This is a genomic window from Solicola agrisoli (genome assembly GCF_049059935.1).
GTDB lineage: Bacteria > Actinomycetota > Actinomycetes > Propionibacteriales > Nocardioidaceae > JAURVT01.
This window is the reverse complement of sequence record NZ_JBMGQR010000006.1, coordinates 1-56,522: the sequence shown is the minus strand read 5'-3', so window position 1 is coordinate 56,522 and position 56,522 is coordinate 1. Positions and strand designations below refer to the sequence as shown.

General features: G+C 74.1%; 50 protein-coding genes, 1 pseudogene and 1 riboswitch (1 of these 52 running past the window's edge). Of the genes and pseudogenes, 34 read left to right on the top strand and 17 right to left on the bottom strand.

Annotated features, from left to right (window positions below):
• Nucleotides 1-1,120, bottom strand: partial view of a sensor histidine kinase gene (locus ACI6PP_RS03920; protein WP_421109282.1) — the 5' portion only. 470 nt of this gene lie to the left of the window's left edge; 1,120 of the gene's 1,590 nt are visible here — the first part of the coding sequence; its start codon is at nt 1,118-1,120; its stop codon lies off the left edge, out of view.
• A gap of 119 nt (nt 1,121-1,239) precedes the next feature.
• On the opposite strand from ACI6PP_RS03920, the gene ACI6PP_RS03915 reads away from it, so the two are divergent.
• Nucleotides 1,240-2,631 (top strand): cation:dicarboxylate symporter family transporter, encoded by a 1,392-nt coding sequence (locus tag ACI6PP_RS03915; RefSeq protein WP_421109280.1) that lies wholly within the window; start codon nt 1,240-1,242, stop codon nt 2,629-2,631.
• A gap of 92 nt (nt 2,632-2,723) precedes the next feature.
• The gene (locus tag ACI6PP_RS03910; RefSeq protein WP_421109278.1) at nt 2,724-3,269 is read left to right on the top strand and encodes a MarR family winged helix-turn-helix transcriptional regulator; all 546 of its coding nucleotides are present in this window, start codon (nt 2,724-2,726) and stop codon (nt 3,267-3,269) included.
• A 4-nt stretch (nt 3,270-3,273) separates the two neighbouring features.
• Here the strand turns inward: ACI6PP_RS03910 and ACI6PP_RS03905 are convergent, their stop codons facing one another.
• On the bottom strand, nt 3,274-4,917 hold the full coding sequence (locus ACI6PP_RS03905) for an ABC-F family ATP-binding cassette domain-containing protein (RefSeq protein ID WP_421109276.1): 1,644 nt from the start codon (nt 4,915-4,917) through the stop codon (nt 3,274-3,276).
• Nucleotides 4,918-5,081: 164 nt separating this feature from the next.
• Here ACI6PP_RS03905 and ACI6PP_RS03900 point away from each other — a divergent pair, with 164 nt between their 5' ends.
• The 5 genes from ACI6PP_RS03900 to ACI6PP_RS03880 all read left to right on the top strand — a co-directional run bounded on the left by ACI6PP_RS03900 (nt 5,082) and on the right by ACI6PP_RS03880 (nt 13,070).
• Nucleotides 5,082-6,215, top strand: coding sequence for a glycerate kinase (locus tag ACI6PP_RS03900; RefSeq protein WP_421109274.1), 1,134 nt, complete (start codon nt 5,082-5,084; stop codon nt 6,213-6,215).
• Nucleotides 6,216-6,367: 152 nt separating this feature from the next.
• On the top strand, nt 6,368-6,994 hold the full coding sequence (locus ACI6PP_RS03895; protein WP_421109273.1) for a nucleotidyltransferase domain-containing protein: 627 nt from the start codon (nt 6,368-6,370) through the stop codon (nt 6,992-6,994).
• A gap of 346 nt (nt 6,995-7,340) precedes the next feature.
• Nucleotides 7,341-8,060: a hypothetical protein gene (locus ACI6PP_RS03890; RefSeq protein ID WP_421109272.1), complete on the top strand. Its 720-nt coding sequence runs from the start codon at nt 7,341-7,343 to the stop codon at nt 8,058-8,060.
• Nucleotides 8,060-9,622, top strand: coding sequence for a DNA polymerase Y family protein (locus tag ACI6PP_RS03885; protein ID WP_421109270.1), 1,563 nt, complete (start codon nt 8,060-8,062; stop codon nt 9,620-9,622). The genes ACI6PP_RS03890 and ACI6PP_RS03885 overlap by 1 nt, the downstream gene beginning before the upstream one ends.
• A 76-nt stretch (nt 9,623-9,698) precedes the next feature.
• Nucleotides 9,699-13,070 carry an error-prone DNA polymerase gene (locus tag ACI6PP_RS03880; protein ID WP_421109269.1) on the top strand — a complete coding sequence of 1,124 codons (3,372 nt, stop codon included), beginning with the start codon at nt 9,699-9,701 and terminating at the stop codon, nt 13,068-13,070.
• A 61-nt stretch (nt 13,071-13,131) separates the two neighbouring features.
• Here the strand turns inward: ACI6PP_RS03880 and ACI6PP_RS03875 are convergent, their stop codons facing one another.
• From ACI6PP_RS03875 to ACI6PP_RS03865, 3 genes are read right to left on the bottom strand one after another with little or no spacing between them, the layout of a single operon-like run.
• Nucleotides 13,132-13,977: an aldo/keto reductase gene (locus tag ACI6PP_RS03875; RefSeq protein ID WP_421109267.1), complete on the bottom strand. Its 846-nt coding sequence runs from the start codon at nt 13,975-13,977 to the stop codon at nt 13,132-13,134.
• A gap of 52 nt (nt 13,978-14,029) precedes the next feature.
• Nucleotides 14,030-14,545 carry an SRPBCC family protein gene (locus tag ACI6PP_RS03870; protein ID WP_421109266.1) on the bottom strand — a complete coding sequence of 172 codons (516 nt, stop codon included), beginning with the start codon at nt 14,543-14,545 and terminating at the stop codon, nt 14,030-14,032.
• A complete protein-coding gene (locus ACI6PP_RS03865) occupies nt 14,542-14,904 on the bottom strand; it encodes a metalloregulator ArsR/SmtB family transcription factor (RefSeq protein WP_421109265.1) in 363 nt (120 codons plus the stop codon). The genes ACI6PP_RS03870 and ACI6PP_RS03865 overlap by 4 nt, the downstream gene beginning before the upstream one ends.
• Nucleotides 14,905-14,992: 88 nt before the next feature.
• On the opposite strand from ACI6PP_RS03865, the gene ACI6PP_RS03860 reads away from it, so the two are divergent.
• The 8 genes from ACI6PP_RS03860 to gatB all read left to right on the top strand — a co-directional run bounded on the left by ACI6PP_RS03860 (nt 14,993) and on the right by gatB (nt 25,378).
• Nucleotides 14,993-16,213 carry a cysteine desulfurase family protein gene (locus ACI6PP_RS03860; protein ID WP_421109264.1) on the top strand — a complete coding sequence of 407 codons (1,221 nt, stop codon included), beginning with the start codon at nt 14,993-14,995 and terminating at the stop codon, nt 16,211-16,213.
• Complete coding sequence (gene mnmA, locus ACI6PP_RS03855) at nt 16,213-17,310, top strand: tRNA 2-thiouridine(34) synthase MnmA (protein WP_421109262.1); 1,098 nt, start codon at nt 16,213-16,215, stop codon at nt 17,308-17,310. The genes ACI6PP_RS03860 and mnmA overlap by 1 nt, the downstream gene beginning before the upstream one ends.
• Entirely contained in the window at nt 17,307-18,287 is a 981-nt protein-coding gene (locus ACI6PP_RS03850) for a uroporphyrinogen decarboxylase/cobalamine-independent methonine synthase family protein (RefSeq protein ID WP_421109260.1), read from the top strand. The genes mnmA and ACI6PP_RS03850 overlap by 4 nt, the downstream gene beginning before the upstream one ends.
• A 35-nt stretch (nt 18,288-18,322) precedes the next feature.
• Nucleotides 18,323-20,512, top strand: a complete 2,190-nt coding sequence (ligA, locus tag ACI6PP_RS03845) for an NAD-dependent DNA ligase LigA (RefSeq protein WP_421109258.1) — start codon at nt 18,323-18,325, stop codon at nt 20,510-20,512.
• Nucleotides 20,513-20,581: 69 nt separating this feature from the next.
• Entirely contained in the window at nt 20,582-21,913 is a 1,332-nt protein-coding gene (locus ACI6PP_RS03840; RefSeq protein ID WP_421109256.1) for a hypothetical protein, read from the top strand.
• A gap of 122 nt (nt 21,914-22,035) precedes the next feature.
• Entirely contained in the window at nt 22,036-22,353 is a 318-nt protein-coding gene (gene gatC, locus ACI6PP_RS03835; protein ID WP_421109255.1) for an Asp-tRNA(Asn)/Glu-tRNA(Gln) amidotransferase subunit GatC, read from the top strand.
• Nucleotides 22,350-23,876 carry an Asp-tRNA(Asn)/Glu-tRNA(Gln) amidotransferase subunit GatA gene (gene gatA, locus ACI6PP_RS03830; RefSeq protein WP_421109253.1) on the top strand — a complete coding sequence of 509 codons (1,527 nt, stop codon included), beginning with the start codon at nt 22,350-22,352 and terminating at the stop codon, nt 23,874-23,876. Before gatC ends, gatA begins: the two co-directional genes overlap by 4 nt.
• The gene (gene gatB, locus ACI6PP_RS03825) at nt 23,873-25,378 is read left to right on the top strand and encodes an Asp-tRNA(Asn)/Glu-tRNA(Gln) amidotransferase subunit GatB (RefSeq protein WP_421109252.1); all 1,506 of its coding nucleotides are present in this window, start codon (nt 23,873-23,875) and stop codon (nt 25,376-25,378) included. Before gatA ends, gatB begins: the two co-directional genes overlap by 4 nt.
• A 48-nt stretch (nt 25,379-25,426) precedes the next feature.
• Here the strand turns inward: gatB and ACI6PP_RS03820 are convergent, their stop codons facing one another.
• A complete protein-coding gene (locus tag ACI6PP_RS03820; protein WP_421109250.1) occupies nt 25,427-26,326 on the bottom strand; it encodes an alpha/beta fold hydrolase in 900 nt (299 codons plus the stop codon).
• 96 nt (nt 26,327-26,422) lie between these two features.
• On the opposite strand from ACI6PP_RS03820, the gene ACI6PP_RS03815 reads away from it, so the two are divergent.
• Nucleotides 26,423-27,334 carry a 2-hydroxyacid dehydrogenase gene (locus tag ACI6PP_RS03815; RefSeq protein ID WP_421109248.1) on the top strand — a complete coding sequence of 304 codons (912 nt, stop codon included), beginning with the start codon at nt 26,423-26,425 and terminating at the stop codon, nt 27,332-27,334.
• A gap of 121 nt (nt 27,335-27,455) precedes the next feature.
• On the opposite strand, the gene ACI6PP_RS03810 is transcribed toward ACI6PP_RS03815, so the two are convergent.
• Nucleotides 27,456-28,349 (bottom strand): oxygenase MpaB family protein, encoded by an 894-nt coding sequence (locus ACI6PP_RS03810; RefSeq protein ID WP_421109246.1) that lies wholly within the window; start codon nt 28,347-28,349, stop codon nt 27,456-27,458.
• 4 nt (nt 28,350-28,353) lie between these two features.
• Entirely contained in the window at nt 28,354-29,220 is an 867-nt protein-coding gene (locus tag ACI6PP_RS03805) for an ATP-grasp domain-containing protein (RefSeq protein ID WP_421109244.1), read from the bottom strand.
• 123 nt (nt 29,221-29,343) lie between these two features.
• Between ACI6PP_RS03805 and ACI6PP_RS03800 the strand changes: the two genes are divergently transcribed.
• The 11 genes from ACI6PP_RS03800 to ACI6PP_RS03750 all read left to right on the top strand — a co-directional run bounded on the left by ACI6PP_RS03800 (nt 29,344) and on the right by ACI6PP_RS03750 (nt 41,761).
• Nucleotides 29,344-29,934 (top strand): hypothetical protein, encoded by a 591-nt coding sequence (locus ACI6PP_RS03800; protein WP_421109242.1) that lies wholly within the window; start codon nt 29,344-29,346, stop codon nt 29,932-29,934.
• On the top strand, nt 29,931-30,485 hold the full coding sequence (locus tag ACI6PP_RS03795) for a hypothetical protein (RefSeq protein WP_421109241.1): 555 nt from the start codon (nt 29,931-29,933) through the stop codon (nt 30,483-30,485). The genes ACI6PP_RS03800 and ACI6PP_RS03795 overlap by 4 nt, the downstream gene beginning before the upstream one ends.
• A 41-nt stretch (nt 30,486-30,526) precedes the next feature.
• A complete protein-coding gene (gene ilvD / locus ACI6PP_RS03790) occupies nt 30,527-32,218 on the top strand; it encodes a dihydroxy-acid dehydratase (RefSeq protein ID WP_421109240.1) in 1,692 nt (563 codons plus the stop codon).
• 181 nt (nt 32,219-32,399) lie between these two features.
• The gene (locus tag ACI6PP_RS03785; protein ID WP_421109238.1) at nt 32,400-34,859 is read left to right on the top strand and encodes a putative bifunctional diguanylate cyclase/phosphodiesterase; all 2,460 of its coding nucleotides are present in this window, start codon (nt 32,400-32,402) and stop codon (nt 34,857-34,859) included.
• 281 nt (nt 34,860-35,140) lie between these two features.
• A complete protein-coding gene (locus ACI6PP_RS03780) occupies nt 35,141-36,940 on the top strand; it encodes an acetolactate synthase large subunit (RefSeq protein WP_421109236.1) in 1,800 nt (599 codons plus the stop codon).
• Complete coding sequence (gene ilvN / locus ACI6PP_RS03775; protein WP_421109234.1) at nt 36,937-37,473, top strand: acetolactate synthase small subunit; 537 nt, start codon at nt 36,937-36,939, stop codon at nt 37,471-37,473. The genes ACI6PP_RS03780 and ilvN overlap by 4 nt, the downstream gene beginning before the upstream one ends.
• Before the next feature lie 49 nt (nt 37,474-37,522).
• A complete protein-coding gene (gene ilvC / locus ACI6PP_RS03770) occupies nt 37,523-38,551 on the top strand; it encodes a ketol-acid reductoisomerase (RefSeq protein ID WP_421109232.1) in 1,029 nt (342 codons plus the stop codon).
• A gap of 198 nt (nt 38,552-38,749) precedes the next feature.
• Nucleotides 38,750-38,846: riboswitch (TPP riboswitch) on the top strand.
• Complete coding sequence (thiM, locus tag ACI6PP_RS03765) at nt 38,835-39,644, top strand: hydroxyethylthiazole kinase (RefSeq protein ID WP_421109230.1); 810 nt, start codon at nt 38,835-38,837, stop codon at nt 39,642-39,644. (Overlaps the previous riboswitch by 12 nt.)
• Nucleotides 39,634-40,281 carry a thiamine phosphate synthase gene (gene thiE, locus ACI6PP_RS03760; protein WP_421109229.1) on the top strand — a complete coding sequence of 216 codons (648 nt, stop codon included), beginning with the start codon at nt 39,634-39,636 and terminating at the stop codon, nt 40,279-40,281. Before thiM ends, thiE begins: the two co-directional genes overlap by 11 nt.
• Nucleotides 40,278-41,090 (top strand): bifunctional hydroxymethylpyrimidine kinase/phosphomethylpyrimidine kinase, encoded by an 813-nt coding sequence (gene thiD / locus ACI6PP_RS03755; protein WP_421109227.1) that lies wholly within the window; start codon nt 40,278-40,280, stop codon nt 41,088-41,090. The genes thiE and thiD overlap by 4 nt, the downstream gene beginning before the upstream one ends.
• Nucleotides 41,087-41,761, top strand: a complete 675-nt coding sequence (locus ACI6PP_RS03750) for a TenA family protein (RefSeq protein WP_421109225.1) — start codon at nt 41,087-41,089, stop codon at nt 41,759-41,761. The genes thiD and ACI6PP_RS03750 overlap by 4 nt, the downstream gene beginning before the upstream one ends.
• 241 nt (nt 41,762-42,002) lie before the next feature.
• Here the strand turns inward: ACI6PP_RS03750 and yczR are convergent, their stop codons facing one another.
• Nucleotides 42,003-43,463 (bottom strand): MocR-like transcription factor YczR, encoded by a 1,461-nt coding sequence (gene yczR / locus ACI6PP_RS03745; RefSeq protein WP_421109223.1) that lies wholly within the window; start codon nt 43,461-43,463, stop codon nt 42,003-42,005.
• Between the two features lie 62 nt (nt 43,464-43,525).
• Here yczR and yczE point away from each other — a divergent pair, with 62 nt between their 5' ends.
• Complete coding sequence (gene yczE, locus ACI6PP_RS03740) at nt 43,526-44,209, top strand: membrane protein YczE (protein WP_421109221.1); 684 nt, start codon at nt 43,526-43,528, stop codon at nt 44,207-44,209.
• A 139-nt stretch (nt 44,210-44,348) separates the two neighbouring features.
• A complete protein-coding gene (locus tag ACI6PP_RS03735; protein ID WP_421109220.1) occupies nt 44,349-45,233 on the top strand; it encodes a S1C family serine protease in 885 nt (294 codons plus the stop codon).
• A gap of 12 nt (nt 45,234-45,245) precedes the next feature.
• Here the strand turns inward: ACI6PP_RS03735 and ACI6PP_RS03730 are convergent, their stop codons facing one another.
• Nucleotides 45,246-45,809 (bottom strand): O-methyltransferase, encoded by a 564-nt coding sequence (locus tag ACI6PP_RS03730; RefSeq protein WP_421109219.1) that lies wholly within the window; start codon nt 45,807-45,809, stop codon nt 45,246-45,248.
• 349 nt (nt 45,810-46,158) lie between these two features.
• Between ACI6PP_RS03730 and ACI6PP_RS03725 the strand changes: the two genes are divergently transcribed.
• The 4 genes and pseudogenes from ACI6PP_RS03725 to ACI6PP_RS03710 form a co-directional block, all read left to right on the top strand.
• Nucleotides 46,159-46,281, top strand: a complete 123-nt coding sequence (locus tag ACI6PP_RS03725; RefSeq protein ID WP_421109218.1) for a hypothetical protein — start codon at nt 46,159-46,161, stop codon at nt 46,279-46,281.
• 69 nt (nt 46,282-46,350) lie between these two features.
• Nucleotides 46,351-47,421: a 3-isopropylmalate dehydrogenase gene (locus ACI6PP_RS03720; protein WP_421109217.1), complete on the top strand. Its 1,071-nt coding sequence runs from the start codon at nt 46,351-46,353 to the stop codon at nt 47,419-47,421.
• A gap of 75 nt (nt 47,422-47,496) precedes the next feature.
• The gene (locus ACI6PP_RS03715; RefSeq protein ID WP_421109215.1) at nt 47,497-48,597 is read left to right on the top strand and encodes a branched-chain amino acid aminotransferase; all 1,101 of its coding nucleotides are present in this window, start codon (nt 47,497-47,499) and stop codon (nt 48,595-48,597) included.
• A 25-nt stretch (nt 48,598-48,622) separates the two neighbouring features.
• Nucleotides 48,623-49,342: pseudogene (locus tag ACI6PP_RS03710) on the top strand (SDR family oxidoreductase); the annotation flags it as partial.
• Between the two features lie 4 nt (nt 49,343-49,346).
• Here ACI6PP_RS03710 and ACI6PP_RS03705 read toward each other — a convergent pair.
• Nucleotides 49,347-50,036 (bottom strand): hypothetical protein, encoded by a 690-nt coding sequence (locus tag ACI6PP_RS03705; RefSeq protein WP_421109213.1) that lies wholly within the window; start codon nt 50,034-50,036, stop codon nt 49,347-49,349.
• Nucleotides 50,037-50,046: 10 nt separating this feature from the next.
• Entirely contained in the window at nt 50,047-51,102 is a 1,056-nt protein-coding gene (locus ACI6PP_RS03700) for an NADP-dependent oxidoreductase (RefSeq protein ID WP_421109211.1), read from the bottom strand.
• A gap of 148 nt (nt 51,103-51,250) precedes the next feature.
• On the opposite strand from ACI6PP_RS03700, the gene cimA reads away from it, so the two are divergent.
• The gene (gene cimA, locus ACI6PP_RS03695) at nt 51,251-52,861 is read left to right on the top strand and encodes a citramalate synthase (protein WP_421109209.1); all 1,611 of its coding nucleotides are present in this window, start codon (nt 51,251-51,253) and stop codon (nt 52,859-52,861) included.
• Here the strand turns inward: cimA and ACI6PP_RS03690 are convergent.
• From ACI6PP_RS03690 to ACI6PP_RS03670, 5 genes are read right to left on the bottom strand one after another with little or no spacing between them, the layout of a single operon-like run.
• Entirely contained in the window at nt 52,845-53,435 is a 591-nt protein-coding gene (locus ACI6PP_RS03690) for a hypothetical protein (RefSeq protein ID WP_421109207.1), read from the bottom strand. The two genes, cimA and ACI6PP_RS03690, sit on opposite strands and share 17 nt — an antisense overlap.
• Nucleotides 53,432-54,337 (bottom strand): 3-methyladenine DNA glycosylase, encoded by a 906-nt coding sequence (locus tag ACI6PP_RS03685; protein ID WP_421109205.1) that lies wholly within the window; start codon nt 54,335-54,337, stop codon nt 53,432-53,434. Before ACI6PP_RS03685 ends, ACI6PP_RS03690 begins: the two co-directional genes overlap by 4 nt.
• The gene (locus ACI6PP_RS03680) at nt 54,327-54,722 is read right to left on the bottom strand and encodes a Fur family transcriptional regulator (RefSeq protein ID WP_421109203.1); all 396 of its coding nucleotides are present in this window, start codon (nt 54,720-54,722) and stop codon (nt 54,327-54,329) included. Before ACI6PP_RS03680 ends, ACI6PP_RS03685 begins: the two co-directional genes overlap by 11 nt.
• On the bottom strand, nt 54,719-55,594 hold the full coding sequence (locus tag ACI6PP_RS03675) for a metal ABC transporter permease (RefSeq protein WP_421109201.1): 876 nt from the start codon (nt 55,592-55,594) through the stop codon (nt 54,719-54,721). Before ACI6PP_RS03675 ends, ACI6PP_RS03680 begins: the two co-directional genes overlap by 4 nt.
• On the bottom strand, nt 55,594-56,379 hold the full coding sequence (locus ACI6PP_RS03670) for a metal ABC transporter ATP-binding protein (RefSeq protein WP_421109200.1): 786 nt from the start codon (nt 56,377-56,379) through the stop codon (nt 55,594-55,596). The genes ACI6PP_RS03675 and ACI6PP_RS03670 overlap by 1 nt, the downstream gene beginning before the upstream one ends.
• Nucleotides 56,380-56,522: the final 143 nt, after the last annotated feature.

Genomic DNA, 56,522 nt, shown 5'->3' with positions numbered 1-56,522 from the left:
CGTCGGTCAGCCGCTGCGCCAGCTCGAGCTCGCGGGTGGCGAACGCGACGGCGTCCTGCGGCCGTCCGGTCTCGATCAGCGACACGACGGTGTGCAGGCGGTTGGACGCCTCGTGGTTCTGCGCGCGCAGGCTCTCGGTGAGTCCCTTGACGGTGTCGAGCTCGGCGGCGACCTGGCGCAGCTGGGTGTGGTCGCGGAGGGTGACGACGCGTCCGAGCGCGCGGCCCTCCCAGCTGGCCACCTGCTGGTTGACGACGAGCACGCGCTCGCCCACCAGGTGGATCTCGTCCTCCGCGCCGGCGTCGGCCGTCATCGTGCGGACGAGGTCGTCGGGGAGCGCGAGGCCGTCCAGCCCGGTGCCGAGCGGGTCGGCGTCCAGGCCCAGCAGCGAGCGCGCCTCGTCGTTGACGAGCTGCACGCGGTCGTCCCGGTCGAGCAGGACGATGCCCTCGCGCACGGCGTGCAGCACCGAGTCGTAGTACTCGTACATGCGGGTGATCTCGGCCCCGCCGAGACCGTGGGTCTGTCGTCGCACGCGACGGCTGATCAGCCAGGCGCCCACGACGCCGAGGAGCAGCACGGCCAGGCCGGCGACGACGATCGCCGGCAGGCGGGCCAGCACCTCCTGCTGCACGCGGTCGGTGGCGACGCCCACCGCCACCAGCGCCACCACCTCGCCGTCGACCTCCACGGGGGTGACGGCGCGCACCGAGCGTCCGAGCGTCCCGACGTACTCCTCGGTGAAGGTGCGCCCGGCGAGCGCCGGTGCCACGTTGCCCACGAAGCGGCGACCGATGTTGGCCGGCGTCGGGTGCGTGAACCGGACGCGGTCGGTGTCCATCACGACCACGAAGTCGGTGTCGGTGTCGCGGCGCAGGCGCTCGGCGTAGGGCTGCAGGACCGCCGAGGGGTCGGCGGTCGTCAGCGCCTGGGCGACGGTGGGGGAGTCGGCCAGCCCCACCGCCACGGCGGTGGCCCGTTGGGCGGTCTGGTCGTCGGCGTCGCGGCGGGCGTCGACGTAGGCCAGGGCCGTCGCCCCGGCCACGACGAGCAGCACCACGACCACCTGCAGCGCCAGGATCTGGCGCGCGAGGCTCCCGGTGCTCCTCCAGGTCGGCATGCGCGCATCATGCCGCACGTCGTCGACCCGTGAACTCAGTGAACACAAGGTGACCGGGCTCACAGCGCGGCCCCACGATGAGGCGAGCCGCACCCGCGGAGCCGAGCAGAGGAGCCCCCATGGCCACCGCCACCAGTCCAGACCCCAGCGCCGAGCAGGGCGCGCCGCCGAAGAAGAAGGACCGCACGCACTACCTGTACATCGCGGTCATCGTCGCCGTCCTTGCCGGCATCGCGGTGGGCTTCGCCGCCCCGTCCTTCGCGGTCGAGCTCAAGCCGATCGGCACCACGTTCGTCAACCTGATCAAGATGATGATCTCGCCGGTCATCTTCTGCACCATCGTCCTCGGCGTCGGGTCGGTGGCCAACGCCGCGCAGGTCGGCAAGGTCGGCGGCCTGGCGCTCGGCTACTTCGTCACCATGTCCACCGCGGCGCTCGCGATCGGCCTGGTCGTCGGCAACATCCTGCACCCGGGCGAGGGCCTGCAGATCAGCTCCGAGGTCGCCGACGCCGGCGCCGGGCAGGTGGAGGAGTCCAAGACCACGGTCGAGTTCCTGATGGGCATCATCCCGGACACGATGGTCTCGTCCCTGGTGTCCGGCGAGGTGCTGCAGACGCTGCTCGTCGCGCTGCTCGTCGGCTTCGCGCTGCAGAAGATGGGCCGCGCCGGCGAGCCCGTCCTGCGCGGCATCGGCCACGTCCAGAAGGTCGTGTTCCGGGTGCTCGCGATGATCATGTGGGCCGCTCCGATCGGCGCCTTCGGCGCGATCGCCGGCGTCGTCGGCGAGACCGGCGTCGACGCGCTGAAGAGCCTGGCCGTCATCATGATCGGCTTCTACGTCACCTGCGCCATCTTCGTGTTCGTCATCCTCGGCGCGATCCTCAAGATGGTCGCCGGCATCAACATCTTCACGCTGCTCAAGTACCTCGGCCGCGAGTTCCTGCTCATCGTCTCGACGTCGTCGTCGGAGTCGGCACTGCCCCGCCTGATCGCCAAGATGGAGCACGCGGGCATCGACAAGTCCACGGTCGGCGTCGTCGTCCCCACCGGGTACTCGTTCAACCTCGACGGCACCGCGATCTACCTGACGATGGCCTCGCTGTTCGTCGCGTCGGCCATGGGCGACCCGTTGTCAATCGGCGAGCAGATCTCGCTGCTGGTCTTCATGATCATCGCCTCCAAGGGCGCGGCGGGCGTCACCGGCGCCGGCCTCGCGACGCTGGCTGGTGGCCTGGCCTCGCACCGCCCCGACCTGGTCGACGGCGTCGGCCTCATCGTCGGCATCGACCGCTTCATGTCCGAGGCCCGCGCGGTGACCAACTTCGCCGGCAACGCGGTCGCGACCGTGCTCGTCGGCACCTGGACGCACTCGATCGACAAGGACCAGCTGCAGCGGGCGCTCAGCGGCGCCGACCCGTTCGACGAGCGCACCATGGTCGACGACCACGGCTCGCCGCAGGGCGAGGTGACCGAGGGCGTCAAGGCCAAGGTGGACGCCGCCACCCCCTGACGCCCCCCGCGTCCCCCCGAGTTGTCGGTGCCTCACAGGCCCATGACCCTGTGAGGCACCGACAACTTCTGCGTCGTCCCTAGGATGGGGAGGTGCAGGACGAGGTGGAGGACGCGGTGGCGGCGGTCGACCCCGACCCGGCGGAGGCCCGCTGGCTCGACGAGGAGGAGCGGGCCGCCTGGCTCGACCTGGTGTTCCTCACCAACCTGCTGCCCGCCGCGCTCGACGCCCAGCTGCAGCGCGACGCCGGCGTCACCCACTTCGACTACATGGTGCTGTCGCAGCTGTCCGAGGCCCCCGGCCGCGCGCTGCGGATGAGCGACCTCGCCACCGGTACCAGCGCGACGCTCTCGCGCCTGTCGCACGTGGTGGCCAAGCTCGAGGGACGCGGCTGGGTGGAGCGCTCGCCCAGCCCCACCGACCGCCGCGCCACCATCGCGACCCTCACCGAGGACGGCTGGCGCAAGGTGGTGACCACCGCCCCCGGCCACGTCGAGGCGGTGCGCACGTTCGTCCTCGACCCGCTCGACCGCGAGCAGGTGCGCCAGCTCCGGGACGCCTGCTCGGCCATCGTCGGCCGGCTCGACCCCGACGACCGGCTGCGCTCGCTCGTGGCCGACCGCCGGTCTCCCTGCTGACGCCTCACCCCGCCGGCTGCAGGCGCAGCTCGGGCCCGTCCCACCGGCGTCGCAGCCACCGGTCGTGCGACGCGACGACGACCGTCCCCGGCGTCTCGCGCAACGCCTCCTCCAGCTCGGTGGCCAGGGTGGGCGAGAGGTGGTTGGTCGGCTCGTCGAGCAGCAGCAGGTCGGGGGACCGGGCCACCAGCAGCGCCAGCGCGAGCCGCCGCCTCTGCCCGACGCTGAGGTCGCCCACGGGCGTCGCGTGCGAGGCGGGTGCGAGCAGGCCGAGGTCCCGCAGGGGGACCGACGCGGACAGCTCCGGACCGAGCGCGTGCCGGTAGGCCTGCGAGGCCGTCCGCGCGTCGTCGTCGAACGTCACGTCCTGCCGGAGCGTCGCGACGCGGCGCGCCGACACCTGCACCGTGCCGGAGTCGGGGCGGAGCCGGCCGTCCAGCACCGCCAGCAGCGTCGACTTGCCGCTGCCGTTGGCGCCCGTCACCAGCAGGCGGCCGCCCGTCGGGACGTCGAGCGACGCGACGGCGAGGCGGTGCCGCACGGCGAGGTCGCGCACGCCGACCGCGAGCGCGGACCCGCCGGGACGTCCGGTGAGGTCGGCGCGCAGGCGCAGCGGGGCCGGCGGGCGGCGCACCTGCTCGCGCTCGGCGACCTCCAGCCGCTGCTCGGCGTCGCGGACGCGCCGGGCGACGGTGCGGTCGACGCGGGCGCCCTTGAACCTGGTGATGAACTTGTCGTTGTCGGTGGGCCCACGTCCGTGGGCGACCGCCGAGGTGTCGATGCGGGTGGCGTCGCGCAGGCGCGCGATCTCGGCCTGCTGCTCGGCGTACCTCTCCTCCCAGCGGAGCCGGGCCGCGGCGCGGTGACCGAGGTAGTCGGTGAACCCTCCGCCGAAGCGGCGCCCGCCCTCGCCGTCGGTGCCGAGCGCCGCCGGGTCGAGGTCGACCAGGTGGGTGCAGACGCGGTCGAGGAGGACGCGGTCGTGGCTCGCGACCACCACGACGCCCGGCAGCGACCGACAGGTGTCCTCGACGAGCTCCATCGCGTCGTCGTCCAGGTGGTTGGTCGGCTCGTCGAGCAGCAGGCACGCGGGGCGCCGGGTGACCACGACGGCTGCGGCGAGCCGGGTGCGCTGGCCCCCCGACAGGGTGCCGACGAGGCGGTCGTCGTCGAGCCCCCTCAGCCCGAGCCGGTCGGCGGCCTCACGAGCGCGGCGGTCGGCGTCCCACGCGTCCTGCGCCTCGGCGCGTGCGAGGGCCGCGGCGTAGGCCGAGGCGGTGCGCTCGTCCAGGGGGTCGCGCGCGATGAGCTCGCCGAGCCGCTCCACGTCCCGCACCGTCCGGTGCAGCGGCGCCAGGGCCTCGGCGAGCACGTGGGCGACCGTGGCGCCGTCGTCGAACGGCGGCTCCTGCGGCAGGTAGGCGAGGTCGTCGGGACGCGTGATGCTGCCCGTGTCCGGACGGTCGACGCCGGCGAGCAGCCGCAGCAGCGTCGACTTGCCGGTGCCGTTCTCGCCGATCAGCCCGACGCGCTGGCCGGGGGAGACGGTGAGGTCGACCCCGTCGAGGACGGCGCGGTCGCCGAACGTGCGGCCGACGTCGGTGGCGACGAGCGGGGTGAGGGTGGAGGTGCTGACGGTCGATGACATCGCGGTGCTCCCGGTCCGGGTGCGGTGGCCCACCGGGTCGCTCTGCGCGCGTCGACGCGGGCAGGGACCTCGGACGTGGGCCGGGGCGATCTCAGATCTTCATCGCGCCCGAGCCTAGACCAGGGGTCGTGGTGGTCCAAGGGATTTTCTGGCAGGTTCGGTACGTGCCTCCTGACGGTCCGCCTCGTGTCCTGCTGGCTCCCGACAAGTTCAAGGGGTCGTCGACGGCGCCGGAGGTGGCGGCCGCGCTCGGGCGGGGGCTGCGCGCGGCGCGCCCCGACCTGGTGGTCGACGAGGTCCCGGTGGCCGACGGCGGCGACGGCACGCTCGACGCGGCGGTGGCCGGAGGATTCACGCTCGTCCCCACCACCGCGGCCGGACCGACCGGCGAGCCGGTGCGCACGGCGTACGCACGCCGCGGTGACGTCGCGGTGGTCGAGATGGCGGCGGTCTGCGGTCTCGGGCTCCTGCCGGGCGGCGTGCCCGCCCCGATGACTGCCACGAGCCGCGGCGTCGGCGAGGTCGTGCGCCGGGCCGTCGACGACGGGTGCCGCAGGGTGCTCGTCGGCATCGGCGGGAGCGCGTCCACCGACGGCGGCGCGGGGCTGCTCGTGGGTCTGGGGGCGGTGGTCCGGGACGGTGACGGACGACCGGTGCCCGAGGGTGGCGACGGGCTGCGCGACGCCCGGGTGCTCGACCTGTCGGGCCTGCCGGCGGGGTTCGCCGAGGTGGAGCTGGCAGTCGCGTGCGACGTCGACAACCCGCTGCTCGGCCCGCACGGGGCCGCGGCGGTCTACGGGCCGCAGAAGGGTGCGGTGGCCGAGCAGGTCGTCGCGCTCGACCACGCGCTTGGCGTCTGGGCCGACGTCCTGGCCCGGGCCGTCGGGACGGACCACCGCGACGGCGCAGGCTCCGGTGCGGCCGGCGGCGTCGGCCTGGCGCTGCTGGCGCTCGGGGCCGACCTGTCACCCGGCATCGACCTGGTGCTCGACCTCGTGGGCTTCGACGACCGCCTCGTCGGCGCGGACCTCGTCGTCGTGGGGGAGGGCGCCCTGGACGAGCAGACCCTGCGCGGCAAGGCCCCGGCCGGCGTGGCCGCCCGCGCGACGGCGGCCGGGGTGCCCGTCGTCGCGGTGTGCGGCCGGCGCGACCTGTCCGACGACGACGCGCGGCGCCTCGGCGTCGTCGCCGTGCACGCGCTGACCGACCTCGAGCCTGACCCCGACGTCTGCGTGCGCGACGCCGCGGCGCTGCTCGAGCGGCTCGCGCCGCGGGTGCTGGCCTCCCTCCCCGCCTGATCCCGGCGGTGCCTCACCCACCACCGCGTCCCGGCGGCGGTGCCCCACCCACCATCGGCGGCCCCTCCGTCGTGGGTGGGCCACCGCGGGTGGTGGGCGCGGCACCTGCCTGGTGCGGGTGTGCGTCGACGCGGGTGTGCTTCGATGCCGGGATGGACGAGGACGCCGAGTTCGATCGGCTGTTCGGCCCTTGGGACCCGCCGTCGATCGCCGGCGTCGCCGAGCTGCTCGACGGCTACCAGGGGCAGTGGTGGGTGGTCGGCGGCCACGCGATCGAGGCGTTCACGGGCGTGCGCCGCGAGCACCACGACGTCGACGTCGCGGTCTGGCGTCGCGACCTGCCGCTGCTGCGTGGCCACCTGTCACCGCGGTTCGACCTGTGGTCGGTGGGCTCGCGCACGCTCCGGCCGCTCGACGACGTCCACCCCGACCTGCACCCCGAGTCGTCCCAGGTGTGGGTGCGCGAGCACGCCCTCGCGCCGTGGCTGCTCGACCTGCTCGCCGAGCAGGACGCCGACGGGCACTGGGTCTTCCGTCGCGACGCCTCGGTCACCCGTCCCGTCGAGGAGGTGACCTGGGTGGGCCCGGACGGGCTGCGGTACCAGCGCCCCGAGGTGGTGCTCGCGCACAAGGCGGCCCACGCCCGCCCCCAGGACGACGCCGACCTCGCCGCCGCCCTGCCGCTCCTCGACGACCTCGCGCGCACCTGGCTCGCCGACACCCTCGCCCACCTCCACCCCGGCCACCGGTGGCTTCCTGACGTCGCGGGTGGCGGGTGAGAGGAGACGGGGGTGGGTGCTCGCCGTAGGCCCGACGGGTGCACGAGCCACCACGTGCGGCTGCGGGTGGGTGCGGCACCGGCGGTGGGTACGGCCCCAGGAATCAGCCGATCCTGGGGCCGTGCCCACCGCCAGCACGACGGGGTGGGCCCGCACCCGGCGGCGGTGCCGCACCCACGACGCGGGGTGCCGGACCCACCACAGAACCCGGGGACGTGGTGGGTGGGGCACCGCCGGCCGGTGGGCGTGGTTGCTCGCGCACCGCCGGCGGGGGAGGATCGGCGTGTCGTCCACCGACCCGCCGGTCCGGGTTGACGCGTTCGAACAGGTGTTCGATCATGGACCCATGACCCCACCGGCCGACGTCGCCACCCTGGAGCGGGTGCGCAGCCTGCAGGAGCGCGTCCGCCAGGTGCAGGGCACGCGTCCGGCCAGCACCCCGGTCGACACCCTGCCCGCGCTGTCGGGGCTGCTGCCCGGCGGCACGCTGCACGCCGGCGGCACCTACACCGTCAGCGGGTCCAGCACGCTCGCGGCGGCGCTGGCGGCCGGCGCGTCGCAGGCCGGGGCGTGGTGCGCGGTGGTGGGGGTGCCCACGTTCGGGGCCGAGGCCGCGGCCGCGCTGGGGGTCGACCTCGCGCGCACCGTCGTCCTGCCCGACCCCGGCGACTCGTGGCTGCCGGCCACCCAGGCGCTGGTCGACGTGCTCGGGGTCGTCGTCCTGCGGCCGCCGTCGCGCGTCCGCGAGGGCGAGGCGGCCCGGCTCGCGGCCCGGCTGCGCCAGCGGGGCGCGGCGCTCGTCGTCCTCGGCGACTGGCCGCGTCCCGACGTCCGGCTCGAGGTGGTCGGTGGCGCCTGGGTGGGTCTGGGGGTGGGGCACGGACGCCTCGCCGCCCGTCGCGCCACCGTCCGGGCCACGCCGCGCTCGGGACGCCCCCGTCAGCTCGACCTCTGGCTGCCCGGCCCCGACCAGCAGGTCTCGCTCGTCTCGCCGCACGCGGCCCGCGCCGACGGGCCCGGCGAGTCCGCGTCCCCGCTGTCGCCCGTCCGCGAGATGGCCAGCTGATGGCCACCCGCACCATGGTGGTGTGGTGCCCCGACTGGCCGGTGCGCGCCGTCACCTGGCTCGAGGGGCTGCCGCTGCGCGCCCCCGTCGCGCTGATGCGGGCCGGGCGGGTGCTGGCGTGCTCGGCGTCCGCCCGGGTCGAGGGCGTCCGCCGCGACCAGCGGCTCCGCGACGCGCAGTCGCGCTGCCCCGACCTCGTCGTCCGCGACTACGACCCCACGCTCGACGCCCGCGCGTTCGAGCCGGTGCTCGAGGCCGTCGAGGACCTCGCGCCCGGCGTCCAGTCGCTGCGCCCGGGCACCTGCGCCGTCCGCGCGCAGGGCGTCAGCCGCTTCCACGGGGGCGAGGTCAACGCCGCGGCGGTGCTCGCCGAGCGGCTGGTGCACCTCGGCGTCGAGGACTGCCGCTTCGGCGTCGCCGACGGTCCCTTCGCCGCCGAGCAGGCGGCCCGACGTGCGCTGCCGCAGGACAGCCTGGTCGTCCCCGCGGGCGGGTCGGCGGAGTTCCTGGCCGACCTCCCCGTGGCCGTGCTCGACCACCCCGACCTCGTGAGCCTGCTCCACCGGCTCGGCCTGCGCACCCTCGGCGCGCTCGCCGGGCTGCCCGTCCGCGACGTCCTCACCCGCTTCGGCGACGACGGCGCCTGGGCCCACCGGCTCGCCGGCGGACGCGACGAGCGCGCCGTCTCGGCCCGCAGGCCGCCGCCCGACCTCGTCCGTCGACTCGTGCTCGAGCCGCCGCTCGACCGCGCCGAGCAGGTGGCGTTCAGCGTCCGCCGGACCGCCGAGCAGCTCGTCGGCGCCCTGGCCGACCGCAACCTCGTCTGCACCGCGGTGCGCATCGAGGTCACCACCGACGACGGCCGCGAGACCGAGCGCACCTGGCTGCACCCGCGCTGGTTCGACACCGCCGACCTCGTCGACCGCGTCCGCTGGCAGCTCCAGGTGCGCCCCGGCTACGACGGCGTCGACGGCGCGGTGTCGTCGCCGGTCAGCGAGGTGCGTCTCGTCCCCGACGAGGTCGACACCCTCGCCCACCACGCCGACGGCCTGTGGGGCGGCCCGCCCGACGCCCGCGTCACCCGCGCGCTGTCCAAGGTGCAGGGCATGGTCGGCCACGAGGGCGTCGCGTCGGTGGTGCTCACCGGCGGTCGCAGCCCGGCCGAGCGCCAGACCCTGGTGCCGTGGGGTGACGACGCGCGCGCCGCCGTCGTCCCCGAGCGGTCGGCCGACATGCCGTGGCCCGGCAGCCTGCCCGCACCCGCCCCCGCCACGGTGCTCACGCAGCGCCGTCCGGCCGTGGTGCTCACCGCCGGCGGCCAGCCCGTCACCGTCACCGGCCGCGGTGCGCTCAGCGGCGACCCCGCCCGGTTCTGCGCCCACGGCGGACGCGACCTGCAGCCCGTCCAGGCCTGGGCCGGACCCTGGCCCGTCGACGAGCGCTGGTGGGACCCCGACCACGCCCGCCGCTACGCCCGCCTCCAGGTCGTCGGCGTCGACGGCTCGGCCTGGCTCCTCATCGTCGAAGAGGGCCAGTGGTTCGTGGAGGCCATCTACGACTAGAGACGTGGCGACTTCCGGCCCGTCCGGAGTCGCAGAACGGGCCGGAAGTCGCCAGATCTTGGAGAGGAGAGGGCAGATGGGGTTCAACAACCCGGACATGTCGTGGAAGCGGCTGGAGTCGATCCTGTCGGGCACCCAGAAGCCCGACGGCGGCGACGGGCCGGCGTGGTCGCGCAAGCGCGAGGCCTACGAGGCGCCCGAGCCGCCACGGCGTCCGGCCGGCACGGTGCCGTACGCCGAGCTGCACTGCCACTCCTCGTTCAGCTTCCTCGACGGCGCCAGCGAGCCGTCCGCGCTGGTGGAGGAGGCCACCCGGCTGGGTCTGGAGGGCCTGGCGATCACCGACCACGACGGCCTGTACGGCGTGGTGCGCATGGCCGAGGCGGCCGCCGAGCACCAGATGCCCACGGTGATCGGCGCCGAGCTGTCCCTCGACCTCACCGCCCCGCAGAACGGCGTCGCCGATCCCGAGGGCAGCCACCTGCTCGTCCTGGCCCGACGCGAGGAGGGCTACCACCGCCTCGCCGGCGCCATCACCGACGCGCAGCTGGCCGGTGCCGAGAAGGGCCGTCCGCGCTACGACCTCGAGGCGCTCGGCGCGGCCGCCGGCGACGGCCACTGGCACGTCCTCACCGGCTGCCGCAAGGGCGCGGTGCGCCAGGCGCTCGTCGGTGCCGGGTACGACGCCGCCGGACGCGAGCTCGACCGCCTGGTCGACCTGTTCGGCCGCGACCACGTCACCGTCGAGCTGCACCACCACGGCGGCGCCCTCGACAGCACCCACGACGACGCCCTCGCCGCGCTGGCCGCCGAGCGCCGGCTGCCCGTCGTGGCCACCGGCAACGTCCACGCCGCCCGTCCGTCCGACGCGCGCCTGGCCGCGGCCGTCGCCGCCGTCCGCGCCCGGCGCAGCCTCGACGCGATGGACGGCTGGCTGCCCGGCGGCGGGCCGTCGTACCTGAGGTCGGGCGAGGAGATGGCGGCCCGGTTCGCCCGGTGGCCCGGCGCCGTCGCGCGCTCGGTCGAGCTGGCCCGTGAGCTCGCGTTCGACCTGCAGACCGCGCGTCCGCGCCTGCCCCAGAACGTCCCCGACGGCCTGACCCCGATGGAGCACCTGCGGGCGCTCGTCGCCGAGGGCGCCACCCGCTACTACGACGACCGCCCCGACGCGCTCGAGCGGCTCGAGCGCGAGCTCGCCGTGATCGAGGAGAAGGACTTCCCGGGGTACTTCCTCATCGTCCACGACATCGCGAAGTTCGCCCGCGACGAGGGCATCGCCTACCAGGGGCGGGGCTCGGCCGCGAACTCCGCGGTCTGCTACGCCCTGGGCATCACCGCGATCGACTCGATCTTCTTCGACCTCCCCTTCGAGCGGTTCCTGGCCGCCACCCGCGACGAGGAGCCCGACATCGACGTCGACTTCGACGCCGGGCGCCGCGAGGAGGTCATCCAGTGGGTCTACCGCACCTACGGGCGTCGCAACGCCGCGCAGGTCGCCAACGTCATCACCTACCGGCCCAAGTCGGCCGTGCGCGACATGGCCAAGGCGCTCGGCCACAGCACCGGCCAGCAGGACGCGTGGTCCAAGCAGGTCGACGCGTGGGGGAGCCTGGCCGACTCGCTCGACCACGACATCCCCGCGCCGGTCGTCGCGCTCGCCGAGGAGCTGTCGGGGGCACCGCGCCACCTCGGCATCCACTCCGGCGGCATGGTGCTCACCGACCGTCCGGTCGGCACCGTCGTGCCCGTCGAGCACGCCCGGATGGAGAACCGCACCGTCCTGCAGTGGGACAAGGACGACTGCGCCTGGATGGGCCTGGTCAAGTTCGACCTGCTCGGCCTGGGCATGCTCGGCGCGATGCAGCGCACGCTCGACATGGTCGCCGAGCACCTGGGGGAGCGGTGGACGCTGCAGGACCTGCCCAAGGAGGAGGCCGGCGTCTACGACATGCTCTGCCGCGCCGACTCGGTCGGGGTGTTCCAGGTCGAGAGCCGCGCCCAGATGGGCACACTGCCGCGGCTGCATCCCCGCCGGTTCTACGACCTCGTCATCGAGATCGCGCTGATCCGTCCCGGCCCGATCCAGGGCGGCGCGGTCCACCCCTACATCCGCCGCAAGCTGGGCGAGGAGCCCATCTCCTACCTGCACCCGGCGCTCGAGCCGGTGCTGGAGCGCACGCTCGGCGTCCCGCTGTTCCAGGAGCAGCTGATGCAGATCGCCATGGCCGTCGGCGGCTGCTCCGGCGACGACGCCGACCTGCTCCGCCGGGCCATGGGCTCCAAGCGCGGCGTCGAGAAGATCGCCCGGCTGCGCGCCACCCTCTACGCCGGCATGGAGTCGCACGGCATCACCGGCGACCTCGCCGACGACATCTACGCCAAGATCGAGGCGTTCGCGAACTTCGGGTTCGCCGAGAGCCACTCGCTCAGCTTCGGGCTGCTCGTCTACGCCAGCTCGTGGCTCAAGCTGCACTACCCGGGGGCGTTCCTGGCCGCGCTGCTCGCCTCGCAGCCGATGGGCTTCTACTCCCCGCAGACCCTCACCGCCGACGCGCGCCGGCACGGCGTCGAGGTGCTGCGCCCCGACCTCGCCCGCTCGCAGGTGCAGGCCGACCTCGAGCCCCTGACGGACGCCTCCACCGTCGGCGGCGACCCCGCCTGCGTGCGTGCCGAGCAGCCACCCGTCCCGACGAGGTTCGACCCCGACGGCCCGTTCAGCACCGACGACCACCGCCGCGACGCCGCCTACGCCGTGCGGCAGGGTCTGGCCGACATCACCTCGATCAGCGTCGAGCTGGCCGAGCGGATCGTCGCCGAGCGGGACGCGCACGGGGCGTTCGCGTCCCTCGCCGACCTCACCCGGCGCATCCGCCTCACCACCCCGCAGGTGGAGGCGCTGGCCACGGCCGGGGCGTTCGCGTGCTTCGGGCTCGGACGCCGCGAGGCGCTGTGGGCGGCCGGCCAGGCGGGGCAGGAGCGGCCCGAGCACCTGCCGGGCACGGCGGTCTACGTCCAACCGCCGCTGCTGCCCGAGATGTCACCGGCCGAGGAGACGATGGCCGACCTGTGGGCCACCACCGTCTCGCCGCAGAGCCACCCGATGGAGCACGTCCGCACGGCGCTGGACGCGCGCGGGGTGCTCACCGTGGGCGCGATGCAGGAGGTGGAGTCGGGCACACGTGTGCGCGTGGGCGGCGTCGTCACCCACCGTCAGCGCCCGGCCACGGCGGCCGGCGTCACGTTCCTCAACCTTGAGGACGAGACCGGCATGCTCAACGTCGTCTGCTCGGTGGGTCTGTGGGGCCGCCACCGGCGCGTCGCCCGCGACTCCAAGGCGCTGGTCGTCCGCGGCATCCTCGAGCGCCGCGGCACCGTCACCAACCTGCTCGCCGACCACGTCGAGACGCTCCCCATCACCGCACGCACGACGTCCCGCGACTTCCACTGACGCAGAGCTGTCGGTGCCTCAGGGGGTCATGACCCTGTGAGGCACCGACAGCTCCGGACCGTCAGGCGGCGGCGTCGAGGGCGGCGACGGTGTCGGCGTCGAGGGTGACGCCAACCGCGCCGAGGTTGTCCTCGAGGTGCTCGACCGAGCCGGTGCCGGGGATCGGCAGGACGACGGGCGACTTCTGCAGCAGCCACGCGAGCGCCACCTGCGAGTGCGAGGCACCGGTGCTCTTCGCGGCCTCGTCGACGGCGCCGCCCGGACGGGCCAGCTCGCCGGCCGAGACCGGCGCCCAGGGGATGAAGCCGATGCCGTTGGCGGTGCAGAAGTCCAGGACGTCCGCGGCCTTGCGGTCGGTGAGGTTGTAGCGGTTCTGCACGCTCGCGACGGTGAAGTGCTGCTGCGCGGCCTGGATCTCCTCCACGGAGACCTCGGAGAGACCGAGGGCCCTGACCTTGCCCTCGTCCTGCAGCTCGCGCAGGACGCCGAACTGCTCGTCGCGGTCGACCTTGGGGTCGATGCGGTGCAGCTGGAACAGGTCGATGCGGTCGACCTTCAGACGGCGCAGGCTCAGCTCGGCCTGCTGCCGCAGGTACTCGGGGCGGCCGACGGGGATCCACTGCTCCGGGCCGGTGCGCGTCAGGCCGGCCTTCGTGGCGATCTTGACGTCGCCGTACGGGTGGATCGCCTCGGCGATGATCTCCTCGCTGACGGTCGGGCCGTACGAGTCGGCGGTGTCGATGAAGTCGACGCCCAGCTCGACGGCGCGTCGCACGACGGCGCGCGCGGTCTCGCGGTCGGCCGGCTCGCCCCAGATGCCCGGGCCGGTGATGCGCATGGCGCCGAAGCCGAGGCGCTTGACGGTGCCGAGGTCGGGGAGGTCGAAGGTCGTCGCGGTGTCGGTCATGACGGGCACAACGCGACACGCCGCGCCCGTTGTTCCCACCTGGGGCGCTCCGTCAGGTGGCGGACATCCCCGCGTAGACCGGTCCCAGGGCGGCGTGGATCGGGTCGAAGTCGGGCGGGGGCGCGTCGGCCCGCGCCGCCTCGAGGCGGTCGAGGTAGAACTCCCACCCGGGCCCGACGTCGTGGACGCCCACGAGGTCGGCGCGGTGGTGCACGAACCTCAGCTCGGTGAGACCGTCGCGGGCGGCCAGCGTGGCCTCGAGGTCCCAGATGCCCTCCTCCGAGGCCATCTGCACGCGCAGCGCGTGCGGGGCCTCGCACCGCACGATCGTGGCGTCCACCACCGGCTGACCCTCCTCGGCCGTCCAGGTGAACGCCACCGTGGCGCCCTCGCGCCCGTCGCCCTCCCAGGTGCCGTACCAGCGCCCGAGCCGGTCGGACTCGGTGATGCTGGCCCAGACGTCCTCGATCGGGGCGCGGAAGGTGCGGACGAGCACGAGGTCGGCGCCGTCGGACGTCGCCTCCAGGTGCCCGGTCGGCGTGGTGCGGGTGCTGCTCGCGGCGGTCATGCGGTCTCCTCGTGGTGGTCGGACCCGGCGCCCTCGCGGCGACGGTCGCGGACGGTGCGGCGCACCTCGGTGTCGAGGGCGTCGAGGCGGGCGTCCCAGCGGTCGGCGAGCGGGGCGAGCGAGTCGATCCATGCCGTCACCTCGCCGAGCGCGCGTCGCTCGAGGCGGTAGACGCGGCGCCGACCGTCGGCCTGGTCGGTGACCAGCCCGGCCTCGCGGAGCACCCGCAGGTGACGGCTGACCGCCGGCCGGCTCACGTCGAACCGTCCGGCCAGCTCGCCCGCGGCCAGGTCGCCGGCGGCGAGCAGCCCGAGCAGCTCGCGTCGCACCGGGTCGGCCACGGCCTCGAAGACGTCCACGAGGCAAAACGTAACGCATCAGTTACGCATTGACCAGGGTCCGCGCCCGCCGCCCCCGGCAGGGGGCAGGTCTACGCTGGGAGGTGCCATGACCAGCACCCACCGGGACGACGCGCGCCGCGTCTACCTCGACCACGCCGCCACGACGCCGATGGTCCCCGAGGCGATCGCCACGATGACCGAGCAGATGGCCCGCGGCGGCAACCCGTCGTCCCTGCACGCCTCGGGACGCGAGGCCCGCCGGGTGGTGGAGGAGTCGCGCGAGGAGATCGCCGCGCTCGTCGGCGCGCGTCCGGGCGAGGTGGTGTTCCTCTCCGGCGGCACCGAGGCCGACAACCTGGCCGTCAAGGGCCTGTTCTGGTCGCGCCGCGACGCCGACCCGCGCCGACGCCGCATCCTCGCTCCGGCCGTCGAGCACCACGCGCTGCTCGACCCGCTGGTCTGGCTCGCCACCCACGACGGCGCCGAGCTCGAGCTGCTGCCGGTCGACCACGACGGACGGCTGGAGGTCGACGCCCTGCGCGAGGCGTTCGCCCGCGGCACCGACGACGTCGCGCTCGTGTCGTGCATGTGGGCCAACAACGAGGTCGGCACCGTCCAGCCCGTGGCCGACGTCGTCGCGCTCGCGTCGCCGCACGGCATCCCCGTGCACAGCGACGCCGTCCAGGCCGCCGGCCACCTCGGCGTCGACTTCGCCACGACGAGCCTCGACGCGATGACCGTCACCGCCCACAAGCTCGGCGGACCCACGGGCGTCGGCGCGCTGGTCATCCGGCGCGACCTCGACGCCACCCCGCTGCTGCACGGCGGCGGGCAGGAGCGCGACGTCCGCTCGGGCACGCTCAACACCGCCGCGATCGCCGCCTTCGCCTCCGCGATGCGCGTCGCCGAGGCCGCGCGGCCCACGCTCACGCCCCGCCTGGAGACGCTGCGCTCCCGGCTGGTCGACGGGGTGCGTGCGCTGGTGCCCGACGTCGTGGTCAACGGTGCACCGGGCGCCGGCGACGACCACCGCCTGCCCAACGTCGCCCACCTGACGTTCCCCGGCTGCGAGGGCGACTCGCTCCTCATGCTCCTCGACGCCCAGGGCATCGAGTGCTCCACCGGCTCGGCCTGCTCGGCGGGGGTGCCGCAGGCGAGCCACGTGCTGCTCGCGATGGGGCGCGACGACCGCACCGCCCGCGGCTCGCTGCGCCTGAGCCTCGGCCACACCTCCACCGACGACGACGTGGCCGCGTTCCTCGCCGCGCTGCCGGCCGTCCACGAGCGCGCGTCCGCCGCCGCCCTCGTCGGCTCGCGGGGGCGCTGATGCGCGTCCTGGCCGCGATGTCCGGCGGCGTCGACTCCGCCGTGGCCGCCGCGCGCGCCGTCGACGCCGGCCACGACGTCACCGGCGTCCACCTCGCGCTGTCGCGCAACCCGCAGTCGTACCGCAGCGGCGCCCGCGGCTGCTGCTCGATCGAGGACTCCAACGACGCCCGCCGCGCCGCCGACGTCATCGGCATCCCGTTCTACGTCTGGGACATGAGCGAGGAGTTCCACGCCGAGGTGGTCGAGGACTTCATCGCCGAGTACGACGCCGGGCGCACGCCCAACCCCTGCCTGCGCTGCAACGAGAAGATCAAGTTCGCGGCCGTCCTCGACCGTGCCCTCGCCCTCGGCTTCGACGCGGTCGTCACCGGCCACTACGCCCGGTTGGCCGAGGGGCCGTCCGGCGAGGTCGAGATGCACCGCGCGGGCGACGCCGCCAAGGACCAGTCCTACGTCCTCGGCGTGCTCACCCAGCAGCAGCTGCGGCACTCGTTGTTCCCGCTCGCCGACGACGAGAAGCCCGAGGTCCGCGCCGAGGCCGAGCGCCGCGGGCTGTCGGTGGCGTCCAAGCCCGACAGCCACGACATCTGCTTCGTCTCCGACGGGGACACCCCCGGCTGGCTCCACGACAAGCTGGGCACCCGCCCCGGCAGCGTCGTCGACGAGGCCGGCCAGGTGCTGCGCGAGCACGACGGCGCGTTCGCCTTCACCATCGGGCAGCGGCGCGGACTGCACCTCGGCACGCCCGCCCCCGACGGCAAGCCGCGCTTCGTCCTCGACATCGAGCCCGTCTCGGGCACCGTCACCGTCGGCCCGCGCGAGCACCTCGCCGTCGACGAGATCGTCGCGATGCGGCCGCTGTGGTGCGGCGAGGCACCCACCGGCGAGCTGACGTGCACCGTCCAGCTCCGCGCCCACGGCGAGGAGGTGCCGGCCACGGCCCACGTCGACGGCGACACCGTCCGCCTGGAGCTGCACGAGACCGCCGACGGCGTCGCACCGGGCCAGGCGGCCGTGCTGTACGCCGGCACCCGCGTGGTCGGGTCGGCCACGATCGCGTCCACCGCGCGCCGCGGCGCGGTGGCGTCCCGGTGACCGCGACGCTCGTCGGCTCGCTGCCGGGCACCGACGTCCGCGAGGCCGTGCGGATGATGGTCGACCTGCTGCCCGACCTCACACCCGTGCCCGAGCTGCCCGGCCGCGGCGCGGGCGCGGAGATGGTCGGACGCACGGCGGCCCTGCTCGTCGACCTCGGGGTCGACCTCCAGCCCGCGGGCTGGCGCCTCACCGACGCGCCGGGCGTCGACCACCGCCGTGCCCGCTCGCTGCTGGCCGCCGACCTCGACGTCGTCGAGGAGGAGTGGCAGGGGCACCAGGGGACGATCAAGACCCAGGTGGCCGGCCCGTGGACGCTCGTCGCGTCGATCGAGCGGCCCCGTGGCGACCGCGTCCTGGCCGACCACGGCGCGCGCCGCGAGGTCGCCGAGTCTCTTGCCGAGGGCGTCGCGCTGCACGTGGCCGACCTGCAGCGGCGGGTGCCCGGCGCCGACGTCGTGGTGCAGGTCGACGAGCCCGGCCTCACCGCGGTGCTCGCGGGAGCGATCCGCACCGCGTCCGGCTTCTCGCGGCACCGGGTGATCCACGCCCCCGAGGCCGACGCGCTGCTGAGGCTGGTCGTCGACGCCGTCCGACGTGCCGGCGCCACGCCCGTCCTGCACAGCTGCGCGCCGCGCGTGCCGGTGGCGCTCGTCGCCGGGGCCGGGTTCGCCGGCTACTCGTTCGACCTCGACCTGCTCGACGACCAGGGCGTCGAGCGGTGGGCGCAGGCGCACGAGGACGGGCTGGCCCCCTGGATCGGCGTCGTGCCGAGCACCGCCGCGGACGCGGACCCGTCGGTCAACGACCTCGCCTCGCGCACCAACCGGTTCCTCGACCGCATCGGCGCGGCCGTCGTCCCCGGCGTGCCGGTCGTGACGGCCACCTGCGGCCTCGCCGGGGCGACGCCGGCGTGGGCCAGGCGCGCCGCGCGACTCGTCACGCAGGTCGACTCCGCGGTCGTCGACTCGGCCTGATCGGCCCTGTCCGAGGGCGGCGATAGAGTCACCGGGTGGCCAAGAAGACCCCCTCCCCGAGCCCCGACGACGCCGACGAGCAGGCCGGCACGGGCGCGTCCGAGGGCGGCGACGAGCAGCTGCGCCAGCGTCACCGCCAGCTCGTCGAGGAGGTCGAGGACGCCCGGCACCGCTACTACGTGCTGGACGAGCCGACGCTCAGCGACGCCGACTTCGACGTCCGGATGCGCGAGCTGGAGAGCCTGGAGGAGCAGGTCCCCGACCTGCGCACGCCCGACTCGCCCACCCAGAAGGTGGGCGGCGAGGTCGGTGCCCAGTTCTCGCCGGTGCAGCACCGCGAGCGGCTGCTGAGCCTCGACAACGCGTTCTCCGAGGACGAGCTGTCCGAGTGGGTCGAGCGGCTCGGACGCGACGAGGTGCGCGACGCCGACTTCCTGTGCGAGCTCAAGATCGACGGCCTGGCGATCAACCTCACCTACGAGTCCGGCCGGCTCACCAAGGCCGCCACCCGTGGCGACGGCCGTGTCGGCGAGGACGTCACCGCCAACGTCCGCACCGTCGAGGGCATCCCGCACCGGCTCACCGGCACCGACGAGCACCCCGTCCCGACGCTGGTCGAGGTGCGGGGCGAGATCTTCTTCCCCACCGCGGCGTTCGAGGAGTTCAACGAGGCGTGGGCCGCCTCGGGCAAGACACCGTTCTCCAACCCCCGCAACGCCGCCGCCGGCTCGCTGCGTCAGAAGGACCCGTCGGTGACGGCCAGCCGTCCGCTGCGGATGATCTGCCACGGCGTCGGCGCCCGCGAGGGGTTCACGCCGCAGCGCCAGTCCGAGTCGTACGCCGCGCTCGAGGCCTGGGGGCTGCCGGTCAGCAGCCACGCCAAGGTCGTCGCGACGGTCAAGAAGGTCTGGGAGTTCGTCGGCTACTACGCCGAGCACCGCCACGACGTCGAGCACGAGATCGACGGCATCGTGATCAAGGTCGACCAGGTGTCGCTGCAGCGACGCCTCGGCTCCACGTCGCGCGCCCCGCGGTGGGCGATCGCCTACAAGTACCCGCCCGAGGAGGTCAACACCGAGCTGCTCGACATCCTCGTCAACGTCGGCCGCACCGGCCGCGTGACGCCGTTCGGGAAGATGCGCCCCGTCCGGGTCGCGGGCTCGACCGTCGAGATGGCCACGCTGCACAACGCCTCGGAGGTGCAGCGCAAGGGCGTGCTCATCGGCGACACCGTCGTGCTGCGCAAGGCCGGCGACGTCATCCCTGAGATCGTGGGGCCGGTGGAGGCCCTGCGCGACGGCTCCGAGCGCGCGTTCGTGATGCCGACCGAGTGTCCCGAGTGCGGCACCACGCTCGCACCCGCCAAGGAGGGCGACGCCGACATCCGGTGCCCCAACACGCGCTCGTGCCCCGCGCAGCTGCGCGAGCGGCTCTTCCACGTCGGCAGCCGCGGTGCGTTCGACGTCGAGGGCCTGGGCTACGAGGCGGCCGTGGCGCTGCTCGACGCCGGCGTCCTCACCGACGAGTCCGGCTTGTTCGACCTCGACGAGGCGGCGCTCCTGCGCGTCCCGCTCTTCACGCGCGCGGCCAAGAAGGCCGAGCTCGCCGCCGGTTCGGGCGAGCGCGTGCTCAGCGCCAACGGCGCGCGGCTGCTCGAGAACCTCGAGAAGTCCAAGCAGCAGCCGCTGTGGCGCGTCATCGTCGCGCTGTCGATCCGTCACGTCGGGCCCACGGCCGCACAGGCGCTCGCCACCCAGCTCGCCGACCTCGGCGTCATCGCCGAGTCCGACGCCGAGACGCTGGCCGCCACCGAGGGCGTCGGGCCCACCATCGCCGACGCCGTCGTGGAGTGGTTCGCGGTCGACTGGCACCGCGCCGTCGTCGACGCGTGGCGAGCCGCCGGCGTCCGCATGGTCGACGAGCGCGACGAGTCCACGCCCCGCACGCTCGAGGGCCTGACGATCGTCGTCACCGGCTCGATGGAGCGGTACTCGCGCGACGAGGCCAAGGAGGCGATCGTGTCGCGCGGCGGCAAGGCGTCGGGCTCGGTGTCCAAGAAGACCAGCTTCGTGGTGGTGGGGGAGTCGCCCGGCTCCAAGGCCGAGAAGGCCGAGCAGCTCGGCGTCACCGTGCTCGACGAGGCGGGATTCACCGCGCTGCTCGCCGACGGCCCCGGCGCCTGGACCGACGACGAGCCCGACGCCGAGGGGGACGGCGCGCCCTGAGGCGCGCGCGACCCCCTGCCGTTGGATACTGGGCGCGACGTTTTTCGACCGTGATCCTGGGGGACCTCGATGAGTGACGACCGCACGCCCGACGACGGCCGGGCCGAGCCGGACGGCCGTCCGCCGCAGGGGCCCCAGGGCCCGCCGCCGGGCTGGGGTCCGCCGCAGGGAGCCGGGCATCAGGGCCCGCCGCCGGGGTGGGGCCAGGGGCCGCAGCAGGGGCCGCCGCCGGGATGGGGCCAGCAGCCGCCGCAGCAGCAGGGGCCGCCCCCCGGGTGGGGCCAGCAGGCACCTCCGCAGCAGGGCTGGGGCCAGCCGCCGCAGGGCGACCAGCAGCAGGGCTGGGGGCAACCGCCCGGCCAGGGCTGGGGCCAGCCGGGAGGTGCGCCGTCGTCCTCGGGCGGCAACGGCAAGAAGATCGCGATCATCGCCGGTGTGGGCGTCGCCGCGGTGGCGCTGCTGATCGCGGCGGTCGTCATCGGCGTCACCCAGCTCGGCGGTGACGACGACACCAGCGCCGACCGCGGGTCGTCGCAGTCCGACGGCGGGGGCGACGAGGAGTCCGACGAGCCGAAGTCCGACGACGGCCCGCTCAAGGCGAGCGCGGCCGACGACCTGCGCACCAAGCTCGGCGAGCAGGACTGGACCTGCTACGACTCGCTGGAGGACCCGGTCCTCAAGCGGTGCTTCGTCGCCAAGCCCGGTACGGGGCAGTACGCGAGCCCGGTCCGCGGCGAGGTGCGCTTCGAGTATGGCGACGACGAGCTCGAGCAGGTCCGCCTCTACGTCTCGGGCGGCGCCGAGGACGGCGTCACGCGCGCACTCGTCGGCGACACCTCGACGCTGATCGGCGACACCCTGTTCGACGCCAAGGGGAGCGAGCTGGCCACCCTGGCCACCGGCACGAGCACCGACCCGGTCGACCTCGGCGACGGCGTGTCCGCCACGGGCTCGTCGGGCACCGGGCTCACGCTGCGCACCGAGGACGCCGGCTACGAGCCGATCCCCGAGATCCCGCTCCCGGCGACCACCGAGGTGCAGAGCGCGCTGGCGTCCAAGGGCTTCGCCTGCGGCACCAAGGACAGCAGCTTCCAGTGCGAGGGCACCTCGGGCAAGGTCAAGCTCCTGCTGCTCACGAGCGGGTCGCCGACCGACGTCACCGGCTGGAGCGTCTCGGCGTCCACCGCGAGCTTCGACGACAAGGCCACCGTCGAGGAGGGCCTGGCCGCCACGGCCGACGTCCTGCAGACCGCGGGCATCACCGACGCCGACGGCGCGGCGTTCGTCAAGGAGGCGCAGAACGGAGCCCGTGGTGACTTCGACAGCCACGAGGTGAGCGTCATCCGCAGCGAGTCCGGCGACATCTTCTCGATCCTCGGCTCGGTGCGCACGATCAGCTGACGCCGGTCGGCGGTGGGCCGCGTGCCCACCGCCGACGCCCGTCGGGGCCGCGCCCTACGATGGTCGGCGGTGGGCAGCGCCCACCGTCCCGACCGCAGAGAAGACAGGACGGCCCCACGTACATGTCCGATCCCGGGTCGAGCACGGGCATCACCCGTGCCGACGTCGCCCACCTCGCGGGCCTGTCCCGCATCGACCTCACCGACGACGAGCTGGACCGCCTCGCGCCCCAGCTCGCGGTGATCCTCGACTCCGTGGCCACCGTGTCGCAGGTCGCCGGCGAGGACATCCCGCCGACGTCGCACGCGGTGCCGCTGCAGAACGTCTTCCGGCGCGACGAGGTGCGTCCCGGCCTGACGCCCGAGGAGGCGCTGTCGGGCGCCCCGCTGGTCGACCAGCAGCGCTTCGCCGTCCCCCGGATCCTGGGGGAGGAGGCATGAGCGCCGGTTCGAGCCACGACCTGGTCCGCCTCACCGCGGCCGACCTCGCCGCGCGGCTCGCTGACGGCAGCGTCACGTCCGTGGAGGCCACGCAGGCCCACCTCGACCGCATCGCCGCGGTCGACGGCCAGGTGCGCGCGTTCCTGCACGTCGACGCCGAGGGTGCGCTGGCCACCGCGGCCGACGTCGACGCCCGTCGTGCCGCCGGCGAGCCGCTGCCCACGCTGGCCGGCGTCCCGATCGCGGTCAAGGACGTGCTCGCCACCCGCGGCATGCCCACCACGTGCGGCTCCAAGATCCTCCAGGGCTGGGTGCCGCCGTACGACGCCACCGTCGTCACGCGCCTGCGCGCCGCCGGGCTGCCCATCCTGGGCAAGACGAACATGGACGAGTTCGCGATGGGCTCGTCCACCGAGCACTCCGCGTACGGCCCCACCCACAACCCGTGGGACCTCGACCGCATCCCCGGCGGCTCCGGCGGCGGGTCGGCCGCGGCCGTCGCGGCGTTCGAGGCGCCCCTGGCCATCGGCACCGACACGGGCGGCTCGATCCGCCAGCCCGGTGCCGTCACCGGCACCGTCGGCGTCAAGCCCACCTACGGCGGCGTCTCGCGCTACGGCCTGGTGGCGCTCGCCAGCAGCCTGGACCAGGCCGGTCCCGTCACGCGCACCGTGCTGGACGCCGCCCTGCTCCACGAGGTGATCGGCGGGCACGACCCCCGCGACTCCACGAGCATCGACGCGCCCGCCCCGGCGGCCGTCGAGGCCGCGGGACGCACCGACGTCGCCGGCCTGCGCGTCGGCGTCGTCAAGGAGCTGGGCGGCGAGGGCTACCAGCCCGGCGTCCGCGCCCGCTTCGACGAGGTCGTGCAGCTGCTGTCCGACGCCGGCGCCGAGGTCGTCGAGGTGTCCTGCCCGAGCTTCGACATGGCGCTCGCGGCGTACTACCTGATCCTGCCCAGCGAGGCGAGCAGCAACCTCGCCAAGTTCGACGCGATGCGCTACGGCCTGCGCGTCGGCCCCGAGGGCGTCGACGCCCCCAGCGCCGAGCAGGTCATGGCCGCCACGCGCGAGGCCGGCTTCGGCGACGAGGTCAAGCGCCGCATCATCCTCGGCACCTACGCGCTGTCGAGTGGCTACTACGACGCCTACTACGGCTCGGCGCAGAAGGTCCGCACGCTCATCGCGCGCGACTTCGACGCCGCGTTCGAGAAGGTCGACGTGCTCCTGTCGCCCACCTCGCCCACCACGGCGTTCAGGCTCGGCGCCAAGCTCGACGACCCGCTGTCGATGTACCTGCAGGACGTCGCCACGATCCCGGCCAACCTCGCGGGCGTGCCCGGCATCTCGGTGCCGAACGGCCTGGCCGACGAGGACGGCCTGCCCACGGGCGTCCAGGTGCTGGCCCCGGCCACCGCCGACGCCCGGCTGTACCACGTGGGCGCGTTCGTCGAGCGCGCCCTGAACGAGCGGTGGGGCCACGCCCTGCTGGATCAGGCCCCCGACCTGGAGGTGGCGCGATGAGCACCGCGACCGAGCTCGACCCCGTCGGATTCGACGAGGCCCTGACCCGCTACGACCCGGTGTTCGGCCTCGAGGTGCACGTCGAGCTGGGCACCGCGTCCAAGATGTTCTGCGGCTGCGACACCACGTTCGGCGCCGAGCCCAACACCCAGGTGTGCCCGGTGTGCCTGGCGCTGCCCGGCGCGCTGCCCGTGGTCAACGGCACGGCGGTGGAGTCGGCGATCCGCATCGGTCTCGCGCTCAACTGCAGCATCGCGCCGTGGTGCCGCTTCGCGCGCAAGAACTACTTCTACCCCGACATGCCGAAGAACTTCCAGACCTCGCAGTACGACGAGCCGATCGCGTTCGACGGCTGGATGGACGTCGAGGTCGACGGCGAGACGTACCGCGTCGAGATCGAGCGGGCGCACATGGAGGAGGACACCGGCAAGTCGCTGCACGTCGGCGGCTCCACCGGTCGCATCCACGGCGCCAGCCACTCGCTGCTCGACTACAACCGTGCCGGCATCCCGCTGGTCGAGATCGTCACCCGCCCCGTCGTCGTCCCCGGCGACAAGGCGCCCGCCGTCGCGCGCGCCTACGTCCAGCAGCTGCGCGAGCTGATCCTCGCGCTCGGCGTCTCCGACGCCCGGATGGACCAGGGATCGCTGCGCTGCGACGTCAACCTGTCGCTGCGCCCGGCGGGCACCGACGTCCTCGGCACCCGCAGCGAGACCAAGAACGTCAACTCGTTCCGCTCGGTCGAGCGCGCCTTCCGCTTCGAGGTGGGCCGTCACGCGGCACTGCTCGACGCGGGGCAGAAGGTCGTCCAGGAGACCCGGCACTTCCACGAGGACTCCGGCTCGACGTCGTCCGGCCGCGAGAAGTCCGACGCCGAGGACTACCGCTACTTCCCCGAGCCCGACCTGGTGCCCGTCGTCCCCGACGCCGCCTGGATCGAGGAGCTGAGGGCCACGCTGCCCGAGCAGCCGTCGGCCCGTCGCGCCCGGCTCCAGTCCGACTGGGGCCTGTCCGACCTCGACATGCGCGACGTCGTCGGCGCCGGCGCGCTCGACCTGGTGGCCGCCACCGTCGAGCAGGGCGCCAGCCCGGCGTCCGCGCGCAAGTGGTGGCTCGGCGAGCTGGTCCGCGCCGCCCGCGAGAAGGACGTCGCCCTCGACGAGCTCGGCGTCTCGCCCGCCCAGGTGGCCGAGGTCCAGGGTCTCGTCGACGCCGGTCGCGTCAACGACAAGCTGGCCCGTCAGGTGTTCGACGGCCTGCTCGCCGGCGAGGGCACGCCCGAGGAGATCGTCGCCGCCCGCGGGCTCGAGGTCGTCTCCGACGACGGCGCGCTCGGCGAGGCCGTCGACCGCGCCATCGAGGCCAACCCCGACGTCGCCGAGAAGATCCGCGGCGGCAAGCAGGCCGCCGCCGGCGCCCTCATCGGCGCGGTGATGAAGGACATGCGCGGCCAGGCCGACGCCGGTCGCGTGCGCGAGCTGATCCTCGAGCGCCTGTCCTGACACCTGTCGGTGCGTGGTGATGCCAGGGCGTCACCACGCACCGACAGGTCAGGCGGACGCGTGCTCGACGCGGGCGATCAGCCGGTGCAGCTCGGCGTTGATCTCGGCGGGCCGCTCGAGCGGCAGGAAGTGCGTGCCGGGCAGCTCGACGTAGGTGGCGTCGGGCATCCGGTCGGCGGCGCTCGACATGTCGCGGGCGCCGGCGAGCACGTCCCAGCGACCGGCGACGAACGTCGTCGGCACGCCGATCCGCGACAGCGAGACCCGGGCGTGACGCGCGGCGCTCAGCGCCAGGTGCCCGTACCAGGCGGCATCGGTGGTCATGAACTCGCGGACGGCCAGGCGGGCGTCCTCCGGCGAGGCCGACGGCAGCATGAAGCCGCTGTGGCGCAGCACCGACATGAACCCGGGCACCCAGGCGATGCGCTGCGTCACCGGGTTCCACGTGCGGCCCACCTGGCTGCCGAGCCGGGCGAAGGAGACCATCGCCGCCTTCACCACCGGACGGGGCAGCCGGTACGGCGCGAGCATGGTGCTGAAGGTGTCGCCCGGCACCCCGGCGACGGCCAGCAGACCCTTGACGCGCTCGGGATGACGCACCGCGAGCTCGAAGGCCACGTTGACGCCCATCGACCAGCCGATCACCACCGACGACTCGATGCCGGCGGCGTCGGCCACGGCGAGGGCGTCCTCGACGAAGGCGTCCATGTCGACGCGAGCGGGGTCGTCGGGTCGGGCGGAGCCGCCGACGCCGCGGTGGTTCCACGACACCACGCGCACGTCCTGGTCGGCGCCGAGGAAGCCGGGCCAGGCGTACGGGTTGGTGCCGAGGCCGTTGCAGAGCAGCACGGTGGGGCCGTCGCCGCCGGTCGTCCAGGCGCGGAGCCGGGTGCCGTCCGCGCTCGTGACGTCCCAGAAGCGCACGTGCGGGGCGGAGTGGGTCGGCATGGCCGCCGATCGTAACGGCCGTAGGCGGACCTAGTGTGGGCGGCGTGCCGAGGACCCGTCCCGGGTGCCGGTGGTGCCGACGACGTGGAGCGTGAGATGACCCTGGTGTGGACCCCGTACGACGCCGACTTCCTGGGCGACCTGCCGGACGGCGTCGAGCACGCGACGTTCGTCGACGGCGAGCCGCCGGAGCGCATCGACGAGGTCGAGCTGTGGGTGCCGTCGTACTCGGTGGGCCCGCCCTACGCCGAGATCTTCGCGCAGATGACGTCGCTCAAGGTGGTCCAGACCCAGTCGGCCGGCACCGACGCCGTCGAGCCGCACCTGCCGGGCGGCGTGACGCTCTGCAACGCCCGCGGCGTGCACGACGCGGCCACCGCCGAGATGGCCGTGACGCTGGTGCTGTCGAGCCTGCGCGACGTCCCGCGCTGGGTGCGCGGCCAGGACTCCGGCAGCTGGGAGCAGGACAACGACGGACCCGCGCTGGCCGACAAGCGCGTGATGATCCTCGGCTACGGGAGCATCGGCGAGGCCGTGGAGCGTCGGCTCGCGGGCTTCGAGGTCGAGGTGGTCCGGGTCGCGCGACGCGAGCGCGACGGCGTCCACCCGATGGGCGACCTGCCGTCGCTGCTGCCCGAGGTGGACGTCGTGGTGCTGCTCGTGCCGCTGAGCGACGCCACCCGCCACCTCGTCGACGCCGACTTCCTCGCCCGGCTCAAGGACGGCGCGCTGCTCGTCAACGTGGCCCGCGGGCCCGTCGTCGACACCGACGCGCTGCTCGCCGAGCTCCGCTCGGGCCGGCTGCACGCGGCGCTCGACGTCACCGACCCCGAGCCGCTCCCGGCCGACCACCCGCTCTGGTCCGCGCCGGGCGTCCTGGTCACGCCCCACGTCGCCGGCGGCACCCAGGCCATGGCGCCGCGCATCCAGGCCCTCCTGCGCGACCAGCTGGCCCGCTTCGCCGCCGGCCGCGACCTCCGCAACGTCGTCGTCCCCGCGACCACCTGACCCCACGCCCACCCCGCGATCCGCGGTTCTCGACGCATCGATCCGCGGGTTCTGACGGTCGATCCGCCGGACGGGTGCGTCGAAAGTCGCGGACGGCGCCTTCACGAACCGCGGATCGCGGCTAGGGGGTGGGGGTGGCGGGGGGACGCATGGCCCAGCGGATGGCCGACGTCAGCACCGCGCCGCTGGCGCGGACCGTGGTGGCCTCGGTGACCGGGAGCCACGGCAGGCGCAGCGGGCGGCGCGCCCACCGGGGGAGCGTGGACACCGCCGTGGCCGACAGGACGCCGTACGGTGCGCGCATCGCGAGCGGGATGGGCGGGTTGAGCAGCATGAACCGGGCGGCGCTGCGGGCGGCGGCGGTGCTCGCGAGCTCGGGGCGGTACTCGGCCAGGGCGGCCCGCAGCTCGACCTCGGTGGTGGGCACGTCGACGGCGCCGAGCGCCCGCGCGGTGCGTCCCACCTGCTCGACGTAGACGTCGCGCTCCTCGCCCACGAGTGGCTGCGAGCCGAACCGGTCGTGCGCGGTCAGGAAGCTGTCGACCTCGGCGACGTGCACCCATCGCAGCAGCCACGGGTCGTTCGCGGCGTACGCGCGCCCGTCGGGTGCCGTGCCGGTGATGCGCGAGTGCACGGCGCGGACGATGCGGACCGCGCGCTCGGCGTCGGCCTGGGTGCCGAACGTGGTCTCGGCCAGGAAGGTGCTGGTGCGCTGCAGCCGTCCCCACGGGTCGCCGCGGTAGCCCGAGTGCTGGTCGACCGCGGCCATCGCGAGCGGGTGCAGCGACTGCAGCAGCAGCGCGCGCATCCCGCCGACGAACATGGACGCGTCCATGTGCACGCGCTGGATCGGGTCGTCCGGGCCGAACGGCCGGGGCCCCTCGGAGCCGTGGATGCGCTCGCGGCGCTGGGGGCCCTCGTCACCCGCGACCCGCGCGAAGATCGTCGCCCCGAGACGGCGGCGGACCGCCTCGACGGGGGCGGTGACGATCGAGGGCGCGGGGAGGATCGTCATCTCCTCACTGTGACAGCCGCGACCTGATCGCACCGGCCAGCCGCTCGGCGGCACCGTCCACCCAGGGCAGGAACAGGCCGGGCTCGGTGAGCTCGAGCTCGATGACGCGCGGCAGGCCGTCCTCGCTGGTCACGAGGTCGACGCGGGCGTAGAGCAGGGGGCCCGCGGACGGCACCGCGGTGGCCACGACGTCCAGGGCCGCCCGGGCCGCGTCGTGCTGCTCGGGCGTCGGGGTGCGCGGGGTGACGTCGCCACGGGAGTCGCGGTCCTGGCGCACGCCCTCGCCCCGGGTGAGCAGCGGGCCCTTGCGGATCGAGTGCGAGAAGGCGCCGTCGACGAACAGCATCGCGGTCTCGCCCTCGTCGTCGACCGACGCGACGTACGGCTGCACCATGGCGGTGCGCCCCGAGGCGACGATCTCGCGGGCGTGGCGCAGCGCGTCGGCGGCGTCGTCCCACCGCGCGGTGTCGCGCGACCCGGCCGACACCGACGGCTTGCAGACCCACTCGCCGTGGTCACCGAGCTCGGCGACGTCGGTGGGGTCCCAGACCGTCTCGATCACCGGGCACCCCCGAGCGTCGAGGTCGCGCAGGTAGGTCTTGTCGGTGTTCCACTCCAGCACCTCGACCGGGTTGGCCAGGTGCGCCACCGAGCGGGCCCAGCCGAGGAACTCCTCCAGCCGCCCGGTGTAGTCCCAGCACGACCGGACCACCACGAGATCGTGCGCCGCCCAGTCGTGGTCGGGCTCGTCCCACGCCACCGCCGTCGCCTCGATGCCGAGCTCGGCGAGCGCGTCGGTGACCAGGCCGAGCTCGACGTCGCGTCCGAGCTGGTCGGCGGACGTGGCGAGGGCGACGGTGGGTGCGGGCACGGGCTGCCTCCGGGTGCGAGGGGGACGGTCCGGTCCAGCATGTCAGCGGGTGTGGGGGAGGCCGATCAACGTCATGGCATTGATTGCGACAAATCAACCCCTGAGACTTGATAGGCTGTCCCCATGTTCGCGGTGACGATCGACCAGGACCGCAGCCGGACGCGTCCCGACGCGGTGCCGGGCCTGCTCACGGCCGTCGGCGACGTGCCCGCGGTGCTGCCCTTCGAGCGCACCATCGGCGACGAGGTCCAGGCGCTGCTCGACGACCCCGAGGCCGTCGTCGAGGTGGTGGCCCGCGTGGCCGCGGCCGGGGGATGGGCGCTCGGCGTCGGGGTCGGCGACGTCGAGTCGCCGCTGCCGGCGTCCACCCGCGAGGCCCGGGGCACGGCGTACCTGCTGGCCCGTGACGCGGTCGAGGACGCCAAGCGCGCCCCCGCCGTCCGGCTGCGCGGCTCCGACCCCGAGACCGCCGAGCACGCCGAGACGGCGCTGCAGGTGCTCGCCGGCCTGGTCGCCGGACGGTCCGAGGCGGGCTGGGAGGCCGTGCGGGCGATGGCCGACCACGCGACGCAGGCCGAGGCCGCCGCCGCGCTCGGCATCACGCCGCAGGCCATGAACCGTCGGCTGGTCGTGGCAGGGTGGTCGGTCGAGGAGAGGGTGCGACGCCTGGCCACGCACCTGCTCGACGTCGCCGACCTGGGGAGCCCGTCATGACAGCGTTCGCGCTCGTGGTCGCCGGGGCCGTCGTCTCGGCGCTCGCCGCGCCCGGCCTGTGGGTGCTCGGCGCCTCCGCGCCCCGCTGGGCCCGACCCATCGTCGCGCTGGCCCTCACGCTGCTGCTGGCGGTCGCGGCCGTCACCACGCTGGTCGACGGCGCCGCCACCGGCACGGTCGGCGAGGTCCGGGCCGTCCCCGCGGTGGTGCTCGCCGCCGCCGGTGGCGTCGTCGTCGTGGCGGCGGTGCTCGACCTGCTCGGGGCGCCGCCCCCGCCCGAGCCGCCGGCCGCCGAGGTCCTGCGCGGCGGCACCTGGATCGGCGTCCTCGAGCGGCTCGCGGTGTTCGGCAGCGTGGCCGCGCGGTGGCCCGAGGGGATCGCCGTCGTGGTGGCCGTCAAGGGCCTCGGCCGCTATCCCGAGCTGCGCGGCGAGCCCGGCATGCCCCGGCGGCTCACCGCCGAGACGTTCATCGTGGGCACCCTCGTCTCGCTCGTCTGGTGCGCGGCGTGCGCCTACGTCGGGCTCGGCCCGCTGCGGCTCACGAAGTAGCCCCAGCCGGGGCCGCGGCGCCCGGGCGTAGGCTGCGGCCCATGCCCGAGGAGACCCAGACCCCCGACATCAAGCCCCGCAGCCGCGCCGTCACCGACGGCCTGGAGGCCACCGCAGCGCGCGGGATGCTGCGCGCGGTGGGCCTCGGCGACGAGGACTGGGCCAAGCCCCAGATCGGCGTGGCGTCGAGCTGGAACGAGATCACCCCCTGCAACCTCTCGCTCGACCGGCTCGCCGACGCGGTGAAGTCCGGCGTCCACCAGGGCGGCGGCTACCCGCTCGAGTTCGGCACCATCTCGGTGTCCGACGGCATCTCCATGGGCCACGAGGGCATGCACTTCTCGCTGGTCTCCCGCGAGGTCATCGCCGACTCGGTCGAGACCGTGATGATGGCCGAGCGCCTCGACGGCTCGGTGCTGCTCGCCGGCTGCGACAAGAGCCTGCCCGGCATGCTCATGGCCGCCGCGCGCCTCGACCTCGCCTCGGTGTTCCTCTACGCCGGGTCCACGATGCCCGGCAACGTCGACGGCAAGGACGTCACCATCATCGACGCCTTCGAGGCCGTCGGCGCCTGCTTCAAGGGCCTGATCAGCCGCGAGGAGGTCGACAAGATCGAGCGCGCGATCTGCCCCGGCGAGGGCGCGTGCGGCGGCATGTACACCGCCAACACGATGGCCTCGGTCGCCGAGGCCCTGGGCATGTCGCTGCCCGGCTCGGCCGCGCCGCCGGCCGTCGACCGCCGCCGCGACGGCTTCGCCAAGCGCTCGGGCACCGCGGTCGTCGAGATGCTGCGCCAGGGCATCACCGCCCGCCAGATCATGACGCGCGAGGCGTTCGAGAACGCGATCGCCGTGGTCATGGCCCTCGGCGGCTCCACCAACGCCGTCCTTCACCTGCTGGCGATCGCCCGCGAGGCCGACGTCGACCTCACGCTGGACGACTTCAACCGCGTCGGCGACAAGGTCCCGCACCTCGGCGACCTCAAGCCGTTCGGCCGCTACGTGATGAACGACGTCGACCGCCAGGGCGGCATCCCCGTGGTCATGCGCGCCCTGCTCGAGGCCGGGATGATGCACGGCGACTGCCTCACCGTCACCGGCAAGACGCTCGCCGAGAACCTCGAGGACCTCAAGCCCGCCGACGTCGACGGCGACGTCGTCCGCACGATGTCCAACCCCATCCACGCGACCGGCGGCCTGACGATCCTGCGCGGCTCGCTCGCCCCCGAGGGCGCGGTCGTCAAGAGCGCGGGCTTCGACAGCGACGTGTTCGAGGGCACCGCCCGCGTCTTCGACGGCGAGCGCGCCGCCATGGACGCGCTGGAGGACGACACGATCGGCGCGGGCGACGTCGTCGTCATCCGCTACGAGGGCCCCAAGGGCGGCCCCGGCATGCGCGAGATGCTCGCCATCACCGGCGCGATCAAGGGCGCCGGCCTCGGCAAGGACGTCCTGCTGCTCACCGACGGACGCTTCTCCGGCGGCACCACGGGCCTGTGCGTCGGCCACGTCGCGCCCGAGGCCGTCGACGGCGGCCCGGTGGCCTTCGTCCGCGACGGCGACCCGATCCGCCTCGACATGGGCGCCCGCACCCTCGACGTCCTCGTCGACGCCGACGAGATGGCCGCCCGCCGCGACGGCTGGCAGCCCCAGGCCCCCAAGTACACGCGTGGTGTCCTCGCCAAGTACGCCAAGCTCGTCGGCTCGGCGTCGACCGGAGCCACCACCAGCTGAACGGGGAACCTCCCTCGACTGTTGGGGTCTGAGGCGTTTCGACCCGCAGGTGGAGGAGGGGTCTCCCACACCTGGGTGAGGGGCGTGTGACGGGTGTGACGGCCGCTCGGAGTTGACCCGATCCGCGGCTAAGGTCGGTAGCCGTCCTCAAGCCAGATCGGGTCTTCGCACAGTGCACCAGGTGGCATCTCTCGGGGTGGGCATCATGCTCACGGTGGTCGTGGTCCTCGCGGCCTGGCTGCGGCGATCCCGCCTGGTCGACTGGTTCCCCGCCGGGCTCGGCCTGGCCTGGACCGTCAGCCTGTGCCTGCTCGGGCTCAGCAGCGTCGCGGTCGCACGGGGCGGTCCGGGGCGCGGCGCCTGGGTGCTGCTGGTCGTCGCGAGCGCGATGGTGCTCGTGGTGTCCCAGGCCTGGCTCGCCACCTTCCTGCACCGCCGATGGGTGCACGTGCTGCTGGACGCCTGGCTGGTCGCCGTCGCCGTGCTGGTGCCCGTCGTGGCGTTCGCCCAGCTCGGCCTGCGGCACGACGTCCCGAGCGTGCTGCTCGTGTCGGTCGTGGCCCTCACCTGGGTCGCCGCCAGCACCGCGTTGCTCGCCCCGTACGCCGGCCTCGCGCTGGTGTCCACCGGCGGCACCGTGCTGTTCACCGCCACGCACGCCGCGGCCGCGGGCGTCCTGTACCTCGCCTCGCCCGTCGTCGGCAGCACCACCCTCGGCGGTGCGGTCCTGATGCTCGTCCTCGGGTACACCTCGCTGGCGGTCGTCGCGATCAGCACGCGCTCCACGGGCTCGGAGGCCCCGCGCGTCGACGAGGTGCGCCACCCCGACCAGGCGGCGTCGCTCGCCGTGCTGGCGGCGGCCGTCGTCACCACCGTGCTCGTCGCCCTGTACGTCGAGACCCTCGTCGTGCTCCCCGCCCTGCTGCTGTGCCTGACGTGCGTCGTCGTCCTGGTGGTGCGCCAGATGCTGATCTCGCGGCAGAACGAGCGCACCGCGGCGCACCTGTCGTCGCGCGAGCGGTACTTCCGCTCGCTGGTGCAGGACTCCACCGACATGCTGCTGATCTGCTCGGCCGAGGGCGTGGTGGAGTACGCGAGCCAGGCGGTCGAGGAGGTGCTCGGCCTGGGCACCGCCGACACCGTCGGCCGGCCGGTCGGCGCGATCCTCGACCTCGACCCGCGGCGCTTCGCCGAGCTCAGCCGGCGGGTGATGAGCTCGGACGACGAGGCGGTGGTCGACGTCTCCACCAGCTCCGAGCGCGGCCGGCTGATGCTCGAGGCCACCGTGTCGGCGCAGGCCGGCAAGGTGCTCCTGGCCATCCGCGACCTCACCGACCGCGACCGCCTGCGCGAGCAGCTGTCGTACGTCGCCAGTCACGACCTGCCCACCGACCTGCTCAACCGCCGTGGGATCAACCACACGCTCGCCGGCGCGCTGCGCCTGCGCTCCGGACGACCGGCGGTGCTGTTCCTCGACCTCGACGGGTTCAAGCGGGTCAACGACGCCGCCGGCCACGACGTCGGCGACCGGCTCCTCAAGGCCGTGGCCGAGCGCCTCGACGACACGATCCCGTCGTCGTGCGTGCTGGGCCGCTACGGCGGCGACGAGTTCGTGGTGATCGTCCCCGATCGTGACGAGACCGACCCCCAGGGGCTGGCCGAGCGGATCGTCGCCGCGGTCAAGGAGCCCTACATCTGGTCCAGCCACCAGTTCGTCATCGGCGCCAGCGTCGGCATCGCGCTGGCCGACGTCGACTCCCAGGCCGACTCGATCGTCCGGTACGCCGACCTCGCGATGTACGAGGCGAAGAAGGCCCGCAGCGGGTACGCGTTCTTCGAGCCGCGCATGCTCAGCGCCGTCAAGGAGCAGGCGCGCGCCGACTTCGCGCTCACCGAGGCGTTCGACGCCGGCCGTCTCCACCTGCTCTACCAGCCGATCGTCGACCTGGTGACCGGCGAGGTGGTCAAGGCCGAGGGACTGCTGCGCTGGACCGACCTCGAGGGCACCGAGCAGCGCCCGCTCGACCTCGTCGAGTTCATGGAGCGCAGCGGACGCGGCCAGGCGCTCAGCCGGTGGGTGATCGCCGAGGCGGTCAAGCAGCAGGTGGCGTGGCGCGCGCAGGGGCACCACCTGCAGGTGACGATCAACCTCTCGCCGGTGGAGTTCACCGATCCCGCGCTCATCGTGTTCATCGACCAGGTGATCGAGGACTACGGCATCCCCGAGGGCTCGCTCGAGCTCGAGGTCACCGAGCGGGTGATGATCCAGGACCCGGCACGGGCCGTGCTGGCCATGGAGGCGCTGCGCGTCCGTGGCATCCAGGTGGCCGTCGACGACTTCGGCACCGGGTTCTCGTCGCTGCGCTACCTGCTCGACCTGCCCATCGACACCCTCAAGCTGGACCGTGCCTTCGTCACCCAGGTGTCCTCCGGCGCTCCGGCGCGCAGCATCGTGCAGGGGATCGTCACGATCGGCCGCGAGCTGTCGCTGCGCGTGGTCGCCGAGGGCATCGAGGCCGAGGAGCAGCGCCGGCTGATGGCCGAGATGGGCTGCGACCTCGGGCAGGGCTACCTGTTCTCGGCCGAGCTGCACGCCCCCGAGCTCGAGGCGATGCTGCTGGGCCAGAGCGAGGCCTGCTGACGATGGTCTCCGGCATCTGGGACGCTCGTCTCACATCCTGGTACGACCGGGGCCTGCGGTTGACCGCGGGGCCGGGACGCGGGACAGTCGGACCGTGCACCAGCGTCTCCTCGTCGTAATCGCCTGACGCGCAGCCACTCGGCCGCGCGTCACCCTCCACTGCCCAGCGGGCTGGAGGGTTTTTTTGTGCGACGAGCACGATGAGGTCAGCGGGTCCGGCCCGCGGACGCACCACAGCAGCACCTGAAGTCACGCAGCACCGATCACTGGAGGACCAGGCGATGAGCGAGCAGATCACCGGGGCGCAGAGCCTCGTCCGGGCCCTGGAGCACGCCGGGGTCGACACGGTCTTCGGGATCCCCGGCGGCTGCATCCTCCCGGCCTACGACCCGCTCCTGGACTCGACCCAGATCCGGCACATCCTGGTGCGCCACGAGCAGGGCGCCGGACACGCGGCCCAGGGCTACGCGCAGGCGACGGGACGCGTCGGCGTCTGCATGGCGACCTCGGGCCCCGGCGCGACCAACCTCGTCACGCCGCTCGCGGACGCCAACATGGACTCGGTCCCGATCGTGGCCATCACCGGTCAGGTGGTGAGCAGCTCGATCGGCACCGACGCGTTCCAGGAGGCCGACATCCGCGGCATCACGATGCCGATCTGCAAGCACAGCTACCTGGTGACGAACCCCGACGACATCCCGCGCGTCATCGCCGAGGCGTTCCACCTGTCGCTGACCGGGCGTCCCGGCCCGGTCCTGGTCGACATCTCCAAGGACGCGCTGCAGGCGGCGACGACGTTCGAGTACCCCACCGAGGTCTCGCTGCCCGGCTACCACCCGACCACGCGGCCCCACGGCAAGCAGGTGCGCGAGGCGGCCCGACTCATCGCGCAGGCCGAGCGTCCCGTGCTGTACGTCGGCGGCGGCGTCATCAAGGCGCACGCGAGCGCCGAGCTCAAGGTGCTCGCCGAGCTCACCGGCATCCCGGTCGTCACCACGCTGATGGCACGCGGAGCGTTCCCCGACAGCCACCCCCTGCACCTGGGCATGCCCGGCATGCACGGCACGGTCGCGGCCGTCGGCGCCCTGCAGCGCAGCGACCTGATCGTCTCGCTCGGCGCGCGCTTCGACGACCGTGTCACCGGTCGCCTCGACTCGTTCGCGCCCGGGGCCAAGGTGGTCCACGCCGACATCGACCCGGCCGAGATCTCCAAGAACCGCGTGGCCGACGTCCCGATCGTCGGTGACTGCCGCGAGGTGATCGCCGACCTCGTCGTCGCGCTGCAGGACGAGCCGGCCGACGCCGTCGACCACGCTCCCTGGACCGCGCACATGCAGGGCGTCGCCGAGCGCTACCCGCTGGGGTTCGACGAGCCCGAGGACGGCGGCCTGGCGCCGCAGCACGTCATCCGCCGGCTCGGCGAGATCGCGGGCCCCGAGGCGATCTACGTCGCCGGCGTCGGCCAGCACCAGATGTGGGCCGCGCACTTCGTCCGCTACGAGCGCCCCGCGTCGTGGATCAACTCCGGCGGCCTCGGCACGATGGGCTACGCCGTCCCGGCCGCCATGGGCGCCAAGGTGGGCGATCCGTCGCGCACCGTGTGGGCCATCGACGGCGACGGCTGCTTCCAGATGACCAACCAGGAGCTCGCCACCTGCGCGCTCGAGGGCATCCCGATCAAGGTCGCCGTCATCAACAACTCCTCGCTCGGCATGGTCCGGCAGTGGCAGACCCTGTTCTACGAGGGCCGCTACTCCAACACCGACCTGCACACGGGCGGGCAGACCCGTCACATCCCCGACTTCGTCAAGCTCGCCGACGCCTACGGCTGCGTGGGCCTGCGCTGCGAGAAGTACGAGGACCTCGACGCCGTCATCGAGCAGGCCATGGCCATCGACGACGCCCCCGTGGTGATCGACTTCGTCGTCGAGCGCGACGCGATGGTGTGGCCGATGGTCGCCGCCGGCATGAGCAACGACGACATCAAGATCGCCCGCGACATGGCGCCCGACTGGGACCAGGACGACCTCGAGTCCAACCCCGAGGTCGTCGCCGAGACCACCGAGGGAGCCCTGTCATGACCCAGCACACCCTGTCCGTCCTCGTCGAGGACGTGCCCGGCGCGCTGGCGCGCGTCGCTTCGCTGTTCATGCGCCGCGGGTTCAACATCGACTCGCTCGCCGTCGGTCCCACCGAGGTGCCGCTCGTGTCGCGCATGACGATCGTCGTCGGCGTCGACGACCTGCCGCTCGAGCAGGTCACCAAGCAGCTGAACAAGCTGATCAACGTGCTGAAGATCGTCGAGCTCGACGCCGGATCGGCCGTCGAGCGCGAGCTGCTGCTCGTCAAGGTCCGCGCCGATGCCGCCACCCGCGGCCAGGTGCTCGAGACCGTCCAGCTGTTCCGCGCCAAGGTCGTCGACGTCGCCACCGACGCGATCACCATCGAGGCCACGGGCGACGCCGGCAAGCTGGCTGCGATGATGCGGGTGCTGGAGCCGTTCGGCATCCGCGAGATCGCGCAGTCCGGCCGCGTCGCCATCGGACGAGGGGCCCGCTCGATCAGCGACCGCACCCTGCGTCCGGTCCCGGCCTCCACCAGCCACGCCGGCTGACCGCCCCCACGCACGACCCACCAGCACCACCCACGAAGGAGACAGTGCAGTGCCCGAGCTGTTCTACGACGACCAGGCCGACCTCGGCATCATCCAGGGACGGCACGTGGCCGTCCTCGGCTACGGCAGCCAGGGCCACGCCCACGCGCTGTCGCTCCGCGACTCCGGCGTCGACGTCCGCGTCGGCCTGCCCGAGGGCTCGAAGAGCCGCGCGAAGGCCGAGGCCGAGGGCCTGCGCGTCCTCACGCCCGCCGAGGCCGTGGAGGAGGCCGACCTGATCGTCATCCTCGCGCCCGACCAGGTGCAGCGGAAGCTGTACACCGAGTCGGTCGAGCCCCACCTGGTGGACGGCGACGCGCTGTTCTTCGGACACGGCTTCAACATCCGCTTCGGCTACATCAAGCCGCCGGCCGGCGTCGACGTCGCCATGGTCGCACCCAAGGGCCCCGGCCACCTGGTGCGCCGCGAGTACGTCGAGGGACGCGGCGTGCCCGTCCTCGTCGCCGTCGAGCAGGACGCCTCCGGCAAGGCCTGGGACCTCGCGCTGTCGTACGCCAAGGGCATCGGCGGCCTGCGCGCCGGCGGCATCAAGACCACCTTCACCGAGGAGACCGAGACCGACCTGTTCGGCGAGCAGGCGGTCCTCTGCGGCGGCGCCTCGCAGCTGATCCAGTACGGCTTCGAGACCCTAACCGAGGCCGGCTACCAGCCCGAGGTCGCCTACTTCGAGGTGCTCCACGAGCTCAAGCTGATCGTCGACCTGATGTACGAGGGCGGCATCGCCAAGCAGCGCTGGTCCGTCTCCGACACCGCCGAGTACGGCGACTACGTGTCGGGCCCCCGGGTCATCGACCCGTCGGTCAAGGAGAACATGAAGGCCGTCCTGGGCGACATCCAGAACGGCTCGTTCGCCGACCGCTTCATCTCCGACCACGAGGCCGGCAGCCCGGAGTTCAACGCGCTCCGCGAGAAGGGTGCCCAGCACCCCATCGAGGCCGTCGGCAAGGACCTCCGCAAGCTCATGGCGTGGGTCAAGTCTTCCGACGACGACTACACCGAGGGCTCCGCGGCGCGATAGACCGCACGATCAGCCGGGGAGGTGATCCGGCCGTTCTGCGGTGTCCGTCCGCCCGCGAGGACGCCTGTCAGGTTCAGGCGTCCGAGCGGACGGATGCTGCGGAACCGACGGGTCACCGCCGTCCCGACCAGCACCCCGTCCAGCCGCAGCGCTGGGCGGGGTGCTGTTCTCTGTCCACCCACCCCCACTAGAGTCAGCCGCACGAGGCCGGGGTGCCCCTACCGAGGGGGCTGAGATCACACCCGCCGAACCTGATCCGGGTCGTTCCGGCGAAGGGAGCCCGATGTCTGCCGACGCGCTCGTCCGAGCCGGCCAGATCCATGCCGAGGTCCGCGAGCGGACGCCCCTGGTGCAGTGCCTGACCAACTACGTCTCGATGGACGTGGCCGCGAACGTGCTCCTCGCAGCCGGGGCGTCCCCGGCGATGGTGCACGACGAGCGGGAGGCGGGGGAGTTCGCCGCCCTCGCCGGCGCGGTCGTGGTCAACATCGGCACGCCGTCGCCGCCGTGGGTCGACGGGATGACGGCCGCCGCGACCGTCGCCCGAGAGCGCGGCACCCCGTGGGTGCTGGACCCCGTCGCGGTCGGTGCCACCGGGTACCGCCGCGAGACCGTCGCCGGCCTGATGGAGCACCGGCCGACGGTCGTGCGCGGCAACGCCAGCGAGATCATCGCCATCGCGACCCAGCAGGCCCACGGCCGGGGCGTCGACACCGACGGCGACCTCGGGGACGTCGCGATCGCCGTGGAGCTCGCCCGCACCACCGGGGCCGTCGTCGCGGTCACCGGGGCCGAGGACGTCGTCACCGACGGACGCCGCGTCGTCCGCGTGCGCGGCGGCGACCCGCGGATGCCCATGATCACCGCGCTGGGCTGCTCGGCGTCGGCCCTGGTCGGTGCGTTCTGCGCCGTCGAGGACGACCCGCTCGAGGCCACCGTCGCCGCCCTCGCCGTGCTCTCGGCGGCCGGTGGACGCGCCGGGGCCCGGGCGCACGGACCCGGCTCCCTGCGCTGGATGCTGGTCGACGAGCTGTCGACGATCGACGCCGACGCGCTCCCGTCCCACGTGCGCGTCGTGGCCGATGAGGCCTGACCTGCGCCTGTACCTCGTCACCGGCCCGGTGCCGCGCGGACGAGACCTCGTCGAGGTCGTCGCCGCCGCGGTGGCCGGGGGAGTGACGACGGTGCAGCTGCGCGACAAGACCGCCACGACCGACGTGCGCGTCGCGACCGCCCGTCGCCTGCTCGCCGTGCTGGAGCCGGCGGGCGTGCCGCTGGTGGTGAACGACGACGTCGACGCCGCCGCGGCCGTGGGTGCCGGGGTGCACGTGGGCACGTCCGACGCCGCGGCCGCCGCTTCACGCTCGCGCCTGGGCGCGGACGCCCTCGTCGGCTGGTCGGTCGAGGGTCTGCGCCAGCTGGACGCGACCGCCGAGGTCGCGGCCGCCTCGTACCTCGCCGCCAGCCCGGTGTGGTCGACGCCGAGCAAGACCGACACCGCCACGCCGCTGGGGCTCGCCGGCGTGACCGCGCTGCGGGAGCACACGCACCTGCCCGTGGTGGGCATCGGCGGCATCGACGCGACCAACGCCGGCGACGTCGTCCGCGCCGGCGCCGACGGCGTGGCCGTCATCTCGGCGATCTGCGCCGCCGACGACCCCGAGGCCGCCGCCCGTGGGCTGCGAGCGGTCGTGGACGAGGCGCTGGCCGCTCGCGAGGTGGTCCGATGAGCCGCGAGCCGGTCGTGCTCGCGATCGCCGGCTCCGACCCGTCGGGCGGCGCGGGCATCCAGGCCGACCTCAAGACCGTCACCGAGCTCGGCGTCTACGGCGCCACGGTGGTCACGGGCCTGACCGTCCAGGACACCACCGGCGTCCACGACATCCACCCGGTGCCGCCGGACTTCGTGGTCGCCCAGTACGAGGCGGTCGTGGCCGACCTCGACGTCCGCGCCGTCAAGATCGGCATGCTCGGCGACGCGGTCCTGGTGCGGGCCGTCGCCGGCGCGCTGCGCCGCCACCCGGTGCCCGCCGTGGTGCTCGACCCCGTCATGGTCGCCACCTCGGGCGACCGGCTCGTGCCCGAGGACGCCGTCGCCGCGATCCGCGACGAGCTGCTGCCGCTGGCCACCGTCGTCACCCCCAACCTGCCCGAGGCCGAGGCGCTGGTGGGAGGACCCGTCGCCGGCCCGGACCAGATGGCCGACGCCGGGCGCCGCCTGCTCGGTCTCGGTGCCGCCGCCGCGCTCGTCAAGGGCGGCCACGCGCCGGGCGACCGCGACCTCGTCGACGTGCTCGTCGACGCCGACGGCGTCCTCGAGCTGCCCACCGCCCGCGTGCGCACGCCGAACACCCACGGGACCGGCTGCACGCTGTCGTCGGCGGTCGCCGCCGGGCTCGCGGTCGGGCTGCCGCTCGGCGAGGCCGTGCTGCGCGCCAAGGCTTTCCTCGCCGAGGCGCTCGAGGCCGGTGCCGACCTCGAGATCGGGCGCGGCCACGGTCCCGTCGACCACCTGCGCGGACGCAGGCGCCCGCGATGAGCTGGTCGGAGGGAGCCTGGTCGGCCGTCGCGCCCTGGTACGACGCCGTGCTCGCGCACCCGTTCGTCGCCGCGCTGTCCGACGGCACGCTCGATGGCGACGTGTTCGCCCGCTACCTGCTCGACGACGCCCACTACCTGCTCGGGTACGCGCGGGCCCTGGCCGGCATCGCGTCCCGCGCCCCGGACGCGACGGGCGTGGCGCTGTTCGCCGGCGCGGCCGCCGGCGCCGTCGAGGCCGAGCGCGGGCTGCACCGCGGGTTCCCGAAGCCGCTCGGTCTCGACCCGGACGCCCCCGGCGCCGCCGAGCCGTCGCCCACGTGCGACGCCTACGTCGGGTGGCTGCAGGCCCAGGCGACGTCGGCGCCCGTGGAGGTCGCGGTGGCCTCGGTGCTGCCCTGCTTCCGGGTCTACGCCGAGGTCGGCGCTGCGATCGCCGCCCGCGGCACCGGCCCCGACCATCCCTACCGGTCCTGGATCGAGACCTACGCCGACGACGACTTCGACGCCGCCGTCCGCGCGGCCTCGCAGTACGCCGACGGCCTGGCGGCCGCCACGACGCCTCCCCGGCGCGAGGACATGACCGCCGCCTACGTCCGCGCCACCCGCTTCGAGCTGATGTTCTGGGACTCGGCCTGGCGCGGCGAGGCCTGGCCCGTCGTGGCCCCCTAGCCCGCCCCGTCCCGCGATCCGCGGGTTCTGATGGCACCGTCCGCGGGTTGCGACGCGTCCGTCCGCGGGTTCGGACGGCTTTCGGCGGCGTCGCCGCGCCGGTCGCTCGCCGCTACGGCGCCGATCCGTCACTTCTGCAGCATCGATCCGCTCGGAGGCCGGTCGCGTGGCCGTGGGTGGCCGGGGCGGATCGATGCTGCAGAACTGCCGGATCGGCTCCCTGGTTGCTTTTGCTTGTTGGCTAGGCGGTCATGCTGACGGCTCGGGGGTGGGGGGTGGGGGTGTCGAGGGTGCTCCAGGCGGTGGCGAGGCGGCGGACGGACTCGTCGAGGTGCTCGGGGGTGCGGCTGAAGGGCAGGCGGAGGTGCTGCTCGCCACCGGGGCCGACGAAGAACCGCGGACCCGACGTCAGCAGCAGCCCCTGGCGCTCGGCGGCGGCGACGACCGACGTGCTGCGCCGCTCGGGCAGGCGGGTCCACAGCGCCATCCCGCCCGACGGGTGGTTCGGACGCCAGTCGGGCAGGTGGTCCGCGAGCAGCGACTCCAGGCGCGCCCGGCCCGCGCGCAGCGTCGACCGCTGCTCGGCCAGCACGACGTCCCGGTCGGCCAGCAGCTCGGCGACCACGAGCTGGTCGAGCAGCGAGGCCCCGAGGTCGGTGGCCGAGCGACGCTGCAGCAGCAGGCGGGCGACGTCGTGCGGCGCGCGCACCCAGCCGATCCGCAGCCCGCCCCAGAAGCTCTTGCTCGCCGAGCCCACCGTCACCGCCGACGGGTCGTGCGCGGCGAACGGCAGCGGCAGGTCCGCCTCCTCCACGTCGAGCGAGAGGTCGAGCATCGTCTCGTCGACGACGGCCGTCGTGGCCGACCGCGCCAGCACCCGGCCAAGACGCTCGCGGGTGCCGTCGTCCATGAGCGCGCCGGTGGGGTTGTGGAAGTCGGGCAGCAGGTAGGCGAGCGTCGGACGCGACGCGCGCACGGTCGACGCCAGTGCCTCGACGTCCCAGCCGGCGCCGTCGAGCGGCACCCCGAGGGGACGCAGGCCGCCCTGCCGCACGCCCTCGGCGGCGTTGGGGTAGGTGGGGGAGTCGAGCAGCACGCGGTCGCCCGGCCGGGCGAGCGAGCGCATCAGCAGGGTCCAGCCGGCCTGGGCGCCGGCGGTCACCACCACCTGGTCGGGATCGGTGGGCAGCCCACGCTCGTCGTACCGGCGGGCGATCGCCTCCCGCAGCGCCGGCACCCCGGCCAGGTGGTAGCCGCTCTGGCCGAGGTACGCGGGCAGCGCCTCGACCGCGCGGGCGCAGGCCCGACCGACCCCCGGCACCGCGCGCGACGAGGCGATGGTCCACGCGAGCACCGATCCGTCGGGGCTGTCGTCGGTGTGCAGCCCGAGCGCCTCGGGGACCGGTGCCACCCGCGTGGTGCCGCGCGACCCCGGCAGGCTGACGACGCTGCCCGACCCGCGCCGCGACACCAGGTAGCCGGCGTCGCGCAGGTCGGCGTACGCACGCGTGACCGTGGTCCGGCTGACGGCCAGCGCCGCCGTGAGCTCGCGCTCGCTCGGCAGGCGGGTGCGCGGCGCCAGGCCGCCCTCGGCGACCAGCAGCCGCACGGCGTCGGACAGTGCCCGGTAGCCGGGGGAGTCCGACGCCGTCAGGCCCAGCAGGTCGCGCAGACGGGAGGCGGACACGGTGGCGACGATCACGTAGGCCACTGTGCCACGACTGGCTATCGATTCGTAGACCAGTGGACGCCAGGATGGACCCCATGAGCCCCCGTCGCACCTACGACCCGCCCGCGCTGTCGAGCCTGGCCCAGCTGCGCGCCGGACGGCTGGGGCGCCGGGTGCCGCAGCTGGTCTTCGGGCTCCTGCTCTACGGGTGGTCGATGGCCATGCTCGTGCAGGCGGGCCTCGGCCTGGACCCGTGGGACGTCTTCCACGAGGGCGTGGCGATCCACGTGCCGCTCACCTTCGGGCAGGTGGTCATCGCGGTCGGCGCGGCCGTGCTGCTGCTGTGGATCCCGCTCAAGCAGTGGCCCGGGCTCGGCACCGTGCTCAACGTGGTGCTGATCGGCCTGGCCGCCGACGCCGGGATCGCGGTGCTCCCCGAGCCCGACCAGCTGTGGGTCGGGATCGCCATGCTGCTGGGCGGGGTGGTGCTCAACGGACTGGCCGGCGCGCTCTACATCGGCACCCACCTCGGCCCCGGCCCGCGCGACGGGCTCTGGCTCGGCATCGTGCGCGTCACCGGGTGCAGCGTGCGGGTGGCCCGCACCGGGGTGGAGGTCGTGGTGCTCGCGGTCGGCTTCGCGCTCGGCGGCACGGTCGGCGTCGGCACGGTGCTGTACGCGCTCGCCATCGGCCCGATCGTGCAGCTGTTCCTGCCCTGGGTGCAGGTGCGCCTCGACGTCCCGGCGCCCCGGCCCGTCCCGGACGCGACCCGCGCCTGACCCCGTCGGGACCTACCCTGGTGCTCCGGCCGACGGGAGTCGTCCGCCGGGGACGAGGGGGACCACCGTGAGCAGCTGTCCGAGGTGTCGGGCCACCCAGCCCCCGGGACGCCGCACGTGCGCCACCTGTGGCGCGAGCATGGTCGCGCCGCCCCCGGTGCAGCAGCCTTCCTACGGGGCACCGCCGCAACAGCCCCAGGGCTACGGCCCGCCCCCGCAGCAGCCCCAGCAGCAGTGGAGCAGCCCGCAGCCGGGCCCGAGCGGCGGCGGCGGACGCGGCCTGTCGGTCGCCATCGGCATCGTGGCCGTCGTGGTCGTGGGGGCCGTCCTGGCCGGGGGAGTGTTCCTCCTCGGTGAGCAGTCGCGCGACAGCGACGTCGCCGACGACCGCGACACGCCCGCCACCACCGAGCCCACGCAGTTCGAGGACTTCGCCTCGGTCTACGAGAGCGTCAGCTCGGGCGTGGGCCAGGTGCGCATCGGCACCTGCCGCGGCGGCGGCACCGGCACGGCGTTCCTCGTCGAGCCCGACCTCGCCGTCACCGCGTACCACGTGGTCGACGGCGCGACCTCGATCGACGTCGACTTCGACGGCACCGAGGTCGAGGGCACGGTCGTCGCGGCCGCCGAGTCCGACGACCTCGCCCTGGTCAAGCTCTCCGAGCCGGTCGACGACGGCCACGTCTTCGAGGTCGCCGACGAGCAGCCCGTCACCGGCACCCGCATCGCGGCCATCGGGTTCCCGCTCGACTCGCCCAAGACCCTCACCGAGGGCACCGTGTCGGGCCTGGACCGCGAGATCGTGGTGTCGGGCAAGAAGTTCACCGGCCTGATCCAGACCGACACGGCGATCAACCCCGGCAACTCCGGCGGCCCGATGCTCGACATCGAGGGTCAGGTGATCGGCGTCGCCGACGCCGGCCGCCTCGACGCCCAGGGCATCAGCTTCGTCGTCCCGAGCACCAAGGTCTCGCCCACGGTCGAGATGGCGCAGAGCCCGCGCCCGCTGGCCACCTGCTACTGACGCCCGGCCGCCTCAGCGACGCGTGGCGAGGACGACCGAGGAGTCCGGCGCGACCATCACCTCGACGGCGATGAAGCGCTCGTCGGTGAGCCACTGCTCGCGCAGCGTGTCGACACGGCCCTCGAACATCGGGGGCCAGGTGTGGCAGGGGGTGAAGTCGTCGAGCACGGCGATGCCGCCGGGCTCCATCAGGTCGGCGACGGCGTCCACGGTGCGCTTGACGTCGCGGACGTCGACGAACAGCAGGGAGAACGGCGCGTACTTCTCCAGCGTGCTCCAGTCGCCCGCGGTGACCTCCACCTGCGGCACGTCGTCGAAGATCTCCTGGACCTTCTCGGCGAGCGTCGGGTCGAGCTCGGCGCTCACCACCTTGGCGCCCTCGGGGATCCCGCTCGAGATCCAGGCCGAGCCGACGCCGCAGCCGGTGCCGAGCTCGGCGAGGGTGCCCCCGCGCGAGGCCGCGAGCGACGCGAGCAGGCGGCCGGTCTCGGTGCGGGTGGAGGTGATGAAGCCCTGGCGACGCGAGAGGTCGAGGGCTCGGGCCACCAGCGGCGGGACGTCGGTGGGGGCACTCACCGGACCAGTCTCCCACGGTCCACGCCTCGGGCACGCGGTCTCAGCCCGTGGGACGCCGACGTCGACCTGCTGACACCGCCACGTGACGGGGCTAACGTCGTCGCCATCATGCGGAAGCTCGACGTACTCATCGACTGCCGCGGCGAGGCCTCGTAGGGCCACCCTCGCCGCGGAGTTCGGTCATGGTCCGGGACTTCCGCCGCGAGGACGACATCGCCATCCGCATCACTCGTCTCAGGCTCCAGCTCCCCCCGACGCGATCCGTCGGCGGGACGGGCGCGTGGCACCGGCGGGGTCCCGGCACATCCGGACCCGCAGCCCGTCCACCAACGCCGAAGGAGTCATCACCATGTACGACATGTACCCCGAGTGGGGACCCCGCCACCTGCGCGACGACGACCGCGCCACCGCGGCCGTCCAGACCGCCATGGACCGCCGTGACAACGGCGGCGAGCGCCCCGACGACAACTGACGGGCACATCGTGTCCCACCGAACGAGACCGGCGTACCAGATCGTGAGACCGCTCGATAGGGTCGACGCATGACGCGCTCCCTGTCCCTGGCCGTCGTCCCCGGCGACGGCATCGGCCCCGAGGTCACCGCGGAGGCGCTCGGCGTCCTCGAGCAGGTCGCCTCCCGGCACGACATCTCGATCACCACGCGCCGCTTCGACCTCGGTGCCGAGCACTACCTCGCGACCGGCGAGGTGCTGCCCGACGAGACGCTCGCGGAGATCGTCACCCACGACGCGATCGTCCTCGGAGCGATCGGCGGCAAGCCGGGAGACCCCCGGATCCCCGCCGGCCTGCTCGAGCGCGGCCTGCTGCTGCGGCTGCGCTTCGCCCTCGACCACTACGTGAACCTGCGCCCCACCCGGATCTTCCCCGGCGTCACCTCGCCGCTGCGCGACCCGGGCGAGGTCGACTTCGTCGTCGTCCGCGAGGGCACTGAGGGCCCCTACGCCGGCAACGGCGGCGTCCTCCGCGCGGGCACCCCGCACGAGATCGCCACCGAGGTCAGCGTCAACACCGCCCACGGCGTCGAGCGCGTGGTCCGCTACGCGTTCGCCAAGGCGCAGTCGCGTCCGCGCCGTCGGCTCACGCTCGTGCACAAGACGAACGTCATCGTGCACGCGGGCAACCTGTGGTCGCGCCTGGTCGCCTCCGTCGGCGAGGAGTTCCCCGACGTCACCGTGGACTACCTCCACGTCGACGCCGCCACGATCTTCCTCACCACCGACCCGTCGCGCTTCGACGTGATCGTCACCGACAACCTGTTCGGCGACATCCTCACCGACCAGGCCGGCGCCATCAGCGGCGGCATCGGGCTCGCCGCCAGCGGCAACATCAACCCCGAGCGGACGTTCCCGAGCATGTTCGAGCCCGTCCACGGCTCGGCGCCCGACATCGCCGGCCAGGGCAAGGCCGACCCGACCGCCGCCATCCTCTCGATGTCGCTGCTGCTCGAGCACCACGACGAGCCGCAGGCCGCCGCCGAGGTCGAGGCGGCCGTCGTCGCCGACATCGCCCAGCGCGGCACCGCCCCCCGCACCACCCAGGAGGTGGGCCGGGCCATCGCAGCGAGGGTGGCCGAGGGCGTAGCCGCCTCCTGAGGACGACCTGCGCGGCCGTCCTCAGCACCCCAGGCCCCGCAGATTCTCACCGAGAGGTTCGCTACCGTGCACGACATGACCACCCCGAAGCCGTTCCAGCCGCGCGTCGAGCGCAGCACCGCGCCCGTCGCCGACCAGCGACGCGACGAGATCCTCGCCGACCCCGGCTTCGGGCGCTACTTCACCGACCACATGGTCCTGGCCGAGTGGACGCCCGACAGCGGCTGGTACGACGAGCGCGTCGTCCCCTACGGCCCGCTGTCGCTCGACCCGGCCACCGCCGTCCTGCACTACGCGCAGGAGATCTTCGAGGGCATGAAGGCCTACGCCCACGCCGACGGCTCGGTGTGGACGTTCCGGCCCGACGCCAACGCCGCCCGCTTCCAGCGCTCGGCCGCCCGGCTGGCCCTGCCGCAGCTGTCGGCCGAGTGGTTCATCGGCTCGGTGGACGCCCTGGTGTCGGCCGACCTCGCGTGGGTGCCGCGCGGGGAGGAGAAGAGTCTGTACCTGCGGCCCTTCATGTTCGCCTCCGAGGTCTTCCTCGGCGTCCGGCCCTCGCAGCACGTCACCTTCTCGGTGATCGCCTCGCCCGCCGGCGCCTACTTCAAGGGCGGCCTCAAGCCGGTCAGCATCTGGCTGTCCGAGCACTACTCACGCGCCGGCACCGGCGGCACGGGGGCGGCCAAGTGCGGCGGCAACTACGCCGCCTCCCTGCTGCCGCAGCAGGAGGCAGCCGCCCACGGCTGCGACCAGGTGGCGTTCCTGGACTCCCGCGAGCACCGGTGGGTCGAGGAGCTCGGCGGCATGAACCTGTACTTCGTCCACGACGACGGCTCGATCGTCACGCCGCAGTCGGACTCGATCCTCGAGGGCATCACCAAGGACTCGATCCACACCATCGCCTCCGACCTCGGCCACGCCGTCACCGAGCGCCCCTTCTCGATCGAGGAGTGGAAGGACGGCGTCGCGTCGGGCCGCATCACCGAGGTGTTCGCGTGCGGCACCGCGGCGGTCGTCACGCCCGTCGGCAGGCTCGCCTGGGACGGCGGCGAGGCCGTCAGCAGCAGCGACGGGCAGGCCGGCCCGGTCACCGCCGCCGTGCGCCAGACCCTCGTGGACCTGCAGTACGGCCGCGCCGAGGACACCCGCGGCTGGATGCACCGCGTCGAGGTCTGAGGTCCGCCCGCTCACCGTCGTCACCGGGGGTGGTCGCGGCATCGGCGCCGCGACCGCCCTCCATCTCGCCGCGCATGGGCACGACGTCGTGGTCGGCTACCTCGGCGACCACGAGGCGGCCGCGACCGTGGTCGACGCCGCCCGGGCGGCCGGTGCACGCGCCACCGCGGTCGCCGGCGACGTCCGCGACGACGGCGACGTCGACCGGCTGTTCGACGCCGCCGCCGAGCTCGGCGTCGTCACGGGCCTGGTGTCGAGCGCGGGCCTCACCGCCCACCTCGGCGACCTCGCCGACACCCCGGTCGAGGTGGTGCGCCGGGTGGTCGACGTCAACCTCGTCGGCGCGCTGCTCTGCGCACGCCGTGCGGCACAGGTGATGTCGCTCGACCGCGGCGGCTCCGGCGGTGCGATCGTGACGGTCTCGTCCGCCGCCGCGACGCTGGGCTCGCCGCACGAGTACGTGCACTACGCCGCGGCCAAGGCCGGGGTGGACGCGATGACGGTGGGCCTGTCCAAGGAGCTGGCCGGGCAGGGCGTGCGGGTCAACGCCGTCGCGCCCGGGCTGGTCCGCACCGACATCCACGCCGCCGCGGGCGACCCCGGGCGGCTCGAGCGCGTCGTCGACCGGGTCCCGCTCGGACGGGTCGGTGAGCCCGACGAGATCGCTCCCGCCGTCGCCTGGCTCCTCGGGCCCGACGCGTCCTACGTCACCGGCGCGACGATCCGCGTCGCGGGCGGGCTCTGAGCGCTCAGGGGGCGAAGAGGGCGGTGGCGGGGTCGTCGTGCAGCGTCACCACGAGGCGGCGTTCGACGGCGTCGTGCACGAGCGTGACGTCGACGCCGCGGTCGAGCGTCGGGTCGTCGCCGCCGGCCGACGCGTCGCCGTAGCCGCGGGCGACGTCGCGCAGGGTGATGGTCGCCGGGCCCACCGGGTCCTGGCCGGGCCACTCCTCGACGAGGCGCTGGGCGACGCCCACGAGCACCGCGTCGTACATCGGCAGCCGCGCGTCGTCGGACTGGTCGCAGTGCAGCTCGGGGAGCCCGAAGCGGTCCAGCCCCCAGGTGTCGATCACGGCGTCCTCGTCGTGGGCGAAGACGAACCAGTCGCTGGCCGCCCGGCCGGTGCGCGCCCCGGGCTCGACGACGCGCGGCACCCCGAGGTCGACCACCACCCCGTCGCGCTCGCGGGCCAGGGTGCGGGCCCGCTCGAGCGCGTCCTGGTTGGCGGCGAGCGCGTCGGCGCCGGGGCCGGACTCGGCCCGCACGAGCAGGTACGCGTCGAGCGCGTCGAGCCGCTCGACGCTCGCCGGCGCCGAGCCGCGGGCCAGCAGCAGGGCCGGGGGAGCGGGTGGCAGCCCGACGTCGGGCACGTCGTCCCCGTCGCGGAGCGCGGCGACCGCCACCTGGAACCACGCCTGCACGAGGCGCGGCACGGGCACCGGCCCGGCGTCAGGCACCGTCGGCGGTGGGGTCGGCGCCGACCCGGACGAGCTGCTTGCCGTGGTTGCGGCCGCGCAGCATGCCGATGAACGCCTCGGGCGCCGACTCGATGCCGTCGGCGACGTCCTCGCGGTGCTTGACCCGGCCGTCGGCCACCCAGGTGGCCATGTCGCTCTGGAAGTCGGCCTGGTGGTCCTTGACGAACTCGGTCTGGATGAAGCCGCGCACCGTCAGGCTCTTGGTGAGGATCGCCGACATGAGCGCCGGGGCGCGGTCGGGGCCCTGCGGCGCCGAGGTCGCGTTGTACTGCGACACCAGGCCGCACACCGGCACGCGGGCGTACGTGTTGAGCAGCGGGACGACGGCCTCGAGCACGGCGCCGCCGACGTTCTCGAAGTAGACGTCGATGCCGTCGGGTGCGGCCGCCGCCAGCCGCCCCGCGAGGTCGGGCTCGCGGTGGTCGAGGCAGGCGTCGAAGCCGAGCTCGTCCACCACGTAGGCGCACTTCTCGGGGCCGCCGGCGATGCCGACGGCGCGGGCGCCGGCGATCTTCGCGATCTGGCCCACGGCCGACCCGACGGGCCCGGCCGCGGCGGCCACGACGACGGTCTCGCCCGGCTGCGGGTGGCCGATCTTGAGCAGGCCCGCGTAGGCGGTGAAGCCGGGCATCCCCAGGACGCCCAGCGCCGTCGAGATCGGCGCGGCGGACGGGTCGAGGCGACGGGTGGCGCGGGCGGGTGCCACCGCGTACTCCTGCCAGCCGGTGTAGGCCAGCACGACGTCGCCGACGGAGCGGTCGGGGCTGTTCGAGGCGACGACCTCGCAGACCGTGCCGCCCTCCATCACGTCGCCGACCTCGACCGGTGCGGCGTACGACTTGGCGGCGCTCATCCGGCCGCGCATGTAGGGGTCGAGCGACAGCCAGATCGTGCGCAGGAGCACCTGGCCGTCCGCCGGCGCGGGCACCGGGACGGCCTCGACGCGGAAGCTCTCGGGGGTGGGCTCGCCGACGGGACGCTCGGCGAGCAGGACACGGGTCTGGGTCTCAGGGGTGCTGACAGGCATAGACGGGCAGTCTATGCTCGCCCTGTGCACACCCCCGCGGCCGTCCTGATTACGCGGCGCGTCTAGCTCCTGCCGAGCCGGACGCGCGACCTCTCGTACCCACGAGGGGTTTTTTTGTGCCCACCCACGCCCCACCCGAGGACCTGACGTGAACGCTCCCGCCGACGACTTCCACGTGTACGACACCACCCTGCGCGACGGTGCGCAGCAGGAGGGTCTGAACCTCTCGGTGATCGACAAGCTGCACATCTCGCGGCACCTGGACGACCTCGGCGTCGGCTTCATCGAGGGCGGCTGGCCGGGGTCGAACCCCAAGGACACCGAGTTCTTCGCCCGGGCCCGCACCGAGCTGACCCTCGAGCACGCGACGCTGGCCGCGTTCGGCGCGACGCGTCGGGCCGGCGTCGCCGCGGCCGACGACCCGCTCGTCGCCGCCCTGCGCGACAGCGGGGCGGGCGTCGTCACGCTCGTGGCCAAGAGCCACGACCGGCACGTCGAGCTGGCGCTGCGCACGACGCTCGAGGAGAACCTCGCGATGGTCCGCGACACGGTGGCCCACCTGCGCGAGAACGGCCAGCGCGTCTTCCTCGACTGCGAGCACTTCTTCGACGGCTACCGGGCCAACCGCGACTACGCGCTCGAGGTGGTCCGCACCGCGGCCGACGCCGGCGCCGACGTCGTGGTCCTGTGCGACACCAACGGCGGCATGCTGCCGCGGTGGGTGGGCGAGATCGTCGCCGACGTCGTCGACGCGACGGGTGCGCGCCTGGGCATCCACGCCCACAACGACACCGGGTGCGCGGTGGCCAACAGCATCGCGGCCGTCGAGGCCGGCGCGACCCACGTGCAGGGCTGCATCAACGGCTACGGCGAGCGCACCGGCAACGCCGACCTGATCAGCGTCGTGGCCAACATCGAGCTCAAGCTCGGACGACCGGTGCTCCCCGCGGGCGCCCTGCGCGAGGCGAGCCGCATCGCGCACGCCGTCGCCGAGACCACCAACTACCCGCCGGCCGCGCGCCAGCCCTACACCGGCGTCTCGGCCTTCGCGCACAAGGCGGGCCTGCACGCGAGCGCGATCCGCGTCGACCCCGACCTGTACCAGCACGTCGACCCCGAGCGTGTCGGCAACGACATGCGGCTGCTCGTCTCGGAGATGGCCGGTCGCGCGACGATCGAGCTCAAGGGCAAGGAGCTCGGCTACGACCTCAGCGGCGACGGCGAGCGCCTCGCGCGCGTCACCGACCGGGTCAAGGACATGGAGCAGGCGGGCTACACCTTCGAGGCCGCCGACGCGTCGTTCGAGCTGCTGCTCGCCGAGGAGATGGAGGGCGGTCGACCCGCGTTCTTCGACGTCGAGTCGTGGCGCGTCATCACCGAGTCCGGCAGCGTCGCGGGCGAGGAAGCGCTGTCGGAGGCGACGGTCAAGCTGCGTGCCGGCGGTCGTCGGATCGTCGTCACCGGCGAGGGCAACGGGCCCGTCAACGCGCTCGACCACGCGCTGCGCCAGGCGATCGAGCAGGCGTGGCCGGCCGTCAGCAGCTTCCACCTGATCGACTACCGCGTGCGGATCCTCGACCAGGGGCACGGCACCGACGCCGTCATCCGGGTGCTGATCCAGACCACCGACGGCGTCGACTCCTGGGTCACGGTCGGCGTGGGCCACAACATCGTCGAGGCCTCCTGGGAGGCGCTCCTCGACGCCGTCACCTACGGCCTGCGCCGTCACGACGTGGCGGCGGCTACTCCCACACGCTGAGCTTGTCGCCCTGGTCGACCCGACGCTGGGTGGTCTCCACGGCGATGGTGGGATCGGCGGCGAGGTCGGCGAGCGGCTCGAACCGGACGGGCATCGCGCCGCGGCTGCGGGGGTCGCGGCGCAGGGCGGTGCCGCGGTAGCGGACCACGACCACCGATCCGTCGCGCACCGTGGTGATGGTGACGCTGCCCGGGTCCTTGTCGGGGTCGAGCTCGTTCCACGCCAGCGTGGCCGGGTCACCGCCGGGGAGGCTGATGCGGTCGCAGCCGTCGGGTGCGGTGCCGCAGGCGTCCTGCGGCGCCTGGTCCTCGGGCGCCACGAGCACCGAGATCGTGTACGGACGCGCGCCGCGGCCGAAGCGGACGTCGGCCGTGACGGCGTCGCGACCGAGGTCGTCGGTCTCCTTCGAGGTGCCGGCCGCCGTGGGCTCGTTGCCGATGTCGTCGATCACCGCGGCGGTGAGCGCGCGGCCGGTGGCGGGCACCGCGGTGTCGGGCGACGTCCCGCCGCACCCGGCGAGCAGGGCCGTCACCGCCAGGGTCGCGGTGACGGTCCATCGGGTGCGGGTGCTCATCGGTCCTCCGTGGTCAGGGTCGCGAGGACCCGGTCGTGGTCGGCGATCAGGCGTTCTCTCAGCACCGCGGCGCGCTCGGCGAACGCCCGTTGGGCGCGCACGTACTCGGCCTTGCCGGCGGGCGTCTCGATCCGCACGGGCTCGTAGCCCCAGGCGGCGAGGTCGTAGGGGGAGGCGCGCATGTCGGCCTCGCGGATCTCGACGGCCAGCTCGAACGTGTCCAGCAGCAGCGCGGAGTCGCCGAACGGCGCGAGCTTGGCCGCGTACCGGTACAAGTCCATGTTGGCGTGCAGGCAACCGGGCTGCTCCATCGCGGGCTGGGTCTCGCGCGTGGGCTGCAGGGTGTTGAGCGGGCGTCCGGTGTCGGTGAAGAACCGGAACGCGTCGACGTGCGTGCACCGGACCTGGTGGGCCTCGGTGACGGCGTCGGTGCCGTCCTGGCCCAGGCGCAGGTCGACCGACGCGTGCCGTCGTCCGTCCGCGCCGGCGCGGTGCACCATGGCCCACTCGTGCAGCCCGAAGCAGTCGGTGCGGGCCGGACGCGACGCGGTGCGCACCATCAGGTCGCGCGCCCAGACCAGGCCCTCGCGCCGCCGCTCGAGGCGGTCGAGGTCGACCGTCACCGCGTCGCCGTCGGCGCGGTAGGCGGCGAGCGCGAGGTACTCCTCGGAGCCGGGGCCGGTGAGCGCGGCGTCCACGCCCGGGTGCCAGCGGGCCAGCTTGGCGGGCTCGTAGGGGTAGTACTCGAAGACGAAGTCCAGCACCGGGTGCGGCTCGCGTCGACGGCGTCGCTCCAGGTGGGGGAGCGTCCACCGCTCGGCGCGGCGGCGGTGGGCGTCGCGCAGCGGCTGCCACTCCTCGGCCGTCAGGCGCCGGAGGCGCGTGGGGGCCTCAGCCCGCACAGGAGCCGCAGGTGCCGAAGATCTCGAGCGTGTGCTCGACGTCGACGAAGCCGTGCTCGCGCGCGGTGCGGTCGGCCCAGGACTCGACCGTGGGCCCCTCGACCTCCACGGTGCGGCCGCAGGTGCGGCACACGAGGTGGTGGTGGTGCCCCGAGCTGCAGCGTCGGTAGAGCACCTCGCCGTCGTCGCCGCGGATCGCGTCGACCTCGCCGGCGTCGGACAGGGCCTGCAGGTTGCGGTAGACCGTCGACAGGCCGACGGCGTCGCCGTTGCTGCGCAGCCGCTCGTGGATGTCCTGGGCGCTCGCGAACGCGTCGAGGTCGGCCAGGATCGCCGAGACGGCGCGGCGCTGACGTGTGGTGCGCACGGGCGTGGACGACGTCATGGCACCACGGTACTGTCCACGACCCCCGGGTCGGGAGCGGCCGTCCCGCCGCGCGGGCGTCGTCGTCGGGCGTGCAGGACCGCACCCACCGGCGCGGTGACCGCGAAGGCCGCCAGCGCCAGGACGACGATCGTCGGGCCCGGCTGGGTGTCGGCGTAGAAGCTGGTGGTCACCCCCGAGACGGCCGCGACCGTGCCGATGGCCATGGCCAGGCCGAACGTCACCCGGAAGCTGCGCGTGAGCTGCTGGGCCGTCGCCACGGGCACCACCATCAGTGCCGACACGAGCAGCAGGCCGACCGTGCGCATGGCGACGGTGACCGTGACGGCCGACAGGACGGCGATGAGCAGGCCGTAGAAGCGGACGGGCACGCCGCTGACGCGGGCGTGCTCCTCGTCCTGGCACACCGCGAACAGCTGCGGAGCGAGCCCGACCGCCAGGACCAGCACGAGGACCGTCAGGCCGGCGACCAGACGCAGGTCGCCGTCCGAGACCGTGGTGATGGCGCCGAAGAGGTAGTTGTTGAGCGTGGCCGCCGAGCCGCCCGCGAGGTTGGTGAGCAGCACGCCGCCGGCGATGCCGCCGTAGAACAGCAGCGCCAGGGCGACGTCGCCGCTGGTGCGGCCGTGCACGCGGAGCAGCTCGATGACGATCGCACCGAGCGCCGCGACGATCACGGCGGTGAGGATCGGGGCCCACCCGGTGAGCAGGCCGAGCGCGACCCCCGTCAGCGCGATGTGGCCGATGCCGTCGCCGAGGAGCGCGAGGCGCCGCTGCACCAGGTAGGTGCCGATGGCGGGTGCGGTGAGGCCGGTGAGGACGGCCGCGACGAGCGCGCGTCGCATGAAGTCGTAGTCGAGCAGCTCGAGCATCAGCCGGTCGACCCCCAGGCGCCGTGCGGCGCGACGCCCGTCGGGCGGACGGGCTCCTCGCCGTGCGGGTGGTCGTGCGCGTGGGGCTCGCCGAAGACCGGCGTGTAGGCGCCGTCGTGGACGACGCGGCCGTCCCGCAGCACGACCGCGCGGTCGACCAGCGCGGCGAGGGGGCCGAGCTCGTGCGCGACGAGCCACACCGAGCGTCCCTCGCCGACCAGGCCGCGGAACAGGTCGGCGAGGACGACCTGGCTCTCCTGGTCGACTCCGGCGGTGGGCTCGTCCATGACGAGCAGGTCGCAGCGTCCGGCGAGCGCCCGCGCGATCATCACGCGCTGCTGCTGGCCGCCGGACAGCTCGGTGACGGCGTCGCGGGCGCGGTCGACCAGGCCGACGCGCTCCAGGGCCTCCATGGCGGCGCGACGGTCGGCGCGACGGGGGAGGCCGACGACGCGGCGTCGCGACAGGGTCCCGCTGAGCGCGACCTCGCCGACCGTCGAGGGCACGCCGGAGACGGCGGTGGAGCGTTGCGGCACGTAGCCGAGACGTGCCCACTCGCGGAACCGGTCGACCGGCGCGCCGAACAGCCGGGCGCTGCCGCCGGCGAGCGGCAGGAGGCCGACGGCGGCGCGCATCAGGGTGCTCTTGCCCGAGCCGTTGGTACCGAGCAGGGCGACGAACTCGCCGGCGTCGACCGTGAGGTCGACCCCCTGGACGACCGGACGCCCGCCGAGCTGGACCGTGACGTCGGTCAGCTGGACGGGCGGTGCCGCGGTGGCGGTCACGGTCGGGTGCTCATGAACAACGGTTGGCCTTCTGGATGGCGGCGAGGTTCTGCTGCATGAGGGTCAGGTACGTCTCGTCCGCGGTGTCGTCGGTGAGGCCCTCGATGGGGGAGAGCGTAGCGGTCGTGGCGCCGGTCTCCGAG

Bases quoted from the DNA above. Each gene is read 5' to 3' on its own strand.
- mnmA (WP_421109262.1), top strand. From the start codon at position 16,213: ATGCGCGTCCTGGCCGCGATGTCCGGCGGCGTCGACTCCGCCGTGGCC.
- ACI6PP_RS03750 (WP_421109225.1), top strand. From the start codon at position 41,087: ATGAGCTGGTCGGAGGGAGCCTGGTCGGCCGTCGCGCCCTGGTACGAC.
- ACI6PP_RS03780 (WP_421109236.1), top strand. From the start codon at position 35,141: ATGAGCGAGCAGATCACCGGGGCGCAGAGCCTCGTCCGGGCCCTGGAG.
- ACI6PP_RS03725 (WP_421109218.1), top strand. From the start codon at position 46,159: ATGTACGACATGTACCCCGAGTGGGGACCCCGCCACCTGCGCGACGAC.
- gatC (WP_421109255.1), top strand. From the start codon at position 22,036: ATGTCCGATCCCGGGTCGAGCACGGGCATCACCCGTGCCGACGTCGCC.
- ACI6PP_RS03690 (WP_421109207.1), bottom strand. From the start codon at position 53,435: ATGAGCACCCGCACCCGATGGACCGTCACCGCGACCCTGGCGGTGACG.
- gatB (WP_421109252.1), top strand. From the start codon at position 23,873: ATGAGCACCGCGACCGAGCTCGACCCCGTCGGATTCGACGAGGCCCTG.
- gatA (WP_421109253.1), top strand. From the start codon at position 22,350: ATGAGCGCCGGTTCGAGCCACGACCTGGTCCGCCTCACCGCGGCCGAC.
- ilvN (WP_421109234.1), top strand. From the start codon at position 36,937: ATGACCCAGCACACCCTGTCCGTCCTCGTCGAGGACGTGCCCGGCGCG.
- ACI6PP_RS03885 (WP_421109270.1), top strand. From the start codon at position 8,060: ATGGCCACCCGCACCATGGTGGTGTGGTGCCCCGACTGGCCGGTGCGC.
- ACI6PP_RS03735 (WP_421109220.1), top strand. From the start codon at position 44,349: ATGGTCGCGCCGCCCCCGGTGCAGCAGCCTTCCTACGGGGCACCGCCG.
- ACI6PP_RS03860 (WP_421109264.1), top strand. From the start codon at position 14,993: ATGACCAGCACCCACCGGGACGACGCGCGCCGCGTCTACCTCGACCAC.
- ACI6PP_RS03915 (WP_421109280.1), top strand. From the start codon at position 1,240: ATGGCCACCGCCACCAGTCCAGACCCCAGCGCCGAGCAGGGCGCGCCG.
- ACI6PP_RS03680 (WP_421109203.1), bottom strand. From the start codon at position 54,722: ATGACGTCGTCCACGCCCGTGCGCACCACACGTCAGCGCCGCGCCGTC.
- ilvD (WP_421109240.1), top strand. From the start codon at position 30,527: ATGCCCGAGGAGACCCAGACCCCCGACATCAAGCCCCGCAGCCGCGCC.
- thiM (WP_421109230.1), top strand. From the start codon at position 38,835: ATGTCTGCCGACGCGCTCGTCCGAGCCGGCCAGATCCATGCCGAGGTC.
- ACI6PP_RS03895 (WP_421109273.1), top strand. From the start codon at position 6,368: ATGGACGAGGACGCCGAGTTCGATCGGCTGTTCGGCCCTTGGGACCCG.
- ACI6PP_RS03870 (WP_421109266.1), bottom strand. From the start codon at position 14,545: ATGACCGCCGCGAGCAGCACCCGCACCACGCCGACCGGGCACCTGGAG.
- thiE (WP_421109229.1), top strand. From the start codon at position 39,634: ATGAGGCCTGACCTGCGCCTGTACCTCGTCACCGGCCCGGTGCCGCGC.
- yczE (WP_421109221.1), top strand. From the start codon at position 43,526: ATGAGCCCCCGTCGCACCTACGACCCGCCCGCGCTGTCGAGCCTGGCC.
- ACI6PP_RS03875 (WP_421109267.1), bottom strand. From the start codon at position 13,977: ATGACCGACACCGCGACGACCTTCGACCTCCCCGACCTCGGCACCGTC.
- ACI6PP_RS03840 (WP_421109256.1), top strand. From the start codon at position 20,582: ATGAGTGACGACCGCACGCCCGACGACGGCCGGGCCGAGCCGGACGGC.
- ACI6PP_RS03675 (WP_421109201.1), bottom strand. From the start codon at position 55,594: ATGCTCGAGCTGCTCGACTACGACTTCATGCGACGCGCGCTCGTCGCG.
- ACI6PP_RS03800 (WP_421109242.1), top strand. From the start codon at position 29,344: ATGTTCGCGGTGACGATCGACCAGGACCGCAGCCGGACGCGTCCCGAC.
- ACI6PP_RS03720 (WP_421109217.1), top strand. From the start codon at position 46,351: ATGACGCGCTCCCTGTCCCTGGCCGTCGTCCCCGGCGACGGCATCGGC.
- ACI6PP_RS03820 (WP_421109250.1), bottom strand. From the start codon at position 26,326: ATGCCGACCCACTCCGCCCCGCACGTGCGCTTCTGGGACGTCACGAGC.
- ACI6PP_RS03815 (WP_421109248.1), top strand. From the start codon at position 26,423: ATGACCCTGGTGTGGACCCCGTACGACGCCGACTTCCTGGGCGACCTG.
- ACI6PP_RS03700 (WP_421109211.1), bottom strand. From the start codon at position 51,102: ATGCCTGTCAGCACCCCTGAGACCCAGACCCGTGTCCTGCTCGCCGAG.
- ACI6PP_RS03795 (WP_421109241.1), top strand. From the start codon at position 29,931: ATGACAGCGTTCGCGCTCGTGGTCGCCGGGGCCGTCGTCTCGGCGCTC.
- ACI6PP_RS03810 (WP_421109246.1), bottom strand. From the start codon at position 28,349: ATGACGATCCTCCCCGCGCCCTCGATCGTCACCGCCCCCGTCGAGGCG.
- thiD (WP_421109227.1), top strand. From the start codon at position 40,278: ATGAGCCGCGAGCCGGTCGTGCTCGCGATCGCCGGCTCCGACCCGTCG.
- ACI6PP_RS03715 (WP_421109215.1), top strand. From the start codon at position 47,497: ATGACCACCCCGAAGCCGTTCCAGCCGCGCGTCGAGCGCAGCACCGCG.
- ACI6PP_RS03890 (WP_421109272.1), top strand. From the start codon at position 7,341: ATGACCCCACCGGCCGACGTCGCCACCCTGGAGCGGGTGCGCAGCCTG.
- ACI6PP_RS03880 (WP_421109269.1), top strand. From the start codon at position 9,699: ATGGGGTTCAACAACCCGGACATGTCGTGGAAGCGGCTGGAGTCGATC.
- ACI6PP_RS03905 (WP_421109276.1), bottom strand. From the start codon at position 4,917: ATGTCATCGACCGTCAGCACCTCCACCCTCACCCCGCTCGTCGCCACC.